The organism is Terribacillus sp. FSL K6-0262 (genome assembly GCF_037977385.1).
Classification (GTDB): Bacteria; Bacillota; Bacilli; order Bacillales; family Amphibacillaceae; genus Terribacillus.
Genome location: NZ_CP150277.1, coordinates 115,344 through 173,014 on the forward strand (window position 1 = coordinate 115,344; position 57,671 = coordinate 173,014).

A 57,671-nucleotide genomic window follows, 5' to 3' on the forward strand; every position below is an offset into this window, starting at 1 on the left:
GGCTATGCACTGCATGAATACCCTTTTAGAGCAAAAGAGCTCATTGCGCAGCCGCGCAATGAGCTCTTTGTTCACGTTCCGGGTCATTCTTCATGATTCAAATCGGCAACTGTTATTTTCATCAATTCTTCCGACGACAGATGGTGATCATGGCGCACAAGCCGGACTGCTTGCATCCGGATCGCTTTTTCGATGATATTCCGTACAAAGCGGGCATTCGAGAAATCCGCTGTTCGTTTGGCTTTCTGCTGGACGATGATTTCTTTTAGCTTCCATTCCGCTTCCTTCGTCAGCTGATACTCTTTCTCTGCAAGCATCCCTTTGGCTATATTCATCAATTGCTCGGATTTATAATCAGGGAACTCGAGCTGGATCGGGAAGCGTGAACGCAGCCCAGGGTTCAAGCTCATGAAATGCCTCATTTCCCTGGGATATCCGGCAAGGATGAGGATAAATCGGTTGGAAGCATCCTCCATATGTTTGACCAGCGTATCGATTGCTTCCTTCCCGAAGTCCTTTTCGCCTCCGCGCGCCAGCGAATAGGCCTCGTCGATGAACAGGATGCCGCCCATGGCACGTTGGATGAGCGCTCTTGTTTTTTGAGCCGTATGCCCGATATATTCACCGACTAAATCGGCCCTTTCCGCTTCAATGAAATGTCCTTTATCCAAAACCTCCATATCACGAAAAACTGAAGCAAGCTTCCGGGCAACTGTCGTCTTCCCTGTACCGGGATTGCCTTCGAAAAGCATATGCAGCACTTGCTTTTCCTGTTTCAGTCCCGCTGCCTCCCGTTTCTGGCTGATATGGACATTTGCATAAATTTCTTTGATTGTTTTCTTGAGCTTCTCCATTCCGATGAAGGAGGCGAATTCCTGGTCGATATGACGGAACGGATCGATATCGCGCTTGGCAGCAGCACTTTGCAGCTGTTCCGTCTCCTGCTGCCTGTTTTTCAGGACGATATTGATTTTTCCTTTCGCATTCGTAACTTGAGCTTCCATATGATCACCCCTCACTGCAGTTTACGCTCAAGACAGGTAGGCCGTGACAAATGCCCAATGGTCTTTATCTACTTTATTCAGCGGCGCTCCACTTTAAAACAAAAATAAAACGGGCGCATTGGGCGCCCGCTTTATTTTAACTATGTTCTTTATAATCCAGCGATACATTCTTGACTGGGGAGAATGTAGAAATCGCATGTTTGAAGATTAATTGCTGTCTTCCTTCCGTTTCGAACAATACAGTGAAATTGTCAAAAGCCTTCACCGTTCCGCGAATTTGGAAGCCATTCGTCAGGAAAACAGTGACTTGCATACGTTCTTTGCGTAGTTGATTCAGATATTGGTCTTGGATATTAACAGATTGAGACATCTATTCCCCTCCTAATTTCTATACGGTTCCTATTTCTACCTTTATTCCAGCTTTCCTGCAAGTTCTTCTAAAATAATTCTAAATTTTTGTTTTTTTGTCGCAGGCGTAATCGTATACCAGTCCACATCCATCTTATTGCGGAACCATGTATATTGACGTTTCGCATAGCGCCTGCTGTTCTGCTTCAGCTGGGCCACCGTATCCTCCCAGTCCATTTTCCCTTCCAGATAAGGGATAAACTCCTTATACCCGATTGCCCGCATGGATTGGGTGTCTTTGATGCCGCGATCCACCAGCTGCTTCACCTCTTCCAGCAATCCGGCAGCAAGCATCTTATCGACCCGGAGATTTATCTGTTCGTAAAGCAAATCCCGGTCCATCTCCAAACCGATCATCGTAGCATCATAACGAGCATCAGGTTCGGCCTCTTCATGATCACTCATTCTTTTACCGGTGCGGCGGTAGATTTCCAGCGCCCGGATCACCCGCCGGATATTATTCGGATGGATGCGCTCTGCCTGTACTGGGTCGACCTCCTGCAGCTGGCTGTGCAAGTGAAGCGGTCCATGTTCTTTTGCTTCCTGCTCCAGCTGCTGCTGATAGCTGTCATCCCGTTTTGCCTCCGAAAAATCGTAGCCGTAAAGGGCAGCCTGTATGTATAAACCGGTTCCGCCGGCAATGACCGGGAGTTTTCCGCGGCTTGTTATATCCCTGACACAAACCTCTACATCAGCTTGAAAATCAGCCGCAGAATAATTTTCATCAGGGTCGCGGATATCAATCAGATGATGCGGGATTCCTTGCTGTTCCTCTTTGGTGACTTTTGCCGTTCCAATATCCATGCCCCTGTATATCTGCATGGAATCGCCGCTGATCACCTCGCCGCCGAATTTTTTCGCGATTTCGATACTCAGCTGGGTCTTGCCGACACCCGTGGGTCCGACAACGACGATTAGTTTCTGTTTTTCCATGTCATTCTCCTTCTTTAACATGTCATTAGTTTAGCATAACACTGCAAAGAAAGATAAACGAAAAGCCGTGCACGCATGAGCACAGCTTATTTTTCATCGGCATCGATAAGATATTTCGTCAGGCGGATGGCTTCATATTCCAGTCTGCCGAGGATATCCGCAAGCAATCCAGCTGTCGCATCATCTTCCTGCCTTTTCGCAAGCGGTATGCCGGTGATCTTGATTTCCTGGGCCAGTTGACTGTAATCATGACGCAAGGTCTTGACGACTTCATAATCCTCATCATCGGCTTGCGCTTCCTTCAAGGTAGCTTCCTTCAGGAATTTGCTCATGACTGCTATCGGTCTGCCGCCGATGGCAAGCACACGATTGCCCAACGATTTCTTCATCTGGTCCAATTGCAGATGCAAATCCTCTGTATATTGCTCAATCACATAACCATATGGGCCTTTAGCATACCAATGATAACGCTGAAGCTTCACATGCAATACACTGATATTGGCTATTTGCTGGTTCAGAAAGTCCACAAGATGCTGATTCTGCATGGCTAACGCCTCCTCTGGCTAATCAGCATGCCCAAAATCAGAACAATCTATTCCATGTTTGCGGCCCGACGATACCGTCCACACCAAGACCATTGCTGCGCTGGAAATCGACGACGGCCTGTCTTGTGACCGGGCCGAAAATCCCATCAGCTGTCACGCCTAATGCCCGCTGGATCCGCCGGACATCATCACCGTGACCCCATCCGAATATAACTTCCGGGGTATGGGACACTGGCAGACTGTCGTGAATCGCTTGCCGATGACCCGATATAATCGAGCGGGTCGACCGCGTTGGATTTGTCCGCGTTCCATCTGCCGCGGTGCAATTCAAAATGGAGATGCTGACCAGTGGAATCCCCCGTGCTGCCCATATATCCGATGAATTGTCCCTGCCTGACAGCATCTCCCACGCTTACTTGCCGGGATCCCGACCGCATATGTGCATAAACCGTTTCATACGTTTGTCCGTTAAGCTGATGCACAAGGAAGACGACTTCTCCGTATGAGGAAGACACATACGATCTGCTGACAGTACCGGCAGCAGCTGCGACGATTCTCACAGTGCCGGATTGTGCCCAATCGACACCATTATGGGATGATCCAGCACCTCGGAAGCCGTTTGTCAGCCTGCCTGATGTCGGTTTGATGAATAGTGCCATACTGTAATCTCCTTCCTGTCAGTAATCAGATTACAGGATAGTATAAGCACGTTCCCCATCCTCCGGGGCGGTGAATACCCAGACAAGCCAAAAAGGCGCAGCTGCCTGCGCCTATTGTACTCGTTTGAACAGTTTTTCCAGCTCGTATGAAGTGAAGCGGATGATGATCGGCCGACCGTGCGGACAGGTGAAAGGATCCTGTGATGTCCGGAGCTCTTCCAATAGATGGAACATATCATCATGATTCAAGTGATGGTTCGCTTTGATGGAACGTTTGCAGGACATCATGATTGCCGCTTCCTCCCGTAATTTGTGAATATCGACTTTGCTTTCCTGCATCACCTGTTCCACGATTTCACGGATGATTTCCTCTTCGAAGCCTTTCGGGAACCATTGCGGATGGGAGCGGACGATATACGTATGTCCTCCGAAGGATTCAAAGAATAATCCGACTGCCTCAAGCTCTTCCCGATACTGCTCGATGATCAAGGATTCCTGCCGGGTGAAATCAAATGTGAGCGGGATGAGCAATTCCTGCAATTCCTTTTCCACTTCCCCGATTTTTTCCCGGTAGTATTCGTATTTGATCCGTTCCTGCGCAGCATGCTGATCGACCAGGAAGAGACCCTCTTCATTTTCCGCCAAAATATACGTGCCATGATGCTGCCCGATTGGATACATCGGCGGGACTGCATATTCCGGCTCATTTTCTGGGTCGACGGTATCCCCTGGTTCGTTTGCTTCATCAGGATCTGAAAGGAAAACCTCGGGCTCTGGCTTTCCTTCCCCTTCAACCTCTATGATCGGAGGCGCTGATTCCTTCACTTCATCAAAGAACCATCGCTCCGGTTGGGGATCTGGTTCTTTGATCGGTTTATTTTCAAAGAAAGTGAAGCTTTGCTGTTCGCTTCGTTCCTCGACCTTTTTCTGTTTCGGTGCGACAGCTTCCGGAATGAGCCGCTGCTGCCGAAGCGCCTTGCCGACCACCTGCTCGACAGCATCAAACAGCTCTTTTTCCTTGCTGAAACGGACTTCGAGCTTAGCCGGATGCACGTTGACATCGACAAGGACCGGATCCATTTCGATGGAAATCACAGCAAGCGGGAATCTGCCGATCGGCAGCAGGGTATGATACGCCTGCATGACGGCTTTGGCCAAGATAGGATTGCGGATGTATCTGCCATTCACGATAAAGGATACATACTGACGGGAAGCCCGATTGATCTCTGGCTTGGCCGCTAACACCGCCAGCTTATAATCCAATGTCTCATGTGTCGCCTTCACCATTTTCTTCGCAACGGAATTACCATAGATTTGAGCGACGATCTGCAGCATATCCCCTCGTCCGGTTGATTGGAACAAAGCTTTGCCATTGTGCGTCAGTTCGAACCGTATTTCCGGGTGAGCAAGCGCAAGGCGGTTGATCACCTCGGAGACATGGCCAAGCTCCGTATGGATCGTTTTCATATACTTCAGGCGGGCCGGGGTATTGAAAAACAGATGACGGACCGTAATCTCCGTCCCTTTCCGTGCATCGCACTTGCTTCTTTCTTTGATTGCGCCGCCTTCCATGACTAGCTTCACACCTGCATTTTCACCAGTGCTTGTCTTGATTTCAAGCTGACTTACCGCGGCAATACTGGCCAATGCTTCCCCGCGGAACCCAAGTGTACGGACATGGAAGAGATCATGCTCATTCCGGATCTTACTCGTAGCATGACGGAAAAAGGCCCGTTCCACATCATCCGGTTCCATGCCGTCACCATTGTCAACAATGCTGATTTCGGTCAGCCCCGCTTCCTGTACGGCCACTTTGATCACTGTACTGTTTGCATCGATACTGTTTTCCACCAGTTCCTTGACGACCGAAGCCGGCCGCTCGACCACTTCACCCGCTGCAATCTTATTCGCTAAATCATCCGGCATCAATTGAATCGCCATATTGGAACCTCCTTACTTCTTTGCTGCCATTTGCTGCAATTTATATAATAGATTCATAGCTTCAAGCGGTGTTTGCTCCATCAAATTGATCGATGCAAGCTCTGCCAACACTTTATCCGCTCGGCTGTCTTGTTTTTGTTTTTTCATTTCCGGCTCTGGCTCTGCGAAAAACGATAGCTGAACCTCTTCCCGCTCCTGTTCAGGTTTGGAGACAGCCGGCTTTTCCCCCTGCCCTTCCAGCTCCTGAAGGATGTGTGAGGCCCGTTCGATAAGGCTTCCCGGGAGCTTAGCCAATTTTGCGACATGGATACCGTAGCTTTCATCAGCCGCTCCATCACGGATTTGATGGAGGAAAACGACATTCCCGTCATGCTCCTCTGCCCGGACGTGGACATTGCGAAGCTTATCCAAATTCTCCTCCAAAGACGTCAGCTCATGGTAGTGCGTCGAGAATAAAGTCTTTGCATGGATATGGTCATGGACATATTCGATGATGGCTTGTGCAAGAGCCATGCCATCATAAGTGCTTGTCCCCCTGCCGATTTCATCCAGTAAAATCAGGCTTCTGTCGGTCGCATGCTCCAGGGCATGCCTGGACTCCAGCATCTCGACCATGAAGGTACTCTGGCCGGAAACTAGATCATCCGCCGCCCCGATACGAGTGAAGATCTGATCGAAAAGAGGCAGATCGGCTGCTTCACAAGGAACAAAACAGCCGATTTGGGCCATGATGCTCGTCAATGCCACCTGGCGCATATATGTGCTCTTACCGCTCATATTCGGTCCGGTGATAAGCAGGATATCCGCATCATTTTCCATTTGCACATCGTTCGGTACAAACTCGCCCGATTTCATCACTTTTTCGATGACAGGGTGGCGGCCCTCCTTAATCGACACGGATCGTTCGAGGTTGAATGTCGGTCGCGTATAACGCTGCTTTTCACTTACTTCAGCGAAGCTTTGCAAAACATCCAACTGGCTGATCTGTTCTGCGAGCTGCTGCAGTGCAGGGATATACGTCTTGACATGGTCCCTGATTTCCATGAACAGCGTATACTCGAGATCCACACTTTTCTCCTGCGCCTCCAGGATGAGCGCTTCTTTTTCCTTCAGCTCGGGTGTGATGAAGCGTTCTGCATTACTGAGCGTCTGTTTACGTTCATATTTCCCTTCCGGAAGCAGATGAAGATTCGCCCGCGTTATCTCGATATAGTAGCCAAATACCTTGTTATAGCCGACTTTAAGCGATTTGATACCCGTCTCCTCGCGCTCCCGCTGTTCCAGTGCGGCAATCCATTGCTTCCCATTCCTTGAAGCATCCCGATATATATCAAGCTGTTCGTGGAATCCGTCTTTCAGGATGCCGCCTTCCCGCACACTGATGGGTGCATCTTCATGCAAACTGCTTTCCAGATATTCACACAGATCCGGCAGCGGATCGAGCGCTTCCCCCATGCGGCGGACTTCCTCTTCCTCAAAGCTTGAGAGAACCTGCTTCAATTCAGGCAGCTTTTGCAGTGTACGCTTCAGCTGCAACAGATCCCTCGCATTGACGTTTCCGAAAGCGACCCGACCGGATAGCCTTTCGATATCATACACGGATTGCAGATGCTGCCGGATCGTATCGCGTTCGAAGAAATGATCCAGAAAGGCCTGGACCAGATCCTGGCGTCTTACAATCGCTTCTTTTTGCAGCAGGGGACGCTCCAGCCATTTCTTCAGCATACGCGCGCCCATTGCCGTAACGGTGTCATCAAGCACCCATAGGAGGCTCCCGTGCTTCCCTTTCTTCAGGATCGTTTCGGTCAGCTCGAGATTGCGTTTTGAATACATATCCAGTGTCATGAAATGCTTGAGCTCCATCACTTGGAGCGGCTTCAGATGATCCAGGCCACGTTTTTGCGTCCGTTCCACATAGTTCAATAGCATGGAAAAACATCCCAGCAGCCTGGCATCCGTCACATTGCCAGTGAGCTTATCCAGTGACATGCCAGCACTGTTCATTTCCTGATAGGATAACGTGACACCAAGGCGGTCCCGCAGCGCCTCCTGCAGCTCCGGATTAAACCCCTCGGTGATGACGATCTCCCTCACCGGCTGGTTGTAAAGCTCGCTCAGCAGACTATCGAAGCCGCCTTCCAGCAATGCAGCCCGGTTTTCTCCTGTGGAAAGATCATGGTACACAAGGCTGTATGTACGGTCTTCATTTTCCGTGACAGCTGCCAGGTAATTGTTCTCCTTTTCATCAAGCATGCCGTTTTCCATGACAGTACCTGGTGTGATCAGCTGGACCACTTCCCGCTTCACGACACCTTTAGCCGTCTTGGGATCCTCCACTTGTTCACAGATGGCGACTTTATAGCCGCGTGATACAAGTGTTTTTATATAATTATCTGCCGAATGATACGGAACGCCGCACATCGGCACCTTTTCATCGCCTCCTGCATTCTTGCTCGTCAAGGTGATCTCCAGTTCCTTCGTCGCTTTCAGCGCATCCTCAAAGAACATTTCGTAAAAATCACCTAGCCTGAAGAAGAGGAAGGCATCCTTATAATCGGCTTTTATTCTTAAATATTGCTGCATCATCGGTGTATAACCTGACATTTTCTACTCCCCTGTTTCATTGCAATTAGTCCTATTATAACACAGGTATTTTCCTAGTTTCTTCTGTTGCGTCACTTTGAAAAAATACAAAAAACGAGAGCGCCTGCTCTCGTTTTAGTCTTTGTCATCCTTTTTATCCAAAAAATCAGGATCTACATCTTTGAAATCATCTTCAGAAAGCTCATAATCCCAATCTTCTTCTACGTCCACTTCCACTTCGCATCCATCAGGATCGACCTTCACGCAAAGCTTTGTTTCTCCCACGACTTCTACAAGGAATTCCTTCTCGACTTCGACGAAAATCTTCTGGCCATGCTGCACGATCTTGCATTCCAAGCAATTCGGCTGTTGGATTGCTTTCGCATAAACCTCAAACTCGTCATCCAGACAATTTTCATCCTTGATGCTCAATTTGACCAATTCCTTATACTCGACAGTTTCCGATACAACGTCTGTTTTGGAATTATCATTGTAGGAATACCAAACGTTGATATCATACTTGCCGACTACTTCCACCCCTACGTCGCCTTTCTTTTTTGCGTGATAGCGGTGATTGATGATCCAGCAGCCAAGGATGCTGGACGGTTTGTTGTCCGGGCGGATATGATCGATATGCTTGCTGAATTTACGACCGCGGCCGATGACCGCTTTCGTGATGATTTCACGATATGACTGATCTTGAAAACCCATCTTGCCAAAACCTCCTCTTTTTACATAGTCATGTTATGCAGGGTGTTCACCTATGGTGTCAGAAAATAATGCTCCCGCTCACCACAACTAAACGCTCCTCCATACTATGCAGATGCCTAAAGAGAGGTTATCGAAAACTTGCCGGATGACTGATCATTAAAGAAAAAAAGAAACGGACTCAATTGTCCGTTTCTTCATTACTGAAGACAGTTTGCTGGATATTCTGGCTGATACTCTGCAGGATATGATTCGTAATGACTTGGGACTCCTTGAATTCCTGGACGACAGGGATACTATCGATTTTCTCCTGCAGCTCATCTATTTCCTTTTCCATTTGCAGCTGTGCTTCCCGTTTGCCATAAGCCTGCAGATTGACAGCCTGCTTCTGCTTCATTTTAATTTGATTGATATATGTCTGCACCTTTTTGTTCTCGTTAAGCTTCGCTTCCAGCTGATGAAAGTGCTCAATCTCTTCCAGGTGGCCCATTTCATCTGCCAAGCTTTCAGCCTGCTTGAGAATCTCTTCGGTGGAATAACCCATTAGATCTGTACCTCCGCTGTTGTTTCTGTCAACTCGCCATCGAGTGACCATGTTTTGGCTTTCTTTATACGTACCGGGACGATTTTACCGATCACTGACTTCGGACCCTTGAATTTGACGAGCTTATTCTTTTCCGTATAACCTGCCAGCACGTCCGGATTCCGCTTGCTTTCCCCTTCGACCAATACGAGGACTGTTTCTCCTTCATACGCACGCATGGACTTGGCTGCATATTCATCCACCACTCTATTCAATCGCTGCAGGCGCTCCCTTTTCACTTCCATCGGAATATTGTCTTCCCATTTGGCAGCGGGCGTCCCTTCACGCGGGGAATAGATATAGGTGTAGGCAGCTTCGAACCCGACTTCTTCGACCAGCGATAAAGTTTCCTGGAACTGCTCCTCGGTCTCGTTCGGAAATCCGACGATGATATCGGTCGTCAGCGTCACATTCGGTATCTGCTGCCTGATCTTGTTGACAAGCGTCAGATATTCTTCGCGTGTATAACGACGGGCCATTACCCTGAGTATATCATTGCTGCCCGATTGGACAGGCAAATGGATGTGATCAAGAAGATTGCCGCCTTTGGCCAGTACCTCTATCAGTTTATCATCAAAGTCACGCGGATGGGAAGTCGTGAAGCGGACACGCGGAATATCGACCTTCCTGATTGCATCCATCAGATCCCCGAGCCCGTAATCGATATCGGGCAAATCTTTGCCGTAGGCATTCACATTCTGACCAAGCAAAGTAATCTCTTGATAGCCCTGTGCTGCCAGCTGCCGCACTTCCTGGATGATATCCTCCGGCCGTCTGCTCCGTTCCTTGCCGCGGGTATATGGGACGATGCAATATGTACAGAACTTATCGCAGCCGTACATGATATTGACCCACGCTTTGATCTTGCCTTTTCTCGCTTTGGGAAGGTTCTCGATGACATCGCCTTCCTTGGACCATACTTCCAGCACCATTTCCTTGCTGAATTGGGCTTCTTTCAATAGCTGCGGAAGCCGATGGATATTGTGTGTCCCGAAAATCAAATCGATATGATTATGCTTCTTCAGGATTCGATTGACGACCGCCTCTTCCTGCGACATACAGCCGCAAACACCAAGGATCAGATCGGGCTTCTCCAGTTTCAAGGCTTTTAGATGACCTATTTCCCCGAATACTTTATTCTCGGCATTTTCCCGGATGGCACAGGTATTAAGGAGTATGACATCCGCTTCGTTTGTATCCGTGGTGGGTGCATACCCCATTTCCAAAAAAAGTCCTGCCATCACTTCGGTATCATGCTCATTCATTTGGCAGCCGTATGTACGGATAAGGAATTTTTTGCCCCGTCCCGCATCCTTCAGCTCCGGGGGAATCGTGAAATCATAATGGAACTTAACCTCTTCCCTGCGCCGCTTTTTGGCCTGCTTCAAATTCGGCGGCTGGTATGTCGTTTGGAAATACTTAGCGAAATCGGCTGTTGTCTTTTCATGAAGCGGCTTCTCGATTTGATTTGCCTGTTCTGAACCTGTCAAACTAACGGATTTACGCTGTTCCTCATTCACTGTTTCCTGCTCCCCCATCCATAGATCGTTTTTGTCCATTATACCAATGCTCTTATCAAGGTCCAAGTATCGGAAATAAAAAATCCCGCTATGAGCGGGATTTATCGTGGTTCTACAATTAATTTGATGGCAGTCCGTTCCTCGTTATCGATCATGATATCCGTAAATGCCGGGATACAGACCAAATCTACACCACTCGGAGCAACAAATCCCCGGGCGATGGCGACAGCTTTCACGGATTGATTAAGTGCTCCTGCGCCGATTGCTTGGATTTCCGCTGAGCCGCGTTCCCTTAATACGTTCGCGAGTGCGCCTGCTACTGAGTTTGGATTGGATTTCGCTGAAACTTTTAGTATATCCAACACTGGTACCTCCTTCGTTTACTGGACTACTTTCCTTTTAACTATATTTCTGTGTGGTGATGGATATGCCCATTTCGGGCGATGTCAGAAAAAAGTGCTGCGGTCTGTCCTGGATTATATCTGTAAACAAAAGAACTAGTGAAGGAGCAGCAAAGATCAATCCATATACGGGTGGTCATCATTGATCAGGATGCGTTTGATGGAGGAAGCCTTCCCCGTTTGCGGATCCAGATCGATCACTACTCCATTTAATTGTGTTTTACCCTTTTTTGGTACTTCAAAACGTATTGGGAGATTAGTCAGGAATCTTTTGATGACTGCCTCGCGCTCCATTCCCAGGATTGCGTCATACGGACCAGTCATACCAGCGTCTGAAATATATGCCGTACCAGAAGGCAGTATACGTTCATCTGCTGTCTGCGTATGCGTATGGGTGCAGACGACAGCGCTGACCCGGCCATCGACATACCAGCCGAATGCCTGCTTTTCACTTGTCGCCTCCCCATGGAAATCGATGAAGATCAGATTCGTCCGCTTTTGTGCTTCTTTGATCAGCCGGTCGGCTTCCCGGAACGGATCATCCGCCGGCATCATGAATGTACGCGCCAGCAAATTGATGATTGCCACTTCATATTGATTCACCTTCACATAGATGATTCCTGTACCGGGAGTCTGCGGCGGCAGGTTGGCCGGTCGGACTAGATATTTTGCATCGTCGATGAATTCGAAAATATCCCGCTTATCCCATGTATGGTTGCCCATCGTGATAGCTTGTGCTCCCCATTCCAGGAATTGTTTATAAATGCGTTCGTTGATCCCTTTTCCATCCGCACTATTCTCTCCATTGATGATTGTCAGCTGCGGCTGATAACGCTGTTTCAGGCGAGGCAAATATTCCTGCACCATTTGACGTCCCGGTTCCCCGACAACGTCCCCGATAAATAATAGCTTCATAATCCATTCCTTCCTGACTGTCTATTAAAAAAAGCGGCACAAGGCCGCTTTCTTATTTAGCATATTCAACTGCGCGTGTTTCCCGGATGACCGTGACCTTGATATGGCCAGGATAATCCAGCTCGCTTTCAATGCGCTTCCGGATATCACGAGCGACCTTGATCGATTCCAAGTCGTCGATTTCATCCGGTTTGACCATGATGCGGATCTCACGTCCAGCCTGAATGGCGAAGGATTTCTCCACGCCCTGGAAGGATTCCGAAATCTCCTCCAGTTTCTCCAGACGTTTGATATAGTTTTCCAGTGTCTCGCTTCTTGCCCCGGGACGGGCAGCGGAAAGCGCATCGGCTGCAGCTACAAGCACTGCAATAATCGATGTTGCCTCCTCATCCCCGTGGTGGGAAGCGATGCTGTTGATGACAACTGGATGCTCTTTGTATTTGACCGCGAGTTCTTTCCCGATTTCAACGTGGCTGCCTTCGACTTCGTGGTCGATGGCTTTACCGATATCATGCAGGAGACCTGCACGTCTGGCCAAGGTAACGTCCTCGCCAAGCTCGGCTGCCAGTAATCCTGATAGATAAGCTACCTCTGTCGAGTGCTTCAGGACGTTTTGACCGTAACTTGTGCGATACTTCAATCTTCCCAGTATCTTCACAAGATCCGGATGCAAGCCGTGTACGCCGATTTCAAAAGTCGTTTCTTCCCCTGTCTCACGAATGTACTCATCGACTTCCCGTCTGGATTTCTCCACCATTTCCTCGATTCGGGCCGGGTGGATTCGTCCATCCTGAACAAGTTTTTCAAGTGCGATTCGTGCGATTTCACGACGGACAGGATCAAAACCGGACAAGATGACCGCTTCAGGTGTATCATCAATAATTAGATCAATTCCCGTAAGTGTCTCTAGCGTACGAATGTTACGGCCTTCCCGTCCGATAATGCGTCCTTTCATCTCGTCATTCGGCAAGTTCACGACGGATACCGTCGTTTCCGCAACATGATCGGCTGCACAGCGTTGAAGTGCAAGGGAAAGAATGCTCTTCGCTTTCTTATCGGCCTCTTCCTTGGCACGATGTTCCGCATCTTTGATCATGACAGCTGCATCGAAGGCAACTTCCTTCTCGACTTTGTCCAGCACGATCTGACGTGCTTCGTCGGACGTATAGCCGGAAATACGCTCCAATTCAAGCTGCTGCTCTTCCACCAAGACTTCCACTTTGCTTTCCAATTCTTCAATTTGTTGTTGTTTTTCAGCTAATGATTGTTCCTTTTTCTCTAACGTAATTTCACGCTTATCAAGCGTATCGCTTTTACGGTCCAGATTTTCTTCTTTCTGCATCAGACGATTCTCCTGCTTCTGCAGTTCGAGACGTCGCTCACGTAATTCCTGCTCCGTCTGCTGACGCAGCTGGAAGTTCTCATCTTTCGCTTCGAGAAGCGCTTCTTTCTTAGCCGTTTCCGCATTGCGATGGCCCTCTTCTACTATTTGCTTCGCCAATTCCTCCGCACTGGAGATCTTTTTCTCAGCAATAGATTTGCGAACAAGATAACCAACAACACCACCGACGATTAGAGCAAGCAAAATGGAGATGATCAGGTAAATTAGATCCATGATTTCACCTCCCCTGCTATGAAATTGTACAAACATGTCTGTCGGCATGCACAATGTTTTTCATTAAAAAAACTATGGTAACCTTAGAGAAGTATAATAAAGAAAGAAAATTATACAAGTTAATTTTAATCCTGTGTTCGCATGTTGTCAAGGAAACATGGAAAGTACTAGCAGATTGGCGATTAGATGAATCTGCACAGGCAGCATGCAGCGATTCCAATTCCCGGAGCATGATCCGGAATGCGGTGACGAGATATTATACCAGCTATGCTTCCAATCCGAATTTGCCTTCAAAAAAATCCGAACAGATGCAAATCCAACTCCCCAATTTGCACCTCGTTCGGATTTAGTTTGGCCAAGGCATGTATCCCAGCCCAAGAGCCTTACATATCCAAAGTTTCCTGTTCTTCTGTAACAACTTCTTCAGGAAGCTTCTTATCAGCATCCAGATTGTAATGATCGCGCACACTCATCTGGATGGTAGTGGATAGTTCCGGATTCTCTTTCAAGAATTGCTTCGCGTTTTCGCGGCCTTGGCCGAGACGCTCCTCATTATAGGAGTACCAAGCTCCGCTCTTCTGGATGATATCCAAGTCGCTCGCGATATCGATGAGTTCCCCTTCCCTGGAGATCCCTTCCCCGTACATGATATCGACTTCCGCTTGCTTGAAAGGCGGCGCCACTTTATTTTTCACCACTTTGATTCTCGTTTTGTTACCGACCATATCGTTACCTTGCTTCAATGTTTCGGCACGGCGTACTTCCAAACGGACGGAGGAATAGAATTTCAGGGCGCGTCCGCCTGGTGTCGTTTCCGGATTCCCGAACATGACACCTACTTTTTCACGAATCTGGTTGATGAAGATCGCAGTCGTCTTGGACTTGTTGATCGCACCAGATAGCTTGCGAAGTGCCTGGGACATCAGACGCGCCTGCAAACCGACGTGGGAATCCCCCATCTCCCCTTCAATCTCCGCTTTTGGTACAAGGGCAGCAACAGAGTCGACAACCACGATATCCACCGCTCCGCTGCGCACAAGCGCCTCGGCGATTTCCAATGCTTGTTCCCCTGTATCCGGCTGGGAAAGCAAAAGCTCATCGATATTGACACCAAGCTTCTCTGCATACACGGGATCAAGTGCATGCTCTGCATCGATGAAGGCTGCTTGTCCGCCATTGCGCTGTGCTTCTGCAATCGCATGCAGGGCAACAGTCGTCTTACCTGAAGATTCCGGACCATAAATCTCGATGACACGGCCTTTCGGATATCCGCCGACACCAAGTGCGATATCAAGTGCAAGGGAGCCGCTGGATACGGTAGAGACCTTTTGTTCCGCTCTTTCGCCCAGTTTCATGATCGAACCTTTACCGAATTGCTTCTCTATTTGTCTCAAAGCCATATCAAGGGCTTGTTTACGTTCACTCAAATGTGTTTCCTCCTTTGGATTATCTATACCTATTCTAACTTGTTTTTTGAGATATAACAAGCAAAAAGCGAATAAATGTTCCCTTTTTTTATTTCTCCGGAACCTGTCAAAATGACAGTGCTTCCAGGCAAAAAGAACATTTATCCGCTTTGAGCCATGCTTAAAATATCATTTCAAGTAATGGAAGAGCAAATCAAAGCCCTTCTTCACAGCCTGCGCCCGCACGCCTTGACGGGAGCTCCGGATCGACAGCTCGGTTGTCCGCGTTTGTTTGCCTTTTTCATGGAGGCTGATGAAGACAGTCCCAGGCTCTTTCCCTTCCGAGCCATCCGGACCGGCAACGCCGGTGAAACTGATTCCGATATCGGCACCTGTCAGACGGACGGCATTCTCCGCCATCTCGATGGCACATTGCTCACTGACGGTGCCTTCCTTCCGAATCGTTTCTTCCTTCACTCCGAGCACCTGCTGCTTCACAAGGGGTGAATATGCAACGAAGCTGCCAAGGAATACCTCGGACGCTCCGCTCAAGGAAACGAGTGCGTCCGCGAATAATCCGCCGGTCAGGCTTTCGGCGCTTGCCAGTGTGAACTGCCGTTGCTTGAGGAGTTCGAACACTTGCTGCTGTACCGAAGTCTCGTCATATCCATAGAAGTATTGGCCGACACGCTCCATCACTTCTTTTTCCACGACATCTATCAGCCTGTCTGCTTCCTGCTTCGAATCCGCCCGTGCTGTAAGCCGCACAGCGACCTCTCCTTCAGAAGCATACGTGGCGATCGTCGGATTTTCCTGTGCTTGAATCAAATCAAGCAGGTCGGTTTCCAGCTGTGATTCCCCGATGCCGATGAAGTGAAGCAGGCGGGATTGCAAAACGGATTGAAGATCAAATTTCTCACGTACATAAGGCATGACGTGATCGGACATGATCTGCTTCATTTCACGAGGGACCCCCGGCATGAATGCCCAGACTGTCCCCTCATGCTCGACAAGCATACCAGGCGCCATACCGACTGTGTTTTCCAGTACTTTCGCTCCTTCGAACACACGGGCCTGCTTGTGGTTGTTCGGCGACATCGTGCGCCCGCGCTTGAGGAAGAACTCTTTGATGCGGTCCATGGAAACTTTGTCTTCATGCATTTCCAGACCCGACACAAGCTGAAAGGCTTCTCTTGTCAAGTCATCCTCTGTCGGTCCCAGCCCTCCGGTCACAAGGACCAAATCGGCATCGCGCTGCGCCTTTTCGAAAGATGATCTGACTCTTCCGAGATTGTCGCCCACCACATGATGATAAAACACGTTGATTCCATTATCTGCCAGCTGTTTGGAAATCCATTGGGCATTTGTGTTGTTGATTTGCCCGATGAGGATTTCCGTCCCTACAGCTATCACTTCTGCATTGATTTGCTTCATATTATTTCGACTCCTTCATGACACTCCAGTTTCTGACAAAGTAGTCGACTCCGGACACGATCGTCAGGATCAGCGCAAGATAAAGGCAAATCGTCGCAAACGGGAATCCCAGATAGGAAAACGGCCAATTATGCAGCAGTAATGCACTGATGGCAACGATCTGTACTGCCGTTTTCTGCTTGCCCATTTTGCCTGCTGCCAAAACAAGACCTTCTCCCGCTGCAACGAGACGCAATCCTGTCACGGCAAACTCACGGCTGATGATGATGATTGTGATCCAAGCCGGCGCTAAATCCAATTGTACCAATAAAATGAGCGCAGCTGAAACAAGCAGCTTATCCGCGAGCGGATCAAGGAATTTACCAAGGTTCGTCACAAGATTATATTTGCGTGCATAATAGCCATCCACCCAGTCGGTACAGGATGCGATGATGAATAGGATCGCTCCTGCCAGATGGTTCACCGGCAGGGAATTCTCCCCGATATCAAGCGTTCCCCAATCAAAGGGGACTGCCAGCAGGATGATGAAGATCGGAATCAGGAAAATCCGGGATAATGTAATTCTATTGGGTATATTCATGTCTGCCTCCTATGTATGCATGATCAAACAAAAGTTAAACCCTTTCCATAGACGCAAAGGGTTTAACTCGTACCATTATTTCTGGATATTGACCTTGATGGTCTGCACATCATTATCGATCGGGAATGTCAGTTCCTGACCGTTGATTTCCAATTTAGTCGCTCTGGCAAAACCTGTCTTGATAGAGACTGTTTCCAAATCACTTACGTCCTGCTCCACAGGTTCGCTTCCGGCAGTGATCGTACCGGTGTATACATTCCCGGCATTATTTCCGTCGCCTACTTGCAGCCAAGCATCCCCATCCTCGGCAGCAAGCGTCAATGTCACCTCATCACCTGCATTCTCCAGTGTGTACGTGGTTACTGGATTGCTGGCAGTGCCTTCTTCGTCAACGGAGAGCTTAGGTTCTGCCTGCTCCTCTTCCTGCTGGGCCTGTTCATCTTCCGCTGCATCATCTGCTTGCTCATCCGCATCGGCAGATTGATCGGCTGTATCCTCATTTGTCCCTGGATTTGCGGACTGGCCGTTTTCAGGCGAAGTAACCTGATCCTCATTCTGCTGCGTGGCCGTATCATTCTCGGTGTTCTCATTGGAACCGCCGGCATAGAAGAAGATGACGACAGCAATGGCAGCCAATACGATCAATCCGATGATGATGGAAGATAAATACGGAATGCCTTTCCTCTCACGGCGGGGAGGCCCGTCATTTTCCTGGGTGCGGCTGCGTTCCTGACGGGAAGGAGCTTCGCTTGCCTCTTCCTGAACCGGCGGAGCAACTGCTTCCTGCTGCGCTTTGGGCTCCAGCACCTCATCCGGATCAAGACCTACCGTCTGTGCATATTCCTTGATAAAGGCACGCGTGTAGAAGTCACCAGGCATTACGCTGTGGTTATTCTCCTCAATTGCTTTCAGATAACGCTTTTGAATTTTGGTGCGCTGTTGTACATCCTCCAAAGTCATTCCCTTGGATTCCCTTGCTTCCCGGAGCTTTGCACCAATGTCCATTAATACCACCATCCATCTTTAAAATTGCTTAAATCTGTCTGAATTCCGGTTCATAGATGATTTGTTCATCATCATGATTCCGAAGTTCAATAATATAATCGAAATCATCCAATGTAAACTCCGTTTCCCGGACGAATATATCCGGATGCTCGATTACTTTTGCTACAGGGAGCCGCATCACTTCGCGTACAAGCTCCCAATGACGCTCACTCGAGCGGCTGGTCGAAACGATGCCGTCGATGATGAAGAGATTGTCCTCATTGTATTCATCCTGCAGCAGCTGATTCCTGGCTGTCTGCTTCAGGAGCGTACTGGAGACGAATAGCCAGCGTTTGTTGGCGCTCACGCTTGCGGCGATGATCGATTCTGTTTTGCCAACACGCGGCATCCCTCGTATTCCTATTACCTTTGAGCCTTCCTGTTTAAACAATTCTGCCATGAAATCGACAAGAAGTCCGATTTCACTGCGGACGAAACGGAATGTCTTCTTATCGTCCACATCCCGGTGTATATATCTGCCGTGCCGCACGGCAAGCCGGTCACGGAGCTTCGGCTCTCTGGATTTCGTGATATGTACATGCTCCATCGTCCGCAAAATGGAATGGAGACGGATGATCTGCAGCTCTTTTTCGGCCGAAAGCAGCATCCCGCGCCGCTGGTTCTCCACCCCGTTTATCGTCTTGATATTGATGGATAACATACCAAGCAGGGAAGAGATGTCCCCAAGCAAACCCGGACGGTCATGCTGGATCTCATATTCCAAATACCATTCCAACGTTTCCATAGAAAAGCCCCTTTACAGGAAAATAGCGTCTGATAACAAAACCTATTCTTACTATAAAGGAAAAAAGTAGATTAGAAAAGCCATAACAGGCTGTTACTATAAAGAAAACCTGCTTCTGGGAAAGAAGCAGGTTTTAATGAAGTTGGCTTACCTTTTAGCGAGTATGGCCATTATCTTGGACAAGCTTAACCATCATGTTGGCGATTGCTTGTTTCTCATCCTTGGACGCGACAGTCCACAGATCACGAAGGATTTTCTCTTCCGTGTTCTTAGCTTCCACTTTTGTCGCAAGATAATCACCGATCTCATACGCAATGCCAGAGACAGTATCAGTCTCCATCCCTTTGTTTTGCGCCTGATGCAGACGATCACCCAGGAAATCTTTCCAAGAATCAAAATTGTCAAGAACTGACATGGTATCTTCCTCCTTCATTAGCTTGCAGTTTATCTTTTGACAGAAGGAGGCTTCTTATACACAAAAATATAACTTAATTTTACCAGCCGCCATTCACTTCCAATGCATGCCCATTCACATAGGAAGCTTTGTCGCTGAGCAAATAACTGACGGCATCGGCGACCTCGCTCGCCTTGCCAAACCGGTCCATCGGAATATCCTCTGTGATGCGGAGCTTCTCTTCCGGGGAAAGCTGGCTGTTCATGGCGGTATCGATGGCACCCGGAGTCACTGCATTGACACGTACGCCGCTGGTTCCGACTTCCTTGGCCAATCCTTTGACGAATCCGATTTGGGCAGCTTTGACACTGGAATAAGCGACCTCGAAGCTGGCACCCCTTTCTCCCCAAATGGAGGAAATGATGACAATCGCCCCATTCCGTCGTGTTAGCATCGACGGCAGCACATGCCGGCTTATTCGCCAGGGAGCCTTTACATGGACGGCAAGCAAATCGTCCATCTCATCATTCGTCATATCCTGGAACATGCCGTAATGCGCCATACCGCCAGCATAGACCAGTTGATCGATCGGGAAAGACAAAAAACCCAGAAGCTCCGACAAGCCTTGCTCTGTTGTCAAATCAGCGCGGATCGTCCCAAGCACACTCTCCGGTATATCACGGCACAGCTCCTCCATCGCCTGTTCATTCCGATTATAATGAAGCAATAGCTGATGCCCCTCACCGGCAAGCTGACGGGCGCAAGCAGAGCCGATAGCCCCGCTTGCGCCCGTGATGAAAATGACTTTGTCCATGGTCATGCCTCCTGAGGCAGGATCTGGCAGACGGACAGTCGATCTTCACTGAACCATTCTTTCAGGAAAGCATTCGCGTCGTCAGCTGTCAATTTTTCGATTGCTGGTACGATTTCGAACAAATCAACCCCGGCAAGATGGTATTGAATGAATCGATTGGAGACAAACTCCAAGCTGTTCATCGCCCGCAGCAGCTGACCGATCGTTTTTTTCTTCATACGATCCATTTCTGCCTCGGTGACAGTATGGTCTTTCATGCGCTGCAGCATTCCTTTGACGGTATCGGCGAATCGATCCGGATCGCCCGTATTGCCACCGATGATGGAGAACCCGAAGTTCTTCTCCAGGCTGGTTTCGAAGCTGAAGCTGTCATCGATCAGATCTTCTTTATATAATTCCTCATAATAGACCCCGCTCTTAGAGAAATAATAGTCCAGGACCATATCTGTCAGCAGTTCCTGCCGGAGAAATGCTTCCGGTGACGCATAATCCGTTTTTTCTTTGATGCCGATCATGCATTTCGGCACACTTACCGGCATATGGACTATCTTTTTCTTTTCTGCCACCGTTTCAGGCTCCTCCGGGAAGAAGCGTTCTATCTTGGCAGGAGGAGCGAATGTCTTCCCGGCTTGGTTGGACCGGATAAGTTCCATCATCTTCTCCTGATCGATATTGCCGGTGACGAATAATGTCATATTCGAAGGATGATAGAACGTGTTATAGCAAGTATAAAGGTCTTCCTTCGTGATTTCCTGGATCGATTCCACAGTTCCGGCGATATCGATCCTTACCGGGTGAGACTGGAACAGGCTCTGGATGGTGCCAAAGAAAGAACGCCAGTCCGGCTGATCGTCATACATGCGGATTTCCTGGGCGATGATGCCTTTTTCCTTTTCCACCGATTTATCGGAAAAGTAAGGGTCCTGGACGAAATCAAGCAATGTCGTCACATTCTCTTCGATATGGGAAGTTGCAGAAAACAGATAGGCTGTCTGCGTGAAGGAAGTGAATGCATTTGCTGATGCACCTTGTTTGGTGAAATCCTGGAACACATCCCGATCTTCTTTTTCAAACAGCTTATGCTCGAGGAAATGCGCAATTCCTTCTGGCACAGTGATTTTTTCCTTCCCATCAAGCGGGACAAAAGTCTGGTCGATCGATCCGTAGTTCGTTGAAAAAATCGCATATGTTTTTGCCATCTCTGATTTCGGCTGCAGGAATACCTTCAGACCGTTCGGCAGCGTTTCTGCGTATACTGATTCCTGTAATTGTTCGTAATGATTCTTATGCATCCTCACTCGTCCCCCTTATTCGTCAGCAGGTATACGGTATCCAGCTGGACTTTTTCTGCCACTTGCAGGACATCTTCCTTCGTAACCTGTTTGATTGCTTCCAGCATTTTCTCGATAGGTATGTTCCTATGTCCCACTACTTGCTGGTACAAGGTTTCGATATGACCTGCCGGGTTATCGATCGTCTCCAGGATTTGGCTGACGATGAGATCCTTCACTTCCTCGACTTCGCTGCCCTCGAATTCCCCTGCCTGCATGGCGGCGAGCTGAGCATCGATGATTTCCCTGGCTTTCTCATAGTCTTTCGGATCGATGCCCGAGAAGACGAATAATAGCCCTTTATGGCTTTCAAAACGCGAAGCTGCGTAATAGGCCAGGCTATGTTTTTCCCTGACGTTCCGGAACAGCTTGGAGCTCGGGAAACCGCCGAATAGGCCATTGAATACTTGCAGTGCGGCATAATCCGGATCGTCATAAAGGATATTGGTGCGGTAGCCCAAATGAAGCTTGGCTTGCTGCACGTCCTGTCTCTCCACCACTTCCTTGATATCTCCAGTCGCAGGGTGAACAGCAGCAGCCCTTTCTTCCGCTGGTGCAGTGTCCCGTTCCATGAATGGACGGACAGCTTTTTCGGCATGCTCTTTATCCACATCGCCAAGAATGTAAATATCCATCTTATCCTGCTTCAGCAGCTGTTTGTAATAGTCAAACAGCTTCCGGCCGTCCATTGCTTCCAAGTCTTCTTCATACCCGTGCACATGGAGGCTGTACAATTCTCCTTTGCACATCTCATCGATGAGCCGCATATTTGCATAGCTCATCTTATCATCTTTCAAGGCTGTCATCTTCTGTCTCAGGGTTTGTATTTCACGTGAGACGATCGATTGGGTGAAGGCGTCATTTTCCACCTTGGGTTCGAATAAAATTTCACGCAGCAAATCGGCTGCTTTTTCGAATAATGGAGTCCGATCGCTCAGATAATTCTCATTTGCTACATCCAGGCGCAGCGTGATGATATGCTTTTCGCCTTTCTTCGTTCCTGTAATGGACAAGATGGCACCGTATAGATCGTCCAGCTTGATGCGCAATGCGCGCGCATCCGGAAGATTGGCAGTACCCTGCTGCAGGACATACGGAAGCAGGGCCCTTGCTGTTATCGTCTCTCTTTCAAGCGGCGCCTGTAGCTTCACAGCAATGCTGATTGTCTTGTATTTCTTCGTTGGTATAAGGTGCAGCGTCGCACCTTTTCCTGTGATGATCTGTTCATCTGCAATTTTCATGAGGAACCTCCCTGACTACTGTTATGTATAGCTTCTCTAGTTTTGCTTATATATATCCGACAATCCTCGCTATGATTACCATATTAATGAAAAATCGACTGGAAGTAAAAGAATCAGTTTACATAAAAAGACCCGACGCACTGTAAACGTCGGGTCTTTTGTCTTATCGGCTGCCTTTTATGTACGGAACACCGCTTGCTTTCGGTGCCACCGAGCGGCCGATGAATCCCGCCAAAGCAAGGATTGTCAGCACATAAGGCGCAATCAGCAAGTATACTTGCGGTACATTTTCGAGCAAAGGAATCGAGGAACCGACGACACTCAATGATTGAGCAAAACCAAAGAACAAAGCTGCCCCCATTGCCCCAAGCGGATTCCACTTACCGAAAATGACTGCCGCGATCGCCATGAATCCCTGTCCGGCGATTGTGGAAACGGAGAAATTCTGCGAGATTGTCATGGCGAAAACCGCACCGCCGAGACCGGCAAGGGCCCCGGAAATGATGACGCCGATATATCTAGTCGTATATACCTTGATACCGTTCGTATCAGCAGCCATCGGATGCTCCCCGACTGCACGGATACGCAGGCCGAACGGCGTCTTATACAAGACGTACCATGCAACGAACGATAGAACGATTGCAATGTACGACGTGATATACATATTGTTGAAGAACATATTGCCGATGACAGGAATATCGACCAAGAATGGTACATCTGTCGTATAAATCGGCTGGGAGATGAAATCGGTTTGCCCTTTTCCAAAGATCTGTTTGATCATGAAGACACCGAATCCAAGTGCCAGCATATTGATCGCCACCCCTGTAACCGTCTGGTCGGCTCGGAAAGTGATTGTGGCAACAGCATGAATCAATGAAAACAGCATCCCCGCGATTATGGCGACAACCAAGGAATACCACGGGGTTGCATCGCCAAAAGTATCGGCATAAAGCAGGTTGAACGTAACCGAAGAGAAAGCCCCGATGACCATAAGGCCCTCCAGACCGATATTGACAACACCTGAACGCTCACTATATACACCGCCAAGTGCGGTGAAAATAAGAGGAGCGGCAAAGAACAGCGTTTGCGGAATAATGGAATATAGGATATCCAGCATTTTATTTTTTCTCCCCTTTTTTCAATTGCAGCAGTGCCCAGCGGATAATGAAACCGGAAGCAACAAAAAGTATGATCAGAGCAATGACGATTTCGATGATTTCATTCGGCACCCCAGCTGTGGACATATTGAGTGAGCCCACCTTCAGGAATCCAAACAAGCTGGCTGACAGCACAACGCCGAACGGGTTGTTCCCGCCAAGCAGTGCAACAGCTATCCCATCGAATCCAAGATTGGAGAATGCTGTATTCGTGAAGGCATTACCAAAGCTCCCCAGACCCTGCATCGCACCTGCAAGACCTGCGAAAACCCCTGAAATCAGCATGGAAATGACGATGTTCCGTTCGACTTTCATCCCTGCATAATTGGACGCATGCTGGTTGTATCCTACCGCCTTCAATTCATAACCCAGCTTCGTACGCTCTAAAATGACCCACATGACAAGTACCATCAATAAAGCAATGATGAAGCCAAGATGCAAACGAGATCCAGTCAACCCAATCAGAAAATCATTTGTCAATGATGCAGTCTGTTTGACTGGCTCTGTCGTTTCCTGGTTGTCCGTCATGACGGAACGAATCAGGTAATTCGTTACATGGAGTGCGATATAATTCATCATGATGCTGACGATAACTTCATGGACGCCGAGCTTGGCTTTCAGGATACCTGGCACGAATGCCCAAAGTGCTCCTGCTGCCGCTGCAGCAAGGATTGCCAGCGGCAGATGGATGAAAGCAGGTGCATCGATGGCGGTACCTACCCAAACTGCCGCAACCCAGCCGACAAGCACCTGTCCTTCTGCGCCGATATTGAACAAACCGGTACGGAAAGCAAAAGCGATCGCCAAACCTGTCAGGATATAAGGTGTGATACGGTTGACCGTTTCCGACATGAAGAATGGACTGTCAAAGACCCCATTCCACAATGCCTGATAGCCGAGAATCGGATTATAACCAAAAATGAGCATGATGATTGCACCTGCAATCAAACCGAGCAAGACCGAGATGATTGGTATGATGTAATTGAACTTTTTGCTGGAAAACATTAGTTTTGCGCCCCTTCTTTCTCAAGCTTCGAACCTGCCATCAATAATCCGAGCTCCTGTTCATTTGTTTCCTTCGGATCGACTACCGCAATGATTTTCCCGTCGAACATGACGGCAATCCGATCACTCACATTAAGGATTTCATCTAATTCGAAGGAGACAAGCAATACAGCTTTACCTTGATCACGCTGCTCGATCAAGCGCTTATGTATGAACTCGATGGCTCCCACATCAAGACCGCGTGTCGGCTGCGCAGCAATCAATAAATCCGGGTTGCGATCGATTTCACGCCCGATGATCGCCTTTTGCTGATTCCCTCCGGATAAAGCGCGAGCTTTCGTCAGGTGACTTGGCGTACGCACATCATATTCGTCAATCAGCGTTTTCGCTTTGTCGAAAATCCGTTTGAAGGAAAGGATACCGCCTTTAGAGTAAGGCTTTTGATAGTAGGTCTGCAGGACGATGTTTTCCCCTACGGAAAAATCAAGGACCAGCCCCAGCTTGTGACGGTCCTGCGGGATATGGCCGACACCGCTTTCTGTTATGGCGCGGACAGGCATATCGGTGATGTCCTGGTTTTTCAGCATTACCTTGCCAGCCTTCTTTTTGCGAAGTCCGGTAATTGCCTCAATTAATTCTGTTTGCCCATTTCCATCTACTCCGGCAATTCCGACAATTTCACCTGCACGTATATCAAGATCCAGCCCTTTTACCATGTCGACATGACGGGAGTCCTCTACAGTAAGACCTTTGATGGAAAGAATCGTTTCTTTCGGATCGCCAGGCTGTTTTTCCGTCGAGAAGCGAATCTCACGGCCCACCATCAAAGAAGCAAGCTCATTTGGATTCGTTTCGGATACCTCTACTGTGCCGATTCCCTGCCCTTTTCTGATGACAGTACAGCGGTCGCATACTTCCATGATTTCTTTTAATTTATGGGTGATCAAAATGATGGATTTACCTTCTTTGATCAAAGTCCGCAAAATAACGATCAATTCCTTGATTTCCTGCGGGGTCAATACAGCGGTAGGCTCGTCCAATATGACGACATTCGCACCGCGGTACAAGGTCTTCAGGATTTCCACCCGCTGCTGCATGCCTACCGAGATATCGCTGATCTTGGCAGTGGCATCCACCTGCAAGCCGTATCGGTCGGAAAGTTCCTGGACTTCACGGATCGCTTTTTTCATATCGATCTTCAGTCCTTTTTTCGGCTCGCTGCCAAGAACGATATTTTGGGCGACAGTGAATGTGTCGATCAGCATGAAGTGCTGATGCACCATCCCGATACCCAGTCTATTGGCAGCATTCGGGTCATTGATTTCGACTTTCTTGCCTTCGACACGGATTTCTCCCTGTTCCGGCTGATAAAGACCGAATAGGACATTCATCAGTGTGGATTTACCTGCGCCATTTTCTCCCAGCAGCGCATGGATCTCACCTTTTTTCACTTGAAGCGTGATGTTGTCATTGGCGACAATTCCGGGAAATTCTTTGCGAATGTTCAGCATTTCGATTACATAATTCTCCATATTTTACACTCCTTCTCGGAATTACGAACTTTCTTTGATTTCGTTCAAAAAAAAATCGTCAAATGAAGCGGGGAATTGTCTGGTTTAAAGACGCTTCAGTTGATGATTTTTTATAAAAGGCTAGAGTGCATACTCTAGCCCTTTTGATTTCTTATAGAGAATCTACATATTCCTTCAGTTCGTCATCCGTGGATGGAGCAGTTACATCACCATCGATGATTTTTTGCTTCCATTCGTCCACAGCTGATTTGATATCGTCTGTATATGCTTCTTTATTAGTTTCTGCAATACCGATTCCATCATCTTTCAAACCGAATGATACGATTTCTCCTCCAGGGAATTTGCCATCTTTGGAGTCTTGGGCGACTTTGGCTACCGCAACATCAACAGCTTTCAGCATGCTTGTCAATGTCACGTTGTTATCTCCGATTTGGCCTTCATCATACTGGTCACGGTCGACACCGATCACCCAGTAGTTTCCTTCTGGATCATTGTTTTTCAAGTCTTTTGCTTGGGCGAATACACCATTTCCAGTACCGCCGGCAGAATGATAGATGACATCCACGCCGGAGTTGTACATATTAGATGCAATCAATTTACCTTTGTCAGGTGCACCGAAGGAGCCGGCATACTGTACATCCACTTCGATATCTTTATTGACTGATTTCGCACCAGCAACGTATCCTGCTTCAAACTTCTTGATCAATTCACTTTCTTCTCCGCCAACGAAGCCGATTTTACCGGATTCGGACTTTGTCGCTGCAGCTACACCAGCAAGGAAAGAGCCTTGCTGCTCTTCGAATACGATGCTTGCTACATTCTCTTTTTCTACGACAGAATCAATGATGGCAAAATGCGTTTCTTTGTTCTGATCGGCAACCTTACCGATATCCTCCGCAAGTTTGAACCCGACACCAAAAATCAGATCCGTGTTGGATTGCACGAGGCGATTCAGGTTTGTTGTATAATCAGATGCACTGTTTGATTGAAGGTAATCATACCCTTCTTTCTCTTTTAGGTCGTTGTCTTCACCGAACTTTGTAAGACCTTCCCAAGCGGACTGGTTGAATGATTTATCATCGATACCGCCAGTATCAGTCACCATTGCTGTTTTGAAGCTGTCATCGCTTCCGCCTTGACCGGAGCTGCTGCTGCCTGATCCGCATGCACTTAGTACGACACCGACCACAAGGATCAAACCTAAAAGTACTGCATAACGACGCATTTTCAAGATAGAAACCCCCAAATATAGATTGATAGCTAAGTCGAAGCATGATACATAATTAGTAGATTATTAGGTCATAATTACTACATTTGCTTCACTCGAACAATAATATAACATGCTTTTTACAGAAAATAAATACTTGTTTTACAAAAAACACGAATATTTTCGATTTTTCGAGGGATATTCATCTAGATTTTGTTCCTTTTCATGAAAATTATGTCCTACGAAAGTTTGTCCTCTGCCGATTTTGAAACCAGCACTTGCCGCGGCTTGCTCCCTTCATAAGGTCCCACGACACCGCGTTCTTCCATCGCATCTATCAAACGGGCCGCTCTTGTATAGCCGATGCGGAAACGACGCTGCAGCATGGAGACACTGGCACTCTGCATATCCGTTACGAGGAAGACCGCATCATGATATAGTTCATCCTCGACTTCGGATTGCACATCCTGTTCTTCCTCCGGGATCATATCGGTCTGATATTGCGCTTTTTGCTGCTGGATGCAATGATCGACAACCTTCTCCACTTCTTCATCCGATAGGAAAGCACCTTGGATGCGTGTCGGCTTGGAGGTGCCGACTGGCACAAACAGCATATCACCCCGTCCGAGCAGCTTCTCGGCGCCCCCGCTGTCGAGAATGGTCCGGGAGTCGATCTGGGAGCTTACGCTGAAGGCAATCCGGGATGGGATGTTTGCCTTGATGACCCCGGTGATGACATCGACAGACGGACGCTGCGTGGCGATGATCAAATGGATCCCGGCAGCGCGTGCCATCTGTGCCAATCTTGTGATGGCATCCTCCACTTCACTGGAAGCGACCATCATCAAGTCGGCAAGCTCATCGACCAACACGACAATGAATGGCAAAAATGGCTGTTCTTCCTCATTCTGTTCATTTTGCTTTTTGATATAGGCATTGTAGCCTTCGATATTTCTCGTTCCGGATTCGGAGAACAGATCATATCGCCGTTCCATTTCCGCCACGACTTTTTTCAGGGCCCTTGCCGCTTTTTTCGGATCTGTCACAACGGGCGTCAGCAGATGAGGGATGCCATTATAAACATTCAGCTCCACTTTTTTCGGATCGATCATCATCATTTTGACTTCATGTGGTTTCGCCTGCATGAGGATGCTTGTGATGATGCCGTTTATGCACACGCTTTTACCGCTTCCGGTAGCTCCTGCCACAAGCAGATGGGGCATCTTGTTCAATTCCGCTACCACCGACTCTCCGGAAATATCACGGCCGAGCGCAAAGCTCAGCTTGGAGCCGGATTTCATCTGGCTATTATCGAGCACTTCCCGCAGTGATACACTTGCGACTTCCTTATTCGGCACTTCGATACCTACTGCCGATTTGCCTGGTATCGGGGCTTCAATCCGGATATCCTTCGCTGCCAGGGCAAGTGCCAGATCATCATGAAGATTCACGATCTTGCTCACCTTCACTCCGGTATCCGGATACACTTCATACTTTGTCACAGCTGGTCCGACATGTACCTTGCTTACCTTCGCTTTGACGCCGAAGCTCTGGAATGTCTGCTCGAGCTTCCTGGCGACAGCCTGAATCTGGGATCGTTCTTGTTTCTGGCTGTTTTTCTTCGGCTGTTTCAGCAAGGTGATGCTAGGCAGCTGGTAATCCCTGTTTTCCAGCTCAGAGGCAGGCAGCGCCTCTTTCTCCTCTGCCGGCTCCTCTTCTGTCTCTTTAGGGGCTTCCTGCTTCGGCTCGATGATTTCCGGTTCGGGTTCCGCGTAGGCAATATTCGTGAAATCCTCGATGATCGGTTCTTCGTGAATCGGTTCCGCTTCTGCCGCTTCCTCTTTCCCTGCCAGCACCGGCTTACGTTTTGGCTTCCTTTGCGGGCGTTCTGTCTTTTTACGCTCCTTGTTCTCGGAAAGCTTGTCTTTCACCTTGGCAGAAGATGCGCTTGCCCCTTTTTTCACTGCATCGACCAATTTTTGGACAACTGCAGAAAAGGAGGTATTGCTTAAAATCAAAATCCCGATGACAACCAGGAAGAAAGCGATGATCTTGGCACCAGTTGCCGAAAGCAAATAGTAGCTCAATGCGAACAGGATGGCACCTGCCATCCCTCCGCCTAATGCGGCGGGATCGATCGTATCTTGTATATAAGCCAAATAGTAGTTCCATGTCGTCTTGATGATGGACGGCTGCTCCACTTGGCTCAGCTTATCCTCGAATGCCTGGATGTGTGTGAACAGCAGGATCCCAGCAGTGATAAGATACAGTCCGATCAGCTTCTTATGAAGCAAATTCGGTTTCTTGCATCTGGCCATCAAGTAGATGCCCACTCCGCCCATAAAGACAGCAAGCAGGAAGTACCAGCTTCCGAAGAAGAACCGGAACAAATGCTCCAATGCATTCGGTATGGCCCCGTCACTGATGGCCCCTGCGCCACTTCCGAAAACAGCGAGAAATATCAATAACAGTCCGATTACTTCAAAGCTCATCACATGCTTGAACTTGGTTTGACGTTTTTTTGTTTTTCGTTTAGCCATAGTAGTAAATCTCCTTGTTTTACATTGCTTATGTACTTCTTTAGATGTAAAGAAAACCCCTGCCAACGACAAGGGTTTTCTATTCTGCATCGATTTGCCATCCCATTAAGTATAACATAGGATTCAAAAAGACGAACATACGTATTCATTTATAAAGAGAATAACTTTCCGGGAGCACAGCTTTCATCCAGGAAATCAGCCGGATCCGTCGATAATAGCTGATGAACGCGATACGTGCCGTTGCCCAGATGTTCAGCCTGCACCGTCCTTCCCCTGTACTGCATGATTTGATGGGAATCGAATTCTTTCGTTTCGGCGGGGAAAATGTCCTCGGCAGCGAGCGGTGTATACAGGATCATTGCAATTCCCCATTCAGGGCTGCTTTTCGCTGATCCATCAATTCATTCAGCTTCTTCATCGCATGCTCCACACCGCCGACTTCATGGATCAGCCCAAAGGATACTGCATCTGTCCCGACGACATTCGTACCGATGTCCCTCGTCAGGTTGCCTTTGGCAAACATGAGCTCTTTGAATTTTTCTTCGGTGATGGAAGAATGAGAGGTAACGAAGCTGATGACCCGATCCTGCATTTTATCCAGATATTCAAAGGTCTGCGGTACGCCGATTACGAGTCCGGTCAGCCGGATCGGGTGAATCGTCATCGTTGCGGTCGGTACGATGAAACTATAATCTGTGCTCACTGCGATTGGTGCACCGATTGAATGTCCGCCCCCCAGGACGATGGAGACCGACGGCTTGGAAAGCGATGCAATCATCTCTGAAATGGCAAGTCCTGCTTCTACATCTCCCCCGACCGTATTCATCAGCACTATCAATCCCTCTATCTTTGGATTTTGTTCGATTGCGATCAATTGAGGGATGACATGCTCATATTTCGTCGTTTTATTTTGCGGCGGCAGCTGCATATGCCCTTCTATCTGACCGATGATGGACAGTACATGGACACGGGAGTCAGGTGCCTGGGCAACCGATGTCTGACCGAGCTGCTGGATTTTTTCAATGATGGATTTCCCGCCGGATTCTTCGTTTTCATTCTCTTGGTTATCATTACGTTCCTTTGCCATTTTCCTAGCTCCTTTCCATACTTGTTTTTAGTATGGACAGCGAGCCAATCGGCATACATACACAAAGAAGCAGGAGGGAATCCCTCCTGCTTTTTGCCGTCGATCATTTCAAGAGCTTGCTGATGTTTTCTTTCTCTGCTTCCGTCAGTTCCACAAGCGGCAGACGGACGCCGCCTACTGTCACACCTTTTTGGTTCAATGCTTCTTTCACCGGTGTCGGACTCGGCGCCTGGAACATGCCTTGCATTACCGGCAGGATTTGCTGATGGATGCGGGCAGCTTCTCCGATATCACCAGCTTCATATGCCTGCAGCATGGCCTGCATTTCATTTCCGACCACATGGGAGGATACGGATACGATTCCATCGCCGCCGATGGCAGCCACCGGAAGGGTCAAATCATCATCACCGCTGTACAGGCTGAAATCATCAGGCGTATTGGCGATGACCTTCGTCATGGCGCTCAAATCCCCAGTGGAATCCTTCACGGAAACAATGTTTTTGATTTTTGAAAGCTTAATCACCGTTTCCGCTTCGATTTTCACCACGGACCGTCCAGGAATATTGTAAAGCATGATCGGCAGCTTCGTGCTATTTGCCACTGCTTCGAAATGCGCATATAATCCGCGCTGGTTCGGTTTGTTGTAATATGGCGCGACGATCAAGGCTGCATCGACACCGATTTCCTCTGCTTCTTTTGTCAGTTCGATACTGTCTTTCGTGTTATTGCTGCCGGTTCCCGCGATAATTGGAATCCGGCCGCCAGCTGTTTTTACCACATGGCGGAACAGCTGAAGCTTTTCTTCGTGGGAAAGTGTCGGCGATTCACCTGTCGTACCAGCTACGACGACAGCGTCTGTCCCGTTTTCAATCAAATAATCGAGCAAACGGGCAGTGGCGTCGAAATCAATTTTCCCATCATTATCGAATGGCGTTACCATCGCTGTAATAATTTTACCGAATTTCATCGTAAAACCCCTCTGTCTTCAACAATTGTCAAACCTTATAGACTGAGCTCGAATGTCTCGTGAAGCGCGTTCACTGCAGCTACAAGATCCTTTTCATTAATCAATACCCAGATGGTCGTATGGCTGTCAGCTGATTGCAGGATGTCGATTTCTTTATCCGTCAATGTTTGGACAATTTTCGCCGTCACGCCAGGAATTCCTGTCATACCGGCACCGACAAGGGATACCTTCGCACAGTTGTTGATCACCTTCGGCTTCAGGCCAAGATCATGAAGGATCTCCTCTGCAAGCATGACTTGCTCGGCAGCAATCGTATAGACGACTCCATTTGGCGAGATATTGATAAAGTCGACCGAAATATTTGCCTCAGCCATCGCTTTGAAAACGCGTGACTGTGTTTTATATGCATCCGTATCGGTTTCGATTTTGATTTGGGAAATGCCGGCAAGATGTGCAATGCCGGTAATCAGCCGGTCAGGAATATCTTTGCCGGCAAAGCTGTCCCTGGATGATGTGACAAGGGTTCCTTCTGAAAGGGACCCTGTCGAGCGCACACGCATCGGGACCTTTGCCTGCATCGCGATCTCGACTGCCCGCGGATGCACCACTTTTGCACCTTGATATGCCAGGTTGCAAATTTCAGTGTATGTGACGACATCGAGCATACGCGCTTCCTCGACAACACGGGGATCGGCAGTCATGATTCCTTCCACATCCGTGAAGATGTCGACATATTCCGCTTGCAAAGCAGCGCCGAGTGCAGCTGCGGATGTATCGCTGCCGCCCCGGCCTATGGTCGTGACCTCTCCGTCTTCCGTCATGCCTTGGAATCCGGCTACCACGACGACATCATGGGTTTCGAGTTCTTCCCAAACCCTATCGACGCGCATTTCCTTGATTTTCGCAGCTGTGAATTCATCATTGGTGATGAAACCAGCCTGGGCCCCGGTCAATGCAGCGGCTCGGATTCCCTTGGCGTTCAGTGCATTTGAGAACACGACCGAGGAGATGACCTCGCCGCAGGATAGCAGCAAATCCTTCTCCCGTTTGGAAATATGCGTCTCACCTGGAACTCCGATCAGTCCAAGCAAGGAGTCGGTTGCATATGGATCGGGATATCGGCCGATTGCCGATACGACGACCACTACCTTATTCCCTTCCTTCAGGGCTGCCTCGATGTGCTGGATGGCTTCCGCCTGATTGTCTCTTACAGACGTACCGCCGAACTTCTGGACTAACACTTTCATTTCTACACCTCAGACTGTAAGCAAGTTATGTTGGATCAATCGTTCTGCGATTTGGACACTATTCCATGCTGCACCTTTCAAGAGGTTATCGGACACGATCCACAGATGGAATCCATTATCATGATCGGGATCCTTGCGCACTCTTCCCACGAATACTTCTTTCTTGCCCGCTGCCGAAAGCGGTGTCGGATAAGTCTGTGTGCCCGGATCATCTTCGAGCACGACTCCTTCGGCTGCTGCCAGTTTATCCTGGATATCCTTGACAGTGAGGCCGCTTTGGCCAAGCTCGACATATACGCTTTCGGCATGGGAAGTGAATACTGGCAGCCGTACACAAGTAGCCGAGACGTGAAGGTCCTCTGCATGCATGATTTTCTTTGTTTCATTGATCATTTTCATTTCTTCATATGTGTACCCATTATCCTGGAACACGTCGATTTGCGGCAGCGCATTGAAGGCTACCGGGAAGTGGCGTTCATCCCCTTTGACCGGAAGGACACTTGCTTCCATGTCTTCTCCGTTCAGGAATTGCTGCGCTTGGTTTTTCAATTCGTCGATTGCGACTGCTCCAGCCCCGGACACAGCTTGGTAAGTAGAGACGATGATACGGGAAAGACCGTAAGCTTCTTTCAGCGGCTCCAGTGCTGCGACCATTTGGATCGTAGAGCAGTTCGGGTTGGCGATGATACCTTTATGAAGCTTCAGGTCACCCTCGTTCACTTCCGGTACTACAAGCGGCACTTCAGGGTCCATACGGAACGCACTTGTATTATCGACCACTACCGCCCCGCGCTTCACAGCTTCCGGTGCCAGCGCCTTGGATACGGAACCGCCTGCAGAAAAGAGTGCAATATCAACACCCTCAAAGCTTTCTGGTTTGGCTTCCTTCACCGTATGGCTTTTACCTTTGAAATCTATTTGCTGCCCAGCTGATCTGCTGGAAGATAATAAGGATAGCTCGCCGATCGGAAAATCGCGTTCTGCAAGAGTCTCCAGCATCTTTTGCCCAACAGCGCCCGTCGCGCCTACCACTGCGATATGATAACCTTGCTGTGTCATGAAAAACCCTCTCCTCTGTCTATCTGAATGGATACATTTCTATTGTTATTACGCTAGCTTAGATGTAACGCTAGCACTATTCTATCATAATTTTTCTGTCATAGGTTATCGTTTGAGGAGTTTAGGAAAAACGTTGGACCAATACAGGCTGCAGCTGCTTATACTCCAGTGCAGCTTCGATCGTTTCGGGAAGCTTTGTCATATCGGCAACCAAGGAATTCGGCTTTTTGAATGGGTCATCTTGTCCGAACGGGATGAAATACATGTATTTTGCCGCCATGAGACGCATCAGGTTCACACCATTGAGCCCAAGGGCATCGTTCGTACTGATTCCGAGTACGATGGGTTTGCCATTGCGCACTGTGGCTTTGACCGCCATCAATACCGGACTATCCGTCAATGCATTGGCCAGTTTTGACATGCTGTTGCCGGTGAGCGGTGCAACGACCATGCAATCAAGCGGTTCACGAGGACCTAATGGCTCTGCTTCCGGGATGGTGCGAATGATCTTTGTTTTCGTCAAATCACTGATCTTTTGCATATGATCCTTGGCATCGCCGAAATAGGTGTCAGTGAATTGTACCGTGTTGCTGACAACGGGAACCACTTCCGCCCCGAGCTTCACCAGCTGTTCGATTTGGGGAAAAATTTCGCTGTAGGTGCAATGGGAGCCCGTAATACCGAACCCGATCCGTTTTCCTGCTAAACTCATATGGTTACTCCTCCTTTTAGCTGTTTGTTAAAATCTGTTTGATGACGACAGACAAAATATTACCGGCGGTTTTCGGGGCGACAATTCCGGGCAGGCTCAGTGCGTGGATGGCTTGGATGCCTCGTTTTTTCGCATAATGGAAGTCGACTCCGCCTGGCTTGGAAGCAAGGTCGATGATCAGTGTCTGCGTAGGCAGCTGCTCAATGATCGCTTTCTTCACGACAAGTGCAGGAATGGTATTGATCAGGATATCACTATCCTTGACCACTTCCGGCAGAATTTCGAGGAAAAATGCATGCATTCCCATTTCGCTTATCCGGGCAATATCGGCATCATGAATCGAACCGACATGGACATCGGCGCCAAGTGCATCGAATTTGCTGGCTACGCTCATGCCGACACGTCCGAAACCAAGCACGACGACCTTGGAGCCGTGGATGGTGAAATCGGTATGTTTGATAGCTGTCATGATGGCGCCCTCGGCTGTTGGAATCGAGTTATAGATTGCGACATCGTCCCTGTCGAAAAGGGACACAAGACGCAAATTCCGCTTTTTGCACAAATCTGTCAGATAGTCATTCGTGATACCTGTGAAAATGACACAATCCCGGGGCAATCGATCCATCCAGCTTTCCGTCAGCTGAATGTTCTTATCGGAAAAAACTGTTTCAATCTGCCCATCGGGACCTACGCCGGGAATCGGGAGGATGACTGCATTCAGACTCTGTGGGTCAAGATCCTCCAACTCCCGCTGGATACCGCCGGTGAAGCTTTGACTGATTTGTTCGAAGCCCACTGCAAATACAGATGCATTCGCACTGCATTGCAAGCTGCGAATCATCTCCAAGTAGCGGGCGTCACCGCCAAGAACAGCGATAGTCAATTCGGTGGTCAAACTCTCACCTCGCTCTGCAGCGTATTTTCATGATTCTTTTTCAATGGAGATTGTTGCTTTCGAGTTATCATATGAGGAATACCGCGAGGAGTGATTGAATTGGGTCATGATGCAAACACAAAAAAAGCCAGTGCATTGTGCACTGGCAAAAGTTACGTCTTTATAAGTATCATATGTTTCCCGACTGTCTGGATTTCCTCCCAGGCAATGCGATTATCACTGCCTTCCTTGCGCAACCCGAACCATTTATAATTCGGTATGAGAAATGCATCGATTTTTCCAGTGACTGGATTGAACTCGATATCCGTCTGTCCAAGCACACCCAACCGTTCGCCATTGTTCACATCAATGATCTCTTTATCACCTATGTCCTTGAAACGCAAAGCAGATCAGCTCCTTTTATTTTGGTGCGACAATCGCTGTTGCCGGCTCTTTGCCGAAGATTTCCTGGATGACGGCGTCCACATCTTCCATTGTCACGCTGTCGATTCTTTCGATCAATTCATTCAAAGAGGGATGCTTGCCAAGCAGCAGTTCATTCCGTCCATTCCTGCTCATCCTGCTGTTCGTGCTTTCCAAGCCGAGCATATAGTTGCCTTTCAGCTGCTCTTTCGTATTGCGCAGCTCTTTGTCGGTGAGACCATCAGCCTTCAGTTTCTCCAGCGTCTGGTAAATCGTTTTCTGGAGCTCATCCAGCTGTTCTTTTCCCGTCCCGGCATAAATGGTCAGCATACCGCTATCCATGTACGTACTATGATAGGAGAACACAGAATAAGCCAAACCTTTTTCCTCCCGGACATCCTGGAACAATCTTGAGCTCATGCTGCCGCCCAAGACATTGTTTACGACCATCAGGCTGTAGCTTGCCGGATCATCCAATTTCAACCCTTGATAACCGATTGTCAAATGGGCTTGTTCGGTTTCCTTGGATCGGCTGATTGTATTCGGCTTGAATGGAGGCACTTCAAGCGCCCGGTGAGCCGATTCAGCTTGAAACGCCCCAAAATGCTCCTCCACATTTTTGATGAATGCATCATCCACATTCCCCGCTACAGATACTACCATCTTCCCAGGCACGTAGTGTGATTCTTTATAATTCCTTACCGACTCGCTGGTAAAGCTCATCAGCGTGCTTTCTGAACCGAGAATCGGCAATCCGAGCGGATGCTTGCCATAAGCAGCCTCGGCGAGCCAATCATGGATGATATCATCCGGCGTATCTTCAGCCATCTTGATTTCTTCCAAGACGACTTTGCGCTCCTTCTCGATCTCTTCCTGCGCGAACTGAGATTCAAAGAACATGTCCGCTAATACTTCCAATGCAAAATCCTTATGTGTATCCAGCACTTTTGCGTAATAGCATGTATATTCCTTGGAGGTAAAAGCATTCACCATGCCTCCGATGGCATCGAAGGCCTCGGCTATCTCCTTGGCAGAACGTTTTTTCGTCCCCTTGAAAAACATATGCTCCAAAAAGTGGGACAATCCATTATTCTTCTCTTCTTCATTCCTTGAACCTGTCAAAATCCAAATGCCAATTGTAACGGAACGTACCGATGGCATGTTTTCTACTACGACTCTTAATCCATTCTTGCAAGTATGCTTCTGCAGCAAATTCGAATCCTCCCAATCAACGTACATCTTGCTGTACCATTATCTTCCTTCATTCAATATCGTATCCAAAGTCGATACACTGTACCCCTTATCCTCAATCGCTTTCAGCATATCTCCAAGACCTGCCTCCACGACAGGAGTAGGATGCATGAGGATGAAAGCCCCGGGATGCAGTTTTTCGGTCACGCGTTTCATCATAACAGGAACAGTCGGCTTTTGCCAATCAATGGTATCGACCGACCAAAGAATCGTTTCCATCTGCTGTTCATCGGCAGCCTGGATGACCCCGTCATTGAAGCTTCCGCTCGGCGGGGCAAAATAGACTGGCTTCTCACCTGTGATGGCATGGATGATTTCATTTGTCTCACTTATCTGCTCAGCCGATTCGGTTTTGCTCATTTTTTTCATGTCAGGATGGTTGTATGCGTGGTTCCCGATGACATGTCCTTCTTCCTTGATCATCTCGACAAGCTGATTATGCTCTTTCGCCCATTTCCCTTCGATGAAGAAATTGGCCTTTACATTTGCTTCTTTCAACGTTTGCAAGATTGCCGGAATATGGTCTTCCCCCCATGAGACATTGATCAATAAGGCGACCTGCTCCTGATCTTCCCTGGCGCGGTATATCGGAGATGCCGGCAGCTCATCCAGGGTGATTTCCGGCTCGACTTCTTCGATTACAAGCAGCTCGCGATCAAACATACCAGCCTTCTTCATTTTTTCCAAGGAAGCATCGACATCTACCTTGGTGCCAGCCTTGCCGGGCACCTTCTTCCATATCTTATCGATTCGCGCATTTTCAGCCGGCTTTTCGACTTCCTGGCGTACTGCTTCTATTTCCTGTCGCAGTTCTTCCTCATCTGCCCGCACTGCTACATCGGAAAAAACCGGATGATGCGCGACAGATGCGGTCTGAAACGGCGTATGACCGCTATCGATAAGCAGGAATATCAGTGTGATGAATACGATTAGGTGAATGATAATCCGGTGCATTCCCATCCCTCCCTAATCTAGCTTATGAAGGGCTGGGACAAGGAAGAACAAGCATGGCATTTTATCCTTCAAAAAAAGAAACTGGCTGGACCAGTTTCTTCCGTCATGCTTATTATTCAGCAGATTCCTGCTGTTCTTTTTCCTTTTTGGCTTCGATCAATAATTGTTTATGTGAAAGGTTCACTCGACCTTGACGATCGATTTCCTTGACTTTCACTTTCAGCTTATCGCCGATTTTGACGACATCTTCCACCTTGCCCACACGCTCTTCAGCAAGTTCTGAGATGTGGACCAAGCCATCTTTTCCTTTGAACAATTCAACAAAGGCACCGAATTTCTCGATTCGTTTGACTGTACCCTCATACACTTCACCGACTTCGACCTCGCGTACGATGTCGCTGATGATCTGCTTGGCTTGTTCGTTCTTGGCAGAATCAGTGGAGGAGATGAACACTGTACCGTCTTGTTCGATATCGATTTTGACGCCGGTTTCTTCGATGATTTTATTGATTTGTTTACCGCTTGGTCCGATGACATCGCGGATTTTATCCGGATTGATTGTCATCGTCAGGATCTTCGGAGCATATGCAGACAGCTCCTGCTTCGGCTCCCTGATCGTGGACATCATATGATCGAGGATTTCAAGGCGTCCTTTACGAGCTTGTGTAAGTGCCTCTTCAAGGATTTCCCGGTTCAAGCCTTCGATCTTGATATCCATCTGCAAAGCTGTGACGCCTTTTTCAGTACCCGCCACTTTGAAGTCCATGTCTCCAAGTGCATCTTCCATGCCTTGGATATCGGTTAGGATCGTATAATCATCACCGGATTTGACAAGGCCCATGGCAATACCTGCTACCGGCGCTTTGATCGGAACACCAGCATCCATCATGGCCATTGTGCTGGCACAAATACTGGCCTGTGACGTAGAGCCGTTCGATTCAAGGATTTCGGACACAAGGCGGATTGTATACGGGAAATCCTTTTCGGAAGGGATGACCTTCTCCAACGCACGCTCCCCGAGGGCCCCATGACCGATTTCCCGTCGTCCCGGAGCACGGATTGGTCCTGTCTCCCCGACACTGAAATGAGGGAAGTTATAATGATGCATGAAGCGCTTCGTCTCTTCCGTATCCAATCCATCGAGGATCTGTACGTCACCAAGTGCGCCCAATGTACAAACACTGAGTGCCTGTGTCTGGCCCCGCGTGAACAGTGCAGAACCGTGCGTACGCGGAAGGACGCCGATCCGTGATGACAGCGGACGGATTTCATCCACTCCGCGTCCATCCGGACGGATCTTGTCCTTCGTGATGGCCCGGCGGACTTCTTCCTTCACAAGCTTGTCAAGGATGCCCTTCACCTGCTTGATGGTATCTTCATCTGCTTCCTGCTCTTCATAGAATGTCACCATCTCGTCCTTGACTTCACTGATTGCCGCTTCACGTGCTTTCTTCTCATGCACTTCGATTGCTGCTTTCAGCTTATCGTAGCAGCGGTCCTTGACATCTTCCATCAATTCCTTGTCCAAATCGAAGAGCTGCACTTCCATTTTTTCCTTGCCTACAGCCGCAACAATCTCTTCCTGGAATGCAACGAGTCGCTTGATTTCTTCATGACCGAACATGATTGCTTCCAGCATGATGTCCTCCGGCACTTCCTGCGCGCCTGCTTCCACCATGTTGATGGCATCTTTCGTTCCGGCTACGGAAAGATCGATGTCACTTCTCTCTTGCTGTTCCTTCGTCGGGTTGATGACGAATTCACCGTCGACACGGCCGACCACAACACCCGCTATCGGACCATTGAATGGGATATCGGAAATGCTGATTGCAATGGAAGAACCGATCATTGCTGCGATTTCGGAAGAATAATCCTGATCCACACTCATGACCATGCTGATCACTTGCACATCGTTCCTGAATCCATCAGGGAATAAAGGACGGATCGGACGGTCGATCAGACGGGAAGCAAGTACTGCTTTCTCACTCGGACGTCCCTCCCGTTTGATGAATCCCCCTGGGATTTTACCTACTGCATATAGTCTTTCTTCGTAGTTAACTGTCAATGGGAAGAATGGTAAGTCCTTCGGTTCCTTGGAACCAGTGACAGTGGATAGTACGGATGTATCGCCGTACTGGATGAGGCAAGCGCCGTTCGCTTGCTTGGCAAGTTCCCCGATTTCGACAGTGAAAGTCTGTCCGGAAATCTCAGTGGAGAACACTTGTTTTTGATCTGCCATGAATAAAGCCCCTCTCATTAATCTTACATTGGATCCTGTCTTTGTATTATGCACTTGTCCAGGTTCCATTTATCACACTATGTAAAATAGGTTTTCTCCTATAGAAAAAGCGGGAATTATTCCCGCTTTTAGTCAATCTTATCGGCGTAGGCCAAGTTTTTGGATTAGTTCACGGTAACGTGTAACATCTTTTTCGCGAAGATAGTTCAACAAGTTACGGCGGCGACCAACCATTTTCAATAGGCCACGGCGTGAATGGTGATCTTTTTTGTGTGTACGAAGGTGTTCGTTAAGTGTAGTGATTTCCTCCGTCAAAACAGCGATCTGCACTTCTGGTGAACCAGTGTCAGTGTCATGTGTTTTGTATTCTGCGATCAGTTGATTCTTGCGCTCTTTAGAGATTGCCATTTGTTATTCCTCCTGAAAATCTGATAGTAACCCCATTCCCCGAGCAATCGCCGGAGTAGCGAATTGCCAAGCGAAGGTTTTCCATAGTCCAGATTACACTTTTTGCTGACAGAATGCAAGTCTATTGGACAACATTCTATGCAAAATATGCGCCGATCTGTTCTTTATCCCGGTCCAGCTGCGCAACAAGTGCCTCGATTCCGTCGAATTTGACTTCCTCCCGGATGAATTTACACCAGGATACGGTGACATCCTCGCCATAAATCTGTTCATCGAAATCGAGGATATGCACCTCCAGGTTCGGAACAACAGCATCTTCCTGGAAGGTCGGTTTGAATCCGAGGTTGGCCATGCCTTTGTAGGTTTTATCATCAATCAATACCTCCACGGCATAAACACCCACTTTTGGCAGGAAATAATCCTCGGCGATGCGGATATTCGCTGTCGGGTATCCGATAGTGCGTCCGCGCTGATCACCAGTGATGACCTCTCCTGTCAATGTCAGCGGATGACCGAGCAGATCGATCGCTGCTTCCACCTCTCCATTTGCAACAAGCTGACGGATTTTCGTGGAGCTGATTTTCTCTTCCCCACTCTCGACTTTTGCCACCGCTTCATATGAAAACGCATGCTGCTTGGCAGCTTCCCGAAGCGTATCGGCATTCCCCGCACCTTTCTTGCCGTATGTGAAATCAAAACCAGATACAAGATGACGCACTGCCAGTCCGTTGATAAAGCGCTCGATGAAGTCGTCCGGACTAAGACCTGCCAGTTCCTTCGTAAAACCGATCAAATAAAGATAGTCAATTCCCATGCTCTCCAGAATCGCTTCCTTTTCACGGAGCGGTGTCAAATAGTCTTCTCTTGTATCCGCTTTTCCCAATACGACGGATGGATGCGGGTGGAAAGTGATGACCGCACTTTTCAGCTCTCTTTCCCCTGCAGCATCAATCGCTCGCTTGATGACCTCCTGATGCCCGCGGTGGATACCGTCGAAAAAACCGATGGCCGCACTTACAGCAGGCATGTCATCCAGCTTCATTGTTTCTGAATAATGTAGTTTAATCGTTTCCATCTGTGCCTCCTGCTTTCCCTGATACGAATACTCGTTTTGGCTTCAGTAAATGTGGATAGGCAGGGTGCGTCTCATAAATCCCGAGAAGCTGATCACCTTTTTGTACACGATAGAGATCGGCTTCGGACGGCCGTTTGAGTCGCTGACCGTATCTCACTTTTTGTTCAATTACGGCATCTGCCTCGATCAGCGGCATGAATTCTATCGCCTTCGTGACCGGCTGCAGCAATCGTTCCATACTGCCTGCTTCCATTGCCTCTTCCATTTTAGCAAAAGTGACCGTATCCTGTGTACGAAATGCTCCTGCCTGAATTCGTTCCAAGTCGCTCATATGAGCAGGGTATCCAAGCGCTTTGCCTATATCCACACAGAGTGTACGGACATAAGTACCTTTCGAGCAGCTGACGGTGAACCGGAACACACTTCCATTTTTGCTCACAGACGTTTTGTCCAGGACGATTTCATGTATCGTCACCTGCCTGATGGGACGCTCCACTTCCAGCCCTTTCCGAGCATACTCGTATAATTTCCGTCCCGCGACCTTGACTGCGGAATACATTGGCGGTACCTGTTCGATTTCCCCGGTGAACTGCTGGAGGACCGATTCGATGGTCTCCAGAGGAATCGGTTCCATGACCTGCTTTTCCTCGATTACAGCACCGCTTTTATCTTCTGTCTCTGTAGCGGTGCCCAGGGTCACTTCTGCAACATAGGTTTTGGACGTATCGGTCAAATAAGGGACGATCTTCGTTGCTTGGCCGATACAGAGCGGCAAGACACCTTCTACGTCCGGATCCAATGTACCAGTGTGCCCAATTTTCTTCGTTTGCAATATTTTGCGCGCCTTGAACACGCAATCGTGGGAAGTCATCCCCTTTGGTTTCCATAATGCAAGGATCCCATCCAATGCCAGCACCCCTTTGTACTATGTAAAAAAGAATCCCTTCCTCCCATGAAGGGCGAAGGGATTCTCCATCGTCTCTTATCTATCGGAATCGTTGAGCTCCTTCAAGAGATGTTCGATTCGATTACCTTGTTCGACAGCTTCATCGAATTCAAATGCCAGCTCCGGCGTCTTGCGCAAACGGATACGTCTGCCGATTTCCGAGCGGATGAATCCTTTCGCTTTCGCCAATCCAAGAAGCGTATTATGCTTTTGCTTCTCTTCGCCCAGGACAGAGATATAAACCTTCGCCTGCTGCAGATCGCCAGTCACTTCCACATCAGTCACTGTCACAAAGCCGATTCGCGGATCTTTGATCTTTCTGGATATAATATCGCCAAGCTCTTTTTTCATCTGCTCTGCGACACGATTTGCTCGTAATTCACTCATATAATCACCTCATCGTCATTCGGAGGGATGCTAAAGCCACTGCTTGTCAGTGGCTGTTCTCTCGATCTCCGGAAAAGAATCAATCAAGGCAAGCGCTTGATCCATCACACGTTCAGCCCGGACACGGTCGGGGGATGTCGTCACCAGCTCAAAGCACGTACGCTGCCACAAATCATGGTAGTCGGCTTCGCTGATGGCAATATTGAACGATCCCCCGATCCTTGTGGAGATCCGTTTGACGACCGAACGCTTATCCTTGAGGGAATGCGCGTCATAGATCATACACTCTACAACCGCAGCCAGAATCATTTTCTTTCGATTTCTTCCATCACATATGCTTCGAATGTGTCGCCTTCTTTGATATCGTGGAAATTCTTCAATGTGATACCACACTCATAGTTTGTGGCAACTTCACGCACGTCATCCTTGAATCGTTTCAAAGAATCGATTTCGTCCTCGACGATCACGATACCGTCACGGATGACACGGATGGAAGCATCACGTGTGATTTTACCTTCTGTTACATAACTTCCGGCAATCGTACCGATACGGGATACCTTGATGATTTGACGAACCTCCGCTTGTCCGATGACTTTCTCTTCGAACTCGGGATCAAGCATCCCTTTCATAGCCGACTCGATTTCTTCGATTACTTTATAGATGATGCGATGCTGACGGATATCGACATTCTCTGATTCCGCCGCTTTTTTCGCATTGGCATCCGGACGTACGTTGAATCCGATGATGATTGCGTTAGAAGCAGATGCAAGGATGACATCGGATTCTGTGATGGCACCCACACCAGTGTGAATGATACGGACTTTGACACCTTCCACTTCGATTTTCTCCAAAGATGCAGCCATCGCTTCCACGGAACCATGCACGTCCGCTTTCACGATCAGGTTGATATCTTTCACTTCCCCTTGCTTGATTTGGTTAAACAAATCATCAAGGCTGACACGCGCGCCTGTGGAACGGTTTTCTTCCACTTGCTTCTGCTGTCTTGCTTCCCCTACTTGACGGGCTTGTTTCTCATCTTCGAATACCATGAACTGATCACCTGCATTAGGCACTGAGTTCAAGCCGGTGATCTCGACCGGAGTGGAAGGAGGAGCTGTCTTCACACGGCGGCCCAAATCATTGACCATTGCACGCACACGACCGTATGCATTTCCGACGACAATGCTGTCCCCGACATTGAGCGTGCCGTTCTGAACGAGCAATGTAGCTACCGGACCGCGTCCTTTATCCAATTGCGCCTCGATTACGGTACCCTCTGCCGCACGATTCGGGTTTGCTTTCAATTCCTCAACCTCGGTTACAAGCAGGATCATTTCAAGCAAATCGTCGATACCTTCTCGTTTTTTGGCAGATAGCTGGACGAAAATCGTATCTCCGCCCCAGTCCTCAGGGATGAGGCCATGCTCTGTAAGCTCCTGCATTACACGATCGGGGTTTGCACCTTCCAAATCGATTTTGTTCACTGCCACGATGATCGGTACCTCTGCGGCTTTTGCGTGGTTGATGGCTTCGACTGTCTGCGGCATCACGCCGTCATCGGCAGCCACTACCAGGATCGCTATATCCGTCACCTGCGCACCGCGGGAACGCATGCTCGTGAAGGCTGCGTGACCAGGTGTATCAAGGAAAGTGATTTTCTTTCCGTTCTCTTCCACCTGATAAGCCCCGATATGCTGTGTGATCCCGCCTGCTTCACCTTCGGTCACTTTTGTATCGCGGATGGAATCAAGCAGGGTCGTTTTACCATGGTCAACGTGTCCCATGATCGTGACGACAGCAGGACGCTCCTGCAGGTCTTCTGCTTTATCCTCGATTTTATAATTGTCAAGATCCGTTACATCAACGTCCACTTCTTCTTCCACTTCGACATTGTACTCTAAACAAATCATTTCGATTGCATCTTTATCCAAGTCCTGGTTCTTCGTTGCCATGACACCTTGGAGGAAGAGTTTCTTGATGATTTCAGTGGACTCCCTATGAAGCTTTGCTGCCAATTCGCTGACAGTCAAAGACCCTTTGAAGGTGATTTTGTCTGGAGTCGGCATTTCCGGACGTTTCTGCTGCGGCGCTTTTTGATTACGACTGTTGTTCCGGCCGCCGCGTCTGTTATTGTTCTGTCCGCCCTTGCCAGGCTTTCTGTTGCCGTTACGCTGCTGATTACGGTTTTGTCCGCCGCCAGCTTTGTTTTTCGGCTTGTTGTTCTGACCATTGTTATTTGCTGAGTTGGTTGTGTTTGCTGAGTTCCCCGTTTTAATCGCTACTTTCTCGCTGCTCGCGCTTTTTCCTGTGAAGCTTTTATCCAATCTGTCCTTAGCCGATTCCGTGATCATGGACATATGATTGGCCACTTCGATATTCATATCTTTCAATTTATTGATGATTTCCTTACTGGAAACATTCTTCTCTTTTGCGTATTCGTAAACACGAATCTTTGACATACGTTCACCTCCGAGTGGATTCAGTGAGCAAAGATTTCAATTTGTCTGCAAAACCATCATCCAAGATGGCAACTGCGACTCTGCCGGATTTACCAATCGCTTGTGATAATTGCCCCCGGTCCTCCTCTACCTGCCGAAAGGCGATGTTGTAGAAATCGGTCTTGTTGCGGAGTTTCTTCAAGGTTTGGGGACCGATATCACTGGCAGCTATTACTAGCTTTGCTTTCTGTCGCTGAACATCCCGGACAATCGCTTCTTCCCCGAAGGTGCATTGTCCGGCACGCACAGCAAGCCCTAACAAGTTCAAATAATTTTTACTCATGAGTGCTGGCCTTTCGCTAATCGCTCAAGCTCTTCATAAATAGAATCATCGATCTGTGCATTCAAGTGACGCGCCAGCGTATCTTGTTTCTTCGCTTTCTCAATGACAGCCGCATCCTTGGAGACATACGCACCGCGTCCGTTCTTCTTGCCGGTCTCATCCACGAAAACTTCGCCTTCTTTGTTGCGGACGACCCGGATCAATTCCTGTTTCGGCTTCATTTCATTGGAAACCACACATTTTCGAAGCGGAACCTTCTTTTGTTTCATATACAGCGCCCCTTATCAATATGTGTCTTCGTCTAAATCGTCAAAGTCCGCAGAATCTGTATCCTGATCAGTCAGTAAACCAAGCTCGCGTGCTTCTGTTTCGGATTTGATATCGATCTTCCAGCCCGTCAATTTCGCTGCCAGTCGCGCGTTTTGTCCGCGTTTGCCGATGGCAAGGCTGAGCTGATAATCCGGTACGATGACAGTTGTCGCTTTTTCTTCTTCGTCAACGAGGACAGAGATGACCTTGGACGGACTGAGGGCATTGGATACATACTCGACCGGATCTTCGGACCATTCAACGATATCGATTTTTTCCCCTTTGAGTTCATTCACGATTGCTTGGACACGCTGACCGCGCTGACCGACACATGAGCCGACTGGATCGACTTCTGCTTGGGAGGCGTAGACGGAAATCTTCGAACGATCCCCGGCCTCACGGGCAACCGAACGGATCTCTACAGTACCATCATAGATTTCTGGCACTTCCATTTCAAACAATCGCTTCAAAAGACCTGGATGGGTCCGGGAAACGAAAATACTCGGTCCTTTATTTGTGTTCTCTACTTTCGTCACATACACCTTCAGGCGATCGTGAATCTCATATTTTTCTGTCGGCATCTGCTCGCTTTCCGGCAGCTTTGCCTCGATTTTGCCAAGATCCACATAGATGAAGCGCGGATCATTGCGGGAGATGATACCAGTCATGACATCTTCTTCCCGATCTGCATATTCACTGAATATGACACCGCGCTCTGCTTCACGCACACGCTGTGTGACGACTTGCTTTGCCGCCTGTGCTGCAATACGCCCGAAATCCTTCGGCGTCACTTCGATCTCGACGACATCACCGATATCGTACGTTCCAGAAATGGCACGAGCCTCATCCAGGGTCATTTGCTGCTGGCTGTCCTCGACTTCCTCGACAACGTCCTTGCGGGCGAAGACTTTCATGGATCCGGTAGTTTCATTCAAATCGACGCGTACATTCGTCGCGGATTTGAAGTTCTTTTTATAAGCGGAGATCAAGGCTGCTTCCAGCGCTTCGATCAGGACATCCTTATTAATCCCTTTCTCTTTCTCCAAATAAGTAATGGCATCAAAAAGCTCGCTGCTCACTCGTATATCCCCCTTTAGTTAAACGTTACAGCCAGACGTGCCTTCGCGATTTTCTCATATGGAAGGGAAATTTCCTTCTTCCTCGCTTTGTTCATGACTTCCAATGTCAATACATCGTCTTCGAACGCCTTCAATGTACCTTGGTACTCTTTTTCATTATCGATCGGCTCGTACAGTTTCACATTTACTGTCTTACCGATACTGTTTGTGATTGCTTGTTTTGTTTTAAGCGGTCTTTCCGCCCCTGGCGAAGAAACCTCCAGAAAGTACGGGAAGTCAACCGGATCATTCTCATCAAGGACTGCACTCAATTTCTCTGAAACGATGGCGCATTCCTCGATATCGATGCCTTCTGCTTTATCGACATAGACCCGCAGGAACCAGTTCTTGCCTTCCTTGACGAATTCCACATCGACCAGCTCCAGCTGCAGCTCTTCCACGATTGGTTGTAGATAGCTTTCCGTAACTTCCGTTATATTGGCTGCCAAAATGCTTCCTCCTTTACTGCACGCTTTCAGGCGAATAATACTTTTTTTCGGGTGGGGTGTGCCTCTCAATAGAAAACCCTTGCCCGAAATGGAAGCAAGGGAACAATGTTTATCATGTGCTTTTTGCTACAAAACAACGAAGAGGCGCTCCCCTTACAAACTTGATGCCGAATCCATGGGTATGAAAAAGAGTGGGTAATCCCACTCTTGATCTGGTTCGTATCAATACCGCTATTGGATAATATACCACAAGTTTCTTGTTTAGGCAAGAATCCCGTCAGAATAGCGAAAGCTGGTTCTGGTCAGCCATTCCTTCCAGACAGCCATGCTGATCCATATATTCCAATACCGTCTTACTGATCCTGCTTCTTTCACGCAGATCTTCCTTCGAAAGGAATTCCCCGTCTTCCCGTGCTTTCACGATATTGTGCGCAGCGTTGGTACCCAGTCCATCGATGGCATTGAATGGCGGGATCAAACTGTCCCCGTCCACGATGAAATCCGTCGCGCTGGACTTGTAGAGATCGACCCGCTGGAAACGGAAACCGCGCTCGCACATTTCAAGGGAAAGCTCCAGAACAGTGACAAGGTTCTTCTCCTTAGGAGATGCATCATGTCCTTTATGATTGATTTCGTTGATACGCTGGCGGATCGCTTCCGAACCTTTGATCATCGTATCGAGCTCGAAATCACTTGCACGAACGCTGAAGTACGCTGCATAGAAAAGAATCGGATGATGCACTTTGAAGTAGGCAATCCGTACTGCCATAAGGACATATGCAGCCGCGTGTGCTTTCGGGAACATGTACTTGATCTTCAGGCAGGAGTCGATATACCAATCAGGTACATTGTTCTTCTTCATCTCCTCGATCCATTCATCCTGCAGTCCCTTCCCTTTACGGACAGACTCCATGATTTTGAAGGCAAGCGATGATTCAAGTCCCCGGTGCATCAAATATACCATGATGTCATCACGGCAGCCGATTACTTCAGGCAATGTACAAATGCCGCTATTTATCAATTCCTGGGCATTGCCAAGCCATACATCCGTACCGTGGGACAGACCGGAAATCTGGACGAGCTCGGCAAATGTCGACGGATTGGTATCTTCCAGCATTTGACGTACGAAACGTGTACCGAACTCAGGCACACCGAGTGTACCGGTTTTACACATGATCTGCTCCGGCGTCACACCCAGCGATTCCGTTCCCGAGAAAATCTTCATGACTTCCGGATCATTCGTCGGAATCGTCTTCGGATCGATACCGGACAAATCCTGAAGCATGCGGATGACGGTCGGATCATCGTGTCCGAGTATATCCAGCTTCAGCAGATTATCGTGAATGGAATGGAAGTCGAAGTGGGTCGTCCGCCATTCCGAGTTGCGATCATCCGCTGGATATTGGATTGGTGTGAAATCATATATATCTTGGTCATCCGGTACGACAATTATACCCCCTGGGTGCTGACCAGTCGTTCTTTTCACACCCGTGCAGCCCTGGACGAGCCGATCCACTTCCGCATTGCGGATGTGGAGCTGATTATCGCTGGCATAGCCTTTCACATAACCATAAGCTGTCTTTTCGGCGACGGTACCGATCGTACCGGCACGATATACTTTATCTTCCCCGAACAGCACCTTCGTATAGTTGTGGGCTTGCGGCTGATAAGTACCAGAGAAATTCAGATCGATATCGGGAACTTTATCCCCTTTGAAACCAAGGAAGGTTTCAAACGGGATATCCTGTCCGTCCCGTTTCAACGGCTCCCCGCAGGCCGGGCATGCTTTTTCTGGCAGATCATAGCCGCTGGCAACCGATCCATCGTTGAAGAATTCGTTGTATTTACAGCTAGTGCACACATAATGCGGCGGCAGCGGGTTCACTTCGGTGATATCGGTAAGCGTCGCTATCAGGGACGAACCGACCGATCCCCGGGAACCGACCAAATAGCCGTCTTCCAGTGATTTTTTCACCAGTTTATGCGAAATGAGATAGATGACGGCAAACCCGTGCCCGATGATGCTTTTCAGTTCTTTCTCGATCCGTTTCTCGACTATTTCCGGCAAAGGATCCCCATAAATGCTCCGCGCCCGGTCATAGCTCATCTGACGCATTTCGTCCTCGGCGCCATCGATATTGGGTGTGTAAAGATCTTCTTTGACCGGCTTGACATCTTCTATCATTTCAGAGACTTTCTGCGTATTGGTTACGACGACTTCCTTTGCCTTTTCGGCTGGCAGGAAATCGAAACATGCCAGCATCTCATTTGTTGTGCGGAAATGAACATCCGGCAATGTCTGCCTGCTGAGCGGGTTACCATTCTGTGTCTTGATCAGGATGTTACGGTACTGCTTTTCGTGTTCTTCGATATAATGCACGTTGCCAGTCGCCACCACCGGTTTCCCCAAATCGTCTCCGAGCTCGACAAGATTGCGAAGGATATCGAACAGATGCGCTTCATTCTGTACAAGCTCCTTTTCAATCAAATGATAATAATTGGACGGAGGCTGTATTTCGATGACATCATAGAAGGCAGCGGCTTCGGCTGCATCTTCTTTTGATTTTTGCATCATTGCTTCGAACACTTCCCCTTTGTCACAGCCGGAGCTGATGATCAAGCCCTCCCGATGCTGCTCCAGTTTGGAGCGCGGAATCCGGGGAACACGGTAGAAGTAATCCACATGGGACATGCTGACAAGCTTGTACATGTTCTTCAAGCCGACTTCATTTTGTACATAAATCGTACAGTGGTATGGACGGGAGCGTTGATACGCATTCCCTTCCCCCATGTAATCGTTTAGCTGGTTATGATTCTTTATTTCTTTTTTGAACGCTTCCTTTAGCAAACGCCATAGCAGATAACCTGTAGCCTCGGTATCATAAATGGCCCGGTGATGCTGCGTCAATTCAATATCCAGGAACTTACACAACGTATTCAGGCGGTGATTCTTCAGCTGCGGGAACAGGAATCTGGCAAGCTCCAATGTATCAATTACAGCGTTGGACGCTTTCTCTAAACCAATCCGCTTGAAACCTTGATTAAGGAAGCCCATATCAAAGCTTGCGTTATGTGCAACAAGCACATCATCACCCATCCAGTCACGGAAATCGTTCAGGACATCCTCGATTTCCGGCGCATCCACAAGCATATCATCCGTGATTCCAGTAAGATCGATGATTGTCTGGCTCAATTTTTGGTGCGGATTGGCGAACCGCTCGAATCGATCGACGATTTCCCCATCACGGAATTTCACGGCAGCCAATTCAATGATTTTATCGTAGGAAGCAGAAAGACCTGTCGTTTCCACGTCAAATACGATATAAGTCGCATCTTCCAAATCGATATCCTTACTGTTGTATGCGATTGGCACACCGTCATCCACGAGGTTGGCTTCCATCCCATAAATGACCTTGATGCCGTTCTTCTTACCTGCAGCAAAGGCTTCCGGATAGCTTTGCACAACAGCGTGATCGGTGATTGCAATGCTTTCATGACCGAATCTTGCTGCTGTTTCGATCAAACGTGTCGCTGATGTCACGGCATCCATTTGACTCATGAGTGTATGCGCATGCAGCTCGACACGCTTTTCCCCTTCTTGGGCTTCATCCTGCCGAAGGGTGACGGAGATTTCATTGATATCATTCGCCATCATGGTAAGTTCATTGGTGAAGTTGTCAGTCTGGATGCTTCCGCGTGCCTTAATCCACATGCCCTTTTTGAGCTGTTTGAATTTATCTGCATCTTCATTGCCTTTGGAAAACATTTTGATCTGGAAGCTGTCTGTGTAATCCGTCACTTTTGCGATGAGCAAGTGGCGGCCGGAGCGCAATTCCCTTATATCCACATCAAAGACATAGCCTTGGACGGCCATACGGCGTTCCTCGTCCTGGATATCCTGCATCGGTGTGATTTCATCATTGATGGCATATCCGATCATGACAGGGCCTTGAGGAGCTTCCTCCTGTTTCTTCGCCCGTTCTTCCGAATCCTTGATCGCTTTTTGGACGAGCAGACTGTCTTCCAACGCCTTCTGTTCGCGGAATTTGTTCAATTCCTCCAGGTTCTGTTCCTGGACAGTGACTGTAAGCATGTATAGTCCAGCACCGATTTTCTCGCAGTAAGTTTGAAAGGCAGGCTCCAGCCTTTTTTTCAGAGCACTGGCTTCTGCTTCATTCCTGGCAGTTAACATAATCTTATTACCGTTAACTACTGGTGTTTGTGTCTGCACCAAATCCTTATAGGCAGGTGAGAGCTTGGGATATGTCAGGACAAAATCCTTCCAATAATCCTTGATATAATCACTGTCAACTGTATTGGCGACACAGCGTATCGACCAGTTCACGGCGGCGATATGCGCAAATGCTTCCGTCAGCTTGGCAGTGAAGATTTTGTATATGGTCGGCGGCAGCAGATTTGCCAGTTGGAAATGAAAATGCCATGACTTTGCTTTCGGGTCCACTTCCAATTTCTCCAGCTGACTCTCCTTGAAATGAGCTGCAATGGTTTCTTCATCCAGCTGGATCTGCTCAAGGAGCATGTCCATTTTTTCATTTTGGCTTAGACTCATTGACTTCTCCTCCCCCGCTAGTGATACTGCGGTCTTGCGAAAGCCCCTGCCAAAAATTTGACAAGGGCTTGTATATTTTTATAAATAATCAGCTATCTGGTCCAGCAAATCATTCTCATGTGAAATTGCTTCTTGTTCAGTATCGCGGAACTTCACTTCCACTTCTCCGTCAGCAGCACGTTTGCCGACTGTGACACGGACTGGGATGCCGATCAAATCGCTATCAGCAAATTTGACACCTGCACGTTCCTTCCTATCATCGTACAACACATCGACACCTGCTTCAAGTAATCTTTCATATAGGCGGTCAGCAAGTTCGCGCTGCTCGTCTTTTTTCGGATTCAAGCTGATCAGATGCACCTGGAATGGACTGATGGATTTCGGCCATACAATCGCTCCTTCCTTGCTATGCTGCTCGACGGCAGCTGCAAGTGTACGCGATACACCGATACCATAACAACCCATGATCAAGTTTTTAGCCTTACCCTGTTCATCCAGGAAAGTAGCTTGCATCTTATCGGCATAAAATTCACCCAGTTTGAAAACCTGGCCTATTTCGATACCCTCGGCAAACTGGATCGTACCTTGGCCGTCTGGTGATGGGTCGCCAGCTTGGATGAACCTCAAATCGGCGTATTGCACTTGGAAATCCCGTTCCGGGTTCACGTTCTTATAGTGGAAGCCATCTTCATTGGCACCGCAGGTAACATTCACCGTATATTTTACAGCGTTATCCGCGATGACATCGATTTCTTCCGGTACATCGATCGGTCCCAGCGATCCGAACCCTGCACCAAGCACTTCCTTCACTTCCGCTTCAGCTGCCAATTCCACCATCTGCGCTTGATAATGATTCTTCACTTTGATGTCATTTATTTCGTGATCACCGCGGGCAATGACCATCACAAGACGATCATCCACTTTGAACACAACTGCTTTCAGACCTTCTTCAAGCGTGTGGCCAAGATAATCCGCCACTTGCTGCATCGTCTTCACGTTCGGCGTCTCGACTTTCTCGAGAGGCAGGGCCTCGGCCTCGGGCTTCCGACCTTGATCCAGTACCTCGGCCATCTCGATATTGGCAGCATAATCGGATTGATCACTGAAGGCGATCGTGTCCTCCCCTACGGAAGCAAGTGCCATGAATTCATGGGTATCCTTTCCGCCCATAGCACCTGAATCAGCTACTACAGCGCGGAAATTCAAGCCCACTCGTTTGAAGATGCGATGATAGGCATCTGAAATGGTGTTATAGGCTTCATCCAGGCTCTCATAATCAGCATGGAAGCTATAGGCATCTTTCATGATGAATTCACGCCCGCGCAGCAGTCCGAAGCGAGGACGCTGTTCATCACGGTACTTCGTCTGGATCTGATAAACCGTCAGCGGCAGTTTCTTATAACTGTTCAATTCATCGCGTACCAAACTTGTCGTAACTTCTTCGTGGGTGGGACCCAGTGCAAATTCACGGTTATTCCGGTCATGCAGCCGCATCAATTCAGGACCGTATACTTTCCAGCGGCCTGTCTCTTTCCAAAGCTCTGCAGGCTGCAATGCCGGCATGAGCATTTCGCTCGCACCCGTACGATCCATCTCCTCGCGGATGATCGCTTCTATTTTCCGCAGCACCTTCGTACCGAGGGGCAGGTAGCTGTAGATCCCGGATGCAGTCTGGCGGATGTATCCGCCTTTTACAAGCAGCTGATGGCTGATTGCTTCTGCATCTGCAGGCACTTCTCTTAATGTTGGGATAAATGTTTTACTTTGTCGCATACTTCCACCTCTGCATCATAAAAATAACCGTTGTATATCATTCCAGGTGACTACGATCATCAAAAGCATCAGCAAAGCGAATCCTATGAAATGGACCACTGCTTCTTTCTGCGGTTCGACAGGCTTACCTCTCAAGGCTTCCACTCCGATGAACAATAGACGTCCGCCATCAAGTGCAGGGAGCGGGACAAGGTTGACGATTCCAAGATTGACACTGAGCAATGCTGTCCACTGGATAAGATTGATCAAACCTGTCTTCACTACCTGATCTGTCGCATCATAAATACCGACTGGTCCGGATAAAGCATCGAGACTGAGCTGACCGGTTATAAGCTGTCCCAGATTGGTCAATATCATCGTTCCGAATTCATATGTTTGCTGGAAGCTGTAAGGAATCGCAGCCAAGAATTTCTTCTCCATGGCAAGCGTCACACCGATCTGACCGATCTGCTGATCGCCGCTTTCCACAAGGGCAGGCGTGATCTGCAGCTGCTGCTCCTGTCCATCCCGGACAATCGTCACTTCAAGCTCTTTTTCAGGATTTTTACGGACGATTGACGTAAACTCTTCCCATGTCTGTACCGGGGTGCCATCAATCGCAGTGATTTCATCCCCCGATCGGATCCCGGCCTCTTGAGCAGCAGAGCCATCCTGTACAGTGCCTACAGCTGCATTGTCCGCCGGTATCCCTTGCACAAGGGCGAGGATGAAGAAGAGCACAAGTGCAAGCAGGAAATTCATCATCGGTCCAGCAAATAATTGCATGGCCCGCTGCCGCTTATTCTTGGAAGCGAATTGCCGATCATATGGAGCGATTTGTGTCTCCGTCTCATCCATCACATACATCGCTTTTTCATGGACAGGGAAAGAAAGACGTTCTTCCTCGCCTATCTCATAGCCATGGATCATCAGACTGTGATCAAGATCGGCACTTTCGACTTCGATGACACGGGCATTTGGATGCTTGGACTTATTATTGACGATGATCTTCGTCACTTCCTGTTTTTCATTGAACTCCAAGCCGATGTGATGACCCGGCTTCAATTCCACGATTTCCGGATCCTCGCCGGCAACGCGGACATATCCCCCGATCGGAAGCAGTCTGATCGTATAAAGTGTCTCGTTTTTCGTCCAGGTAAAAATCTTCGGTCCGAAACCGATGGCGAATTCACGCGCTAACATGCCAGCCCGCTTCGCAAAAATCAAATGTCCGAGTTCATGCACGAAAACGAGCAGCCCGAACACAAGGATAAACGCAATGATAGTTGTCACAATGGGCACCTGCCTTTATTGGATATAGGACCTCACTTGACTCCGTGTGAGACGATCTGTTTCCATGATTGTTTCCAAAGAAGGGAAAGATTCATAAGCATGTGCATCAAGTGCCCGCGCTACATAATCCTCTATCGTCAGGAAATCGATCTTTCCTGCAAGAAACAAGGCTACCGCCTCCTCATTCGCAGCATTCAGTACGGTCGTGGCAGTACCTCCCGCCCTGCCCGCTTCATATGCCATGCGTAAACAAGGGAATCGCTCCATACTCATTTCCTCAAAGTGGAGTTTGCCTATTTCCACTAAGTTTAACCTTTTTGAAACGGCTAAATCAAGTCTTTCAGGATAGGTGAGCGCGTACTGGATGGGCACCCGCATATCGGGTGTGCCAAGCTGGGCGATGACACTATAATCTTTGTACTCGACCATCGAGTGGATGATGCTTTCCCGGTGCTGGATGACTTCGATGTCATCATAATCGATTCCAAAAAGCCAATGTGCTTCGATGACTTCCAATCCTTTATTCATCATCGTTGCCGAATCGATGGTGATCTTCTGTCCCATGCTCCAGTTCGGGTGGCGCAGGGCATCCTCCAGCGTCACAGCTTTGAGTTCTTCCCTCGTCTTATCACGGAAACTCCCGCCGGAGGCAGTGATGATCAGCTTGTTCACATCCTCCGGTTTCTCCCCGTTCAGACATTGGAAAATCGCAGCGTGTTCACTGTCTACCGGAAGCAGATCGACGCCATGCTTCCTCGCTTCTGCCATGACCAGGTGACCAGCTGAAACCAATGTTTCCTTATTCGCAAAGGCCACCTGCTTTTTAGCCCGTATCGCTTCCAGTGTTGCTTCCAGACCGATACTGCCAAGAACAGCATTTACAACGACATCTGCTTCCCCGGCAGAACTGATCGCTACCATCCCTTTGGAACCGACCAGGATTTCTAAATGCGGAAGTGTCTGATGAAGCTTCTCTTTTGTCTGTTCATCCTGTACGACTACAACAGCCGGTTCGAACTCCCTGATAAGCGGCATCGCCTTTTCGATATTCCGGCCGAACGCCATACTATGCAGCCGGAACGCCTCCGGATGATTGCGGATGACATCCAATGTCTGAAGGCCGATCGAACCAGTTGCACCTAGTAATGCGATTGTTTTCATCGGACACGCTCCTCTTTATACTCTATTAAATGAATTGAATTAAATGCAGGATCGGGAAAACAAAAATCATACTGTCGAAGCGATCCAATATTCCGCCATGCCCCGGCAGTATTTTTCCAGAATCCTTTACAAGATAATGCCGTTTAAAGGCTGATTCGACCATATCCCCAAGCTGGCCAAAGACGGAAATCAGGATACACACTCCGGCAACGATCCAAATGGAGCCGCTCACCGGCGAAATCAAATGGAACACAATTCCGGCGATACAGCCCAGGATGAGTCCGCCTATGCCCCCTTCAACCGTCTTGTTCGGACTGATTGTCGGCCATAGCTTATGTTTCCCATAAGCCCTTCCGAAGAAATA

The 57,671-nt window shown here is 48.5% G+C and carries 53 protein-coding genes and 1 pseudogene (1 of these 54 only partly in view); all 54 read right to left on the reverse strand.

The annotated features are described in order from the left end of the window. Positions 1–83: 83 nt before the first annotated feature. Positions 84–1,004, reverse strand: coding sequence for an AAA family ATPase (locus MHI54_RS00555; RefSeq protein ID WP_340082113.1), 921 nt, complete (start codon positions 1,002–1,004; stop codon positions 84–86). Between the two features lie 136 nt (positions 1,005–1,140). Further along, a complete protein-coding gene (gene hfq, locus MHI54_RS00560; RefSeq protein ID WP_340082114.1) occupies positions 1,141–1,374 on the reverse strand; it encodes an RNA chaperone Hfq in 234 nt (77 codons plus the stop codon). Positions 1,375–1,415: 41 nt separating this feature from the next. Continuing rightward, positions 1,416–2,345, reverse strand: coding sequence for a tRNA (adenosine(37)-N6)-dimethylallyltransferase MiaA (gene miaA / locus MHI54_RS00565; RefSeq protein ID WP_340082115.1), 930 nt, complete (start codon positions 2,343–2,345; stop codon positions 1,416–1,418). Positions 2,346–2,431: 86 nt separating this feature from the next. After that, positions 2,432–2,890, reverse strand: coding sequence for a ferritin-like domain-containing protein (locus MHI54_RS00570; protein WP_095214773.1), 459 nt, complete (start codon positions 2,888–2,890; stop codon positions 2,432–2,434). A 37-nt stretch (positions 2,891–2,927) separates the two neighbouring features. Continuing rightward, on the reverse strand, positions 2,928–3,122 hold the full coding sequence (locus tag MHI54_RS00575) for a peptidoglycan-binding domain-containing protein (protein ID WP_340082116.1): 195 nt from the start codon (positions 3,120–3,122) through the stop codon (positions 2,928–2,930). A 31-nt stretch (positions 3,123–3,153) separates the two neighbouring features. Continuing rightward, positions 3,154–3,549, reverse strand: a pseudogene (locus MHI54_RS00580) (M23 family metallopeptidase); the annotation flags it as partial. Positions 3,550–3,660: 111 nt separating this feature from the next. Further along, positions 3,661–5,490: a DNA mismatch repair endonuclease MutL gene (gene mutL, locus MHI54_RS00585; protein ID WP_340082117.1), complete on the reverse strand. Its 1,830-nt coding sequence runs from the start codon at positions 5,488–5,490 to the stop codon at positions 3,661–3,663. 12 nt (positions 5,491–5,502) lie between these two features. Beyond that, the gene (gene mutS, locus MHI54_RS00590; protein WP_340082118.1) at positions 5,503–8,094 is read right to left on the reverse strand and encodes a DNA mismatch repair protein MutS; all 2,592 of its coding nucleotides are present in this window, start codon (positions 8,092–8,094) and stop codon (positions 5,503–5,505) included. 114 nt (positions 8,095–8,208) lie between these two features. Beyond that, positions 8,209–8,784, reverse strand: a complete 576-nt coding sequence (gene cotE / locus MHI54_RS00595) for an outer spore coat protein CotE (protein WP_095214769.1) — start codon at positions 8,782–8,784, stop codon at positions 8,209–8,211. Between the two features lie 178 nt (positions 8,785–8,962). After that, positions 8,963–9,325, reverse strand: coding sequence for a YlbF family regulator (locus MHI54_RS00600; RefSeq protein ID WP_340082119.1), 363 nt, complete (start codon positions 9,323–9,325; stop codon positions 8,963–8,965). Continuing rightward, positions 9,325–10,884: a tRNA (N6-isopentenyl adenosine(37)-C2)-methylthiotransferase MiaB gene (gene miaB, locus MHI54_RS00605; RefSeq protein WP_340082977.1), complete on the reverse strand. Its 1,560-nt coding sequence runs from the start codon at positions 10,882–10,884 to the stop codon at positions 9,325–9,327. The genes MHI54_RS00600 and miaB overlap by 1 nt, the downstream gene beginning before the upstream one ends. Positions 10,885–10,985: 101 nt before the next feature. Beyond that, positions 10,986–11,246: a stage V sporulation protein S gene (locus tag MHI54_RS00610; protein WP_093726526.1), complete on the reverse strand. Its 261-nt coding sequence runs from the start codon at positions 11,244–11,246 to the stop codon at positions 10,986–10,988. A gap of 156 nt (positions 11,247–11,402) precedes the next feature. Then, positions 11,403–12,200 (reverse strand): TIGR00282 family metallophosphoesterase, encoded by a 798-nt coding sequence (locus tag MHI54_RS00615; RefSeq protein ID WP_340082120.1) that lies wholly within the window; start codon positions 12,198–12,200, stop codon positions 11,403–11,405. 52 nt (positions 12,201–12,252) lie between these two features. Then, positions 12,253–13,815, reverse strand: a complete 1,563-nt coding sequence (rny, locus tag MHI54_RS00620) for a ribonuclease Y (protein ID WP_340082121.1) — start codon at positions 13,813–13,815, stop codon at positions 12,253–12,255. A 383-nt stretch (positions 13,816–14,198) separates the two neighbouring features. Further along, positions 14,199–15,242 (reverse strand): recombinase RecA, encoded by a 1,044-nt coding sequence (recA, locus tag MHI54_RS00625; RefSeq protein ID WP_095214765.1) that lies wholly within the window; start codon positions 15,240–15,242, stop codon positions 14,199–14,201. Positions 15,243–15,410: 168 nt separating this feature from the next. Beyond that, positions 15,411–16,655 carry a competence/damage-inducible protein A gene (locus tag MHI54_RS00630; protein ID WP_095214764.1) on the reverse strand — a complete coding sequence of 415 codons (1,245 nt, stop codon included), beginning with the start codon at positions 16,653–16,655 and terminating at the stop codon, positions 15,411–15,413. 1 nt (position 16,656) lies between these two features. Next, the gene (pgsA, locus tag MHI54_RS00635) at positions 16,657–17,235 is read right to left on the reverse strand and encodes a CDP-diacylglycerol--glycerol-3-phosphate 3-phosphatidyltransferase (protein ID WP_095214763.1); all 579 of its coding nucleotides are present in this window, start codon (positions 17,233–17,235) and stop codon (positions 16,657–16,659) included. Positions 17,236–17,310: 75 nt separating this feature from the next. Further along, positions 17,311–18,240 (reverse strand): RodZ domain-containing protein, encoded by a 930-nt coding sequence (locus MHI54_RS00640; protein ID WP_158221471.1) that lies wholly within the window; start codon positions 18,238–18,240, stop codon positions 17,311–17,313. A 28-nt stretch (positions 18,241–18,268) separates the two neighbouring features. After that, positions 18,269–19,024, reverse strand: coding sequence for a DUF3388 domain-containing protein (locus tag MHI54_RS00645; protein ID WP_095214761.1), 756 nt, complete (start codon positions 19,022–19,024; stop codon positions 18,269–18,271). Between the two features lie 154 nt (positions 19,025–19,178). Next, entirely contained in the window at positions 19,179–19,439 is a 261-nt protein-coding gene (locus tag MHI54_RS00650) for a DUF3243 domain-containing protein (protein WP_095214760.1), read from the reverse strand. A gap of 79 nt (positions 19,440–19,518) precedes the next feature. Continuing rightward, complete coding sequence (locus MHI54_RS00655; RefSeq protein ID WP_095214759.1) at positions 19,519–20,232, reverse strand: SDR family oxidoreductase; 714 nt, start codon at positions 20,230–20,232, stop codon at positions 19,519–19,521. Positions 20,233–20,234: 2 nt separating this feature from the next. Continuing rightward, positions 20,235–21,524, reverse strand: a complete 1,290-nt coding sequence (locus tag MHI54_RS00660) for a pitrilysin family protein (RefSeq protein ID WP_095214758.1) — start codon at positions 21,522–21,524, stop codon at positions 20,235–20,237. Positions 21,525–21,526: 2 nt separating this feature from the next. Beyond that, positions 21,527–22,804, reverse strand: coding sequence for a pitrilysin family protein (locus MHI54_RS00665; protein WP_095214757.1), 1,278 nt, complete (start codon positions 22,802–22,804; stop codon positions 21,527–21,529). A 163-nt stretch (positions 22,805–22,967) separates the two neighbouring features. Continuing rightward, the gene (locus MHI54_RS00670; protein ID WP_095214756.1) at positions 22,968–23,921 is read right to left on the reverse strand and encodes an ABC transporter permease; all 954 of its coding nucleotides are present in this window, start codon (positions 23,919–23,921) and stop codon (positions 22,968–22,970) included. A gap of 1 nt (position 23,922) precedes the next feature. Beyond that, a complete protein-coding gene (locus tag MHI54_RS00675; protein WP_095214755.1) occupies positions 23,923–24,966 on the reverse strand; it encodes an ABC transporter permease in 1,044 nt (347 codons plus the stop codon). After that, on the reverse strand, positions 24,966–26,498 hold the full coding sequence (locus MHI54_RS00680) for an ABC transporter ATP-binding protein (protein ID WP_095214754.1): 1,533 nt from the start codon (positions 26,496–26,498) through the stop codon (positions 24,966–24,968). The genes MHI54_RS00675 and MHI54_RS00680 overlap by 1 nt, the downstream gene beginning before the upstream one ends. Before the next feature lie 151 nt (positions 26,499–26,649). After that, complete coding sequence (locus MHI54_RS00685; protein WP_095214753.1) at positions 26,650–27,729, reverse strand: BMP family protein; 1,080 nt, start codon at positions 27,727–27,729, stop codon at positions 26,650–26,652. Between the two features lie 215 nt (positions 27,730–27,944). Next, positions 27,945–30,245, reverse strand: coding sequence for a DNA translocase FtsK (locus MHI54_RS00690; protein WP_095214752.1), 2,301 nt, complete (start codon positions 30,243–30,245; stop codon positions 27,945–27,947). A 149-nt stretch (positions 30,246–30,394) separates the two neighbouring features. Further along, complete coding sequence (locus MHI54_RS00695; protein ID WP_095214751.1) at positions 30,395–30,604, reverse strand: YlzJ-like family protein; 210 nt, start codon at positions 30,602–30,604, stop codon at positions 30,395–30,397. Then, positions 30,601–31,332, reverse strand: a complete 732-nt coding sequence (locus MHI54_RS00700) for an ATP-dependent Clp protease proteolytic subunit (protein ID WP_095214750.1) — start codon at positions 31,330–31,332, stop codon at positions 30,601–30,603. Before MHI54_RS00700 ends, MHI54_RS00695 begins: the two co-directional genes overlap by 4 nt. Positions 31,333–31,435: 103 nt before the next feature. Continuing rightward, positions 31,436–32,299, reverse strand: a complete 864-nt coding sequence (dapA, locus tag MHI54_RS00705) for a 4-hydroxy-tetrahydrodipicolinate synthase (protein WP_095214749.1) — start codon at positions 32,297–32,299, stop codon at positions 31,436–31,438. 35 nt (positions 32,300–32,334) lie between these two features. Then, on the reverse strand, positions 32,335–33,546 hold the full coding sequence (dapG, locus tag MHI54_RS00710; protein WP_095214748.1) for an aspartate kinase: 1,212 nt from the start codon (positions 33,544–33,546) through the stop codon (positions 32,335–32,337). Between the two features lie 9 nt (positions 33,547–33,555). After that, positions 33,556–34,605 (reverse strand): aspartate-semialdehyde dehydrogenase, encoded by a 1,050-nt coding sequence (locus MHI54_RS00715; RefSeq protein WP_095214747.1) that lies wholly within the window; start codon positions 34,603–34,605, stop codon positions 33,556–33,558. A 121-nt stretch (positions 34,606–34,726) separates the two neighbouring features. After that, positions 34,727–35,317 carry a dipicolinate synthase subunit B gene (gene dpaB, locus MHI54_RS00720; protein WP_095214746.1) on the reverse strand — a complete coding sequence of 197 codons (591 nt, stop codon included), beginning with the start codon at positions 35,315–35,317 and terminating at the stop codon, positions 34,727–34,729. A gap of 16 nt (positions 35,318–35,333) precedes the next feature. Next, positions 35,334–36,212: a dipicolinic acid synthetase subunit A gene (gene dpaA / locus MHI54_RS00725; RefSeq protein ID WP_095214745.1), complete on the reverse strand. Its 879-nt coding sequence runs from the start codon at positions 36,210–36,212 to the stop codon at positions 35,334–35,336. Positions 36,213–36,364: 152 nt separating this feature from the next. Further along, positions 36,365–36,595 (reverse strand): YlmC/YmxH family sporulation protein, encoded by a 231-nt coding sequence (locus MHI54_RS00730; protein ID WP_093726550.1) that lies wholly within the window; start codon positions 36,593–36,595, stop codon positions 36,365–36,367. Positions 36,596–36,611: 16 nt separating this feature from the next. Beyond that, the gene (locus MHI54_RS00735; protein WP_095214820.1) at positions 36,612–37,826 is read right to left on the reverse strand and encodes a pitrilysin family protein; all 1,215 of its coding nucleotides are present in this window, start codon (positions 37,824–37,826) and stop codon (positions 36,612–36,614) included. A gap of 39 nt (positions 37,827–37,865) precedes the next feature. Then, a complete protein-coding gene (locus tag MHI54_RS00740; protein ID WP_233134801.1) occupies positions 37,866–38,819 on the reverse strand; it encodes a polysaccharide deacetylase family protein in 954 nt (317 codons plus the stop codon). 112 nt (positions 38,820–38,931) lie between these two features. Continuing rightward, positions 38,932–41,058, reverse strand: a complete 2,127-nt coding sequence (gene pnp / locus MHI54_RS00745; RefSeq protein ID WP_095214819.1) for a polyribonucleotide nucleotidyltransferase — start codon at positions 41,056–41,058, stop codon at positions 38,932–38,934. A gap of 138 nt (positions 41,059–41,196) precedes the next feature. Then, positions 41,197–41,466 (reverse strand): 30S ribosomal protein S15, encoded by a 270-nt coding sequence (gene rpsO, locus MHI54_RS00750; protein ID WP_095214743.1) that lies wholly within the window; start codon positions 41,464–41,466, stop codon positions 41,197–41,199. A 136-nt stretch (positions 41,467–41,602) separates the two neighbouring features. Continuing rightward, positions 41,603–42,541 carry a bifunctional riboflavin kinase/FAD synthetase gene (locus MHI54_RS00755; protein ID WP_340082122.1) on the reverse strand — a complete coding sequence of 313 codons (939 nt, stop codon included), beginning with the start codon at positions 42,539–42,541 and terminating at the stop codon, positions 41,603–41,605. After that, positions 42,528–43,457, reverse strand: coding sequence for a tRNA pseudouridine(55) synthase TruB (truB, locus tag MHI54_RS00760; protein WP_340082123.1), 930 nt, complete (start codon positions 43,455–43,457; stop codon positions 42,528–42,530). Before truB ends, MHI54_RS00755 begins: the two co-directional genes overlap by 14 nt. A gap of 66 nt (positions 43,458–43,523) precedes the next feature. Next, positions 43,524–43,874: a 30S ribosome-binding factor RbfA gene (gene rbfA, locus MHI54_RS00765; protein ID WP_095214740.1), complete on the reverse strand. Its 351-nt coding sequence runs from the start codon at positions 43,872–43,874 to the stop codon at positions 43,524–43,526. 30 nt (positions 43,875–43,904) lie between these two features. Next, entirely contained in the window at positions 43,905–44,183 is a 279-nt protein-coding gene (locus tag MHI54_RS00770) for a DUF503 family protein (RefSeq protein ID WP_095214739.1), read from the reverse strand. After that, positions 44,180–46,333 (reverse strand): translation initiation factor IF-2, encoded by a 2,154-nt coding sequence (infB, locus tag MHI54_RS00775; protein ID WP_340082124.1) that lies wholly within the window; start codon positions 46,331–46,333, stop codon positions 44,180–44,182. The genes MHI54_RS00770 and infB overlap by 4 nt, the downstream gene beginning before the upstream one ends. Positions 46,334–46,337: 4 nt before the next feature. After that, entirely contained in the window at positions 46,338–46,655 is a 318-nt protein-coding gene (locus tag MHI54_RS00780; RefSeq protein WP_095214737.1) for a ribosomal L7Ae/L30e/S12e/Gadd45 family protein, read from the reverse strand. Continuing rightward, positions 46,652–46,924 carry a YlxR family protein gene (locus MHI54_RS00785; RefSeq protein WP_095214736.1) on the reverse strand — a complete coding sequence of 91 codons (273 nt, stop codon included), beginning with the start codon at positions 46,922–46,924 and terminating at the stop codon, positions 46,652–46,654. The genes MHI54_RS00780 and MHI54_RS00785 overlap by 4 nt, the downstream gene beginning before the upstream one ends. A gap of 15 nt (positions 46,925–46,939) precedes the next feature. Continuing rightward, on the reverse strand, positions 46,940–48,043 hold the full coding sequence (nusA, locus tag MHI54_RS00790) for a transcription termination factor NusA (protein ID WP_095214735.1): 1,104 nt from the start codon (positions 48,041–48,043) through the stop codon (positions 46,940–46,942). Between the two features lie 14 nt (positions 48,044–48,057). Further along, positions 48,058–48,531 carry a ribosome maturation factor RimP gene (gene rimP, locus MHI54_RS00795; protein ID WP_095214734.1) on the reverse strand — a complete coding sequence of 158 codons (474 nt, stop codon included), beginning with the start codon at positions 48,529–48,531 and terminating at the stop codon, positions 48,058–48,060. Between the two features lie 277 nt (positions 48,532–48,808). Further along, positions 48,809–53,101, reverse strand: coding sequence for a PolC-type DNA polymerase III (locus MHI54_RS00800; RefSeq protein ID WP_340082125.1), 4,293 nt, complete (start codon positions 53,099–53,101; stop codon positions 48,809–48,811). Between the two features lie 78 nt (positions 53,102–53,179). Then, entirely contained in the window at positions 53,180–54,874 is a 1,695-nt protein-coding gene (locus MHI54_RS00805; protein WP_340082126.1) for a proline--tRNA ligase, read from the reverse strand. Between the two features lie 15 nt (positions 54,875–54,889). Further along, entirely contained in the window at positions 54,890–56,146 is a 1,257-nt protein-coding gene (gene rseP, locus MHI54_RS00810) for an RIP metalloprotease RseP (RefSeq protein ID WP_340082127.1), read from the reverse strand. Between the two features lie 15 nt (positions 56,147–56,161). Next, complete coding sequence (dxr, locus tag MHI54_RS00815; protein ID WP_095214730.1) at positions 56,162–57,307, reverse strand: 1-deoxy-D-xylulose-5-phosphate reductoisomerase; 1,146 nt, start codon at positions 57,305–57,307, stop codon at positions 56,162–56,164. A 25-nt stretch (positions 57,308–57,332) separates the two neighbouring features. Beyond that, positions 57,333–57,671, reverse strand: partial view of a phosphatidate cytidylyltransferase gene (locus MHI54_RS00820; protein WP_095214729.1) — the end only. 486 nt of this gene lie beyond the right edge of the window; only the last 339 of its 825 coding nucleotides appear in the window; the start codon falls outside the window, past its right edge — the gene reads right to left on this strand; its stop codon occupies positions 57,333–57,335.

Excerpts from the sequence above, each read along its gene's own strand:
- MHI54_RS00770 (WP_095214739.1), bottom strand. The coding sequence starts at position 44,183 with ATGATTCTGGCTGCGGTTGTAGAGTGTATGATCTATGACGCGCATTCC.
- pgsA (WP_095214763.1), bottom strand. The coding sequence starts at position 17,235 with ATGAATATACCCAATAGAATTACATTATCCCGGATTTTCCTGATTCCG.
- MHI54_RS00630 (WP_095214764.1), bottom strand. The coding sequence starts at position 16,655 with ATGAAGCAAATCAATGCAGAAGTGATAGCTGTAGGGACGGAAATCCTC.
- dapA (WP_095214749.1), bottom strand. The coding sequence starts at position 32,299 with ATGAAATTCGGTAAAATTATTACAGCGATGGTAACGCCATTCGATAAT.
- MHI54_RS00675 (WP_095214755.1), bottom strand. The coding sequence starts at position 24,966 with ATGTTTTCCAGCAAAAAGTTCAATTACATCATACCAATCATCTCGGTC.
- MHI54_RS00680 (WP_095214754.1), bottom strand. The coding sequence starts at position 26,498 with ATGGAGAATTATGTAATCGAAATGCTGAACATTCGCAAAGAATTTCCC.
- hfq (WP_340082114.1), bottom strand. The coding sequence starts at position 1,374 with ATGTCTCAATCTGTTAATATCCAAGACCAATATCTGAATCAACTACGC.
- mutL (WP_340082117.1), bottom strand. The coding sequence starts at position 5,490 with ATGGCGATTCAATTGATGCCGGATGATTTAGCGAATAAGATTGCAGCG.
- MHI54_RS00670 (WP_095214756.1), bottom strand. The coding sequence starts at position 23,921 with ATGCTGGATATCCTATATTCCATTATTCCGCAAACGCTGTTCTTTGCC.
- rny (WP_340082121.1), bottom strand. The coding sequence starts at position 13,815 with ATGGATCTAATTTACCTGATCATCTCCATTTTGCTTGCTCTAATCGTC.
- cotE (WP_095214769.1), bottom strand. The coding sequence starts at position 8,784 with ATGGGTTTTCAAGATCAGTCATATCGTGAAATCATCACGAAAGCGGTC.
- miaA (WP_340082115.1), bottom strand. The coding sequence starts at position 2,345 with ATGGAAAAACAGAAACTAATCGTCGTTGTCGGACCCACGGGTGTCGGC.
- MHI54_RS00695 (WP_095214751.1), bottom strand. The coding sequence starts at position 30,604 with ATGATCCTGTATACACCGCTCGCTGCCGAGGACATTTTCCCCGCCGAA.
- MHI54_RS00805 (WP_340082126.1), bottom strand. The coding sequence starts at position 54,874 with ATGCGACAAAGTAAAACATTTATCCCAACATTAAGAGAAGTGCCTGCA.
- MHI54_RS00615 (WP_340082120.1), bottom strand. The coding sequence starts at position 12,200 with ATGAAGCTATTATTTATCGGGGACGTTGTCGGGGAACCGGGACGTCAA.
- MHI54_RS00665 (WP_095214757.1), bottom strand. The coding sequence starts at position 22,804 with ATGAAAATTGCAGATGAACAGATCATCACAGGAAAAGGTGCGACGCTG.
- MHI54_RS00715 (WP_095214747.1), bottom strand. The coding sequence starts at position 34,605 with ATGACACAGCAAGGTTATCATATCGCAGTGGTAGGCGCGACGGGCGCT.
- pnp (WP_095214819.1), bottom strand. The coding sequence starts at position 41,058 with ATGGCAGATCAAAAACAAGTGTTCTCCACTGAGATTTCCGGACAGACT.
- MHI54_RS00800 (WP_340082125.1), bottom strand. The coding sequence starts at position 53,101 with ATGAGTCTAAGCCAAAATGAAAAAATGGACATGCTCCTTGAGCAGATC.
- rbfA (WP_095214740.1), bottom strand. The coding sequence starts at position 43,874 with ATGAGTGAATTACGAGCAAATCGTGTCGCAGAGCAGATGAAAAAAGAG.
- dpaB (WP_095214746.1), bottom strand. The coding sequence starts at position 35,317 with ATGAGTTTAGCAGGAAAACGGATCGGGTTCGGTATTACGGGCTCCCAT.
- MHI54_RS00555 (WP_340082113.1), bottom strand. The coding sequence starts at position 1,004 with ATGGAAGCTCAAGTTACGAATGCGAAAGGAAAAATCAATATCGTCCTG.
- MHI54_RS00785 (WP_095214736.1), bottom strand. The coding sequence starts at position 46,924 with ATGAAACAAAAGAAGGTTCCGCTTCGAAAATGTGTGGTTTCCAATGAA.
- MHI54_RS00755 (WP_340082122.1), bottom strand. The coding sequence starts at position 42,541 with ATGGAAACGATTAAACTACATTATTCAGAAACAATGAAGCTGGATGAC.
- MHI54_RS00600 (WP_340082119.1), bottom strand. The coding sequence starts at position 9,325 with ATGGGTTATTCCACCGAAGAGATTCTCAAGCAGGCTGAAAGCTTGGCA.
- MHI54_RS00640 (WP_158221471.1), bottom strand. The coding sequence starts at position 18,240 with ATGGACATTGGTGCAAAGCTCCGGGAAGCAAGGGAATCCAAGGGAATG.
- MHI54_RS00700 (WP_095214750.1), bottom strand. The coding sequence starts at position 31,332 with ATGGCAAAGGAACGTAATGATAACCAAGAGAATGAAAACGAAGAATCC.
- MHI54_RS00655 (WP_095214759.1), bottom strand. The coding sequence starts at position 20,232 with ATGGACAAAGTCATTTTCATCACGGGCGCAAGCGGGGCTATCGGCTCT.
- MHI54_RS00660 (WP_095214758.1), bottom strand. The coding sequence starts at position 21,524 with ATGCATAAGAATCATTACGAACAATTACAGGAATCAGTATACGCAGAA.
- MHI54_RS00690 (WP_095214752.1), bottom strand. The coding sequence starts at position 30,245 with ATGGCTAAACGAAAAACAAAAAAACGTCAAACCAAGTTCAAGCATGTG.
- MHI54_RS00780 (WP_095214737.1), bottom strand. The coding sequence starts at position 46,655 with ATGAGTAAAAATTATTTGAACTTGTTAGGGCTTGCTGTGCGTGCCGGA.
- mutS (WP_340082118.1), bottom strand. The coding sequence starts at position 8,094 with ATGTCAGGTTATACACCGATGATGCAGCAATATTTAAGAATAAAAGCC.
- MHI54_RS00650 (WP_095214760.1), bottom strand. The coding sequence starts at position 19,439 with ATGTCAGTTCTTGACAATTTTGATTCTTGGAAAGATTTCCTGGGTGAT.
- dxr (WP_095214730.1), bottom strand. The coding sequence starts at position 57,307 with ATGAAAACAATCGCATTACTAGGTGCAACTGGTTCGATCGGCCTTCAG.
- dapG (WP_095214748.1), bottom strand. The coding sequence starts at position 33,546 with ATGAAAGTGTTAGTCCAGAAGTTCGGCGGTACGTCTGTAAGAGACAAT.
- MHI54_RS00645 (WP_095214761.1), bottom strand. The coding sequence starts at position 19,024 with ATGGAAACGTTGGAATGGTATTTGGAATATGAGATCCAGCATGACCGT.
- infB (WP_340082124.1), bottom strand. The coding sequence starts at position 46,333 with ATGTCAAAGATTCGTGTTTACGAATACGCAAAAGAGAAGAATGTTTCC.
- MHI54_RS00740 (WP_233134801.1), bottom strand. The coding sequence starts at position 38,819 with ATGCACCGGATTATCATTCACCTAATCGTATTCATCACACTGATATTC.
- rpsO (WP_095214743.1), bottom strand. The coding sequence starts at position 41,466 with ATGGCAATCTCTAAAGAGCGCAAGAATCAACTGATCGCAGAATACAAA.
- MHI54_RS00570 (WP_095214773.1), bottom strand. The coding sequence starts at position 2,890 with ATGCAGAATCAGCATCTTGTGGACTTTCTGAACCAGCAAATAGCCAAT.